This is a genomic window from Paenibacillus albidus (assembly GCF_014644435.1).
GTDB classification, from domain to species: domain Bacteria; phylum Bacillota; class Bacilli; order Paenibacillales; family Paenibacillaceae; genus Paenibacillus_AQ; species Paenibacillus_AQ albidus.
This window is the reverse complement of record NZ_BMKR01000042.1, coordinates 1-57,671: the sequence shown is the minus strand read 5'-3', so window position 1 is coordinate 57,671 and position 57,671 is coordinate 1. Positions and strand designations below refer to the sequence as shown.

The window sequence follows — 57,671 nt, the reverse complement described above, 5'->3', positions numbered from 1 at the left end:
GGAGACTAATGTTCACAGCAATTTATGTTCGTGTATCGACAGGCATGCAGGCTGCAGAGGGACATAGTCTGGATCACCAGATTGAACTATGTATGAACAAAGCTAAGGAATCGAATTTTGCGTTGGATACGATTAAGGTCTTCCGTGAAGAAGGCTTTAGCGGAGAAGATATTGAGCGGCCGGCACTGAATGAGCTGCGGAAAGCAATTAATGATCATATAGTTGAACGGGTAATCATTACACACCCAGATCGATTGTCACGTGATTTAACAGACAAATTGTTTATCTGCCGTGAATTTGAAACGCGCATGGTTCAGTTGGTTTTCGTTGATACAGAATACCATAACACTCCGGAAGGTCAGCTGTTCTTCAATTTAATGAGTGTCATTGCTCAATACGAGCTTTCGCTTATTAAAAAGAGAACGGTTAGGGGAAGGCTTAAGGCGGTGGAAAAAGATAAGAAGATCATGCCGATGCGGGTCCCGCCATTTGGATACGATTGGGTTGAAGGCCAGCTCATTGTAAACAAACAAGAGGCAGAGTATGTGAGGAAAGTTTATCAATGGTATCTAAATGATAATATGACGATGCGAGAAATTGGTAATAAGCTATTTGAGATTGGGGCTTTGCCAAAACGTTCTACCAATGGAAACTGGGGGGCAAGCTCAATCGGCCGGATACTTAGTTCTGAAATATACATTGGGCGGTATTACTATAACCGTAGAAAGGTGAAGAAACTCAAAGGACAACGGACCCGAACTGGTGCACCTAAAAAGACTTATACAGTACGAGAGCGAAATGAATGGATAATGGTTCAAGTTGAACCTATTGTCTCAGAGGAGTTATTCGAACAAGCTAGGCAACAACGCATCAAAAACTACACCCGCTCAGGAAATGTACACTTTGATTATCTGCTGAAATCACTGCTTCGCTGTGGTCATTGTGGGCGTAAGTGGGGAGGAACAACATACTCAGGTAGACATGATAAAATAACAGGTTTACGACAGAAATACAGATGTTACCGTTGCCCCAATGTTTATCCAAAGTTATACGGTGTAGTAACCCGATGTCCTACACATAGCATCAGGGCAGAAAAACTTGAGGAGTTCATTTGGGAAATGGTTATGGAGGCATTGTCTAATCCGGAAGACTACATTGAGCGATTAGAAGGACAAGTCGAAAACATTGTCGATGAGTTAATTTTAACTGCTGGTATTATTAAGGGCTATGTTGATGAAAAAAGAAAAGAATCGGACAAGTTAAAAATTATGTTCCGTAGAGATGTAATTTCTGAAGAAGAGCTCGCAACGGAGTCAAGTAAATTGACTAACGAGATCAACAATCTTCAATCGCAAGTCGAGTTGTATGAACAAAAGATCAAGGTACACAGAGAACAGCATTTTTCTCACGAGGAAAAAATAAAGGCAGTTGAGCGGATAAATGCATTTATCAACAGCAAAGGAGATGAACTTACGTTTGAAGATAAGCGTTTTATCATTGAGACACTCATTGATGAAATAATACTCAAATCTGAAGAAGGAAAGCTTAGTATCAATATAGTTGGGAGTTTAAACGAGCTTATTAAAACCCAAGGAGAAGGAAGGGCAAGGAGTATTCCACTGACTTTGAACAAGAGAATAGATATGTAATAGGGACTATTGGGCATACGAGTGATTAATTGAGATTAAGGAGAAGGTGTAGATGTCAGGTAGAATTTTTGAAATTACCGAAGAGATGGAACAGAAAATTATTGATTGGGATTCATGTAATGCAAAAGATGTAACCGGAGCTAAGTTTGCATATATCTTCATCCCAACAGGAATTGGGTTAGTCGTCAAGGTGCAGTGTGATGTATGTAAGCGGGAGCTTGATCTCTCGGACTGGTAGCTATAAAAAGTTCTTTGACAACAAATAAACAACGAGTAAGTAATTTGTGCTTCTGTTTCACTGTACATGCACTTCTAGGCACTAACCCACATACAATAAAAGGACCATGAACCCGTAGTGCTCACTACTGACTGGTTTCATTGTACATGTGCGGGAGGTGTCGCCAAGTTGCCAGGAATAATAAGCACGATAGCGCTGCTGATCAAAGAACTGACACTGCTGGTATCTTACGTAAGGAACAATGCTTTTCCCCAACCGCTCTCCGAACAGGATGAAAGCAAATACTTAGGGAGGATGGCGGAAGGAGACGCCAAAGCACGGAATTTGCTGATTGAACACAATCTGCGCTTGGTAGCCCACATAGTAAAAAAATTCGATAACACAGGGGAAGATATGGAGGATCTGATCTCCATCGGTACCATTGGATTGATTAAAGCCATCGAGAGCTACCGTCCGAATAAGGGGACGAAGTTGGCTACTTTTGCAGCCCGCTGTATTGAAAACGAAATCCTGATGCACCTTCGCTCGCTTAAAAAAACACGCAAAGACGTATCCCTCCATGATCCAATTGGGACTGATAAAGAAGGTAATGAAATCACGCTGATTGATATTCTTGGCTCAGAAGCCGACGATGTTATTAAGGAAGTTGACCTCAAGATCGAAAAAAGCAAAATTTACCGCAATCTCGATATTTTGGATGAGAGAGAAAAGGAAGTCGTTGTCGGACGGTTTGGTCTGGATACGGGGGGCGAGGAGCGGACGCAGCGGGAGATCGCGAAGGAGCTTGGCATTAGCCGCAGCTATGTGTCGCGGATTGAGAAGCGGGCGCTGATGAAGCTGTATCATGAGTTTTATAAGGCGAAAAGATAAACTTAAATCACAATATGACAATTCGGTATCTATTAACAATAGCGTCTAGAAAGCGGCTTGTCTGCGGATGAGTTGCTTTTTGTCCTTTTTTAGGAGAAATCGGATGGTTGGCAAAAGTAGATGCACGCCGGGACGGAGCAACTTCTCCAGATCTAATCGTTTCGCCCAATCCGCCATATGTACGAGCGCCTGACGTCAAGTTAACATGTCCATCACGATCATTTGGACGACTTCACCCGGACTCACATTGCATTGTGCATCAAAGGGAACTTTCGCATCAATCGTCTGTGGTATCCGCATGACTTTCATTATTTGGCTGATGAGATTCAAGTATCCTTGCGGGTGGACAGCTTCGATCTGGATAGGTGGTTGCATGGAAGACCTCCGTACGTCATGTGTTCTGTAGAGAGATTCGACACGAACCGGCCATTTCTTTTTTTGATCAAAAAATATTATTCCACGCATTGATTAAGGTGCGAAATGCGAGCTGAAACAGATTCGCGGCTGAATAACCAAATTAGTTGTTGGTTTTCACATTTCAAGTGCTTGACCGCCTGCCCAATTGCTTTCAGTTCATTTCGTTCAATGCTATTCCCAGTAGCTCACGTTCATCATCACGAATTCGAGAAAGCGCTTCAATACATCTTTGAGGAATTTCGCTATTTTTCGTCACATTATATTTAATATATAAAAAAAGTAAGCTTTGAGTTTTTATTTCTAATTTTTCATAGCCCTGATAAACTTTTTCCGAAAAAATGAAATATTTATTTTCTTTAAGATATCTAAGTTTTAAGTTCATAAATTTTTTATGTTCGTACAAAGTGTAAATTGGTCTATGGTCATTATTAAAATCCATAGAATAAAATTCTATAAGCTTATTGTAAATTTCAAGCCCAGTGCTCAGATTTTCAGCACTATTCAGATTAAAACTTACTTCAGGATTTAATGCGGGAGCAAAAATAGAATTATAGTGATAATAAAGCTGATCTTTAAATAAATTAATATTATATCTAAAGTTGTTTAGAGAATAATTTTCATTATAAGTAATTAAGTGAATATATCGAGAATCAATCGCAGAAATTGAATGGAGAAATGCTTTTTCTAAATCTTTATATTCAACGTATCTTAATGAATATTTTTGTTGATTATAAAATCCATATATCAAAAAATCAAGAGTTTCATCATCATAACCACAAATCATTGTATGATGGATAAAATGTTTCTTTTGATAACGTTGTGAACAGGGTAAATAAAATTCATCTACATCTAACACAATGTAATTATTATCATCAATACTTTCTTTAATAAACTGTATAAAGTCCATTTTATATTTTATTATGATATTTTTATGCAAGCGTTGTGATCCTTGGAACCAAGGGTAAAGATGGTATTCTGGAGTCTTAATAATAAAATCGCAGAATCCTGCCTCATCAATAAATAAATTGCTGTAATTTGAATATATCCATGGAAGGCATTCTTCTTTTTCTGAAATTATTGACATATAGAATGCATGCTGTGGATAACAAGAAATAAGTGGATTGCATGTTGATAATACTTTATTAGACATTATGCTTTCCTCCATTGCTGAGTAGTCACTATAGATCTCTTAAACCTGCATTCCCGAATCTACTGTAACGAGGCTGGTGGCGAGATACCCATCTTCTCGTAAAGCTCCGCTTGACGCTTAGTGACTTCTCCGATGCGGATCTGAGCACCATTCGGTGTGCCCCAATCCATGCATAATTATATCAAAGGGCATCCAAAATCCAGTAGCACATAGGTAAACGATATTCGGTTCTGGCAAATTCGTACTACAAGTAGGAACTTGAAATAATGGGATTCCCAAGTAAAATGTGACAACGATGCTTGGTTCAAGGATTCTATGCAGCTTTCAGTTACCGAATTTCTAAAAATCCATGAATAGCATACACTTTTACGACTTTGATTATTAATTCCGGATGCTGTTGCTTGGCGGCTGATTATATCCTAGAGAAATTATGGCCAAAGCTACATAGAGAATTTGTTACGATTTAGTTTCTGAAAGTTGGCAAGTCAGTTTTTGTAAATAGCATCATTGATGTTTTATCGTACCTACTGACCACTTGCTCTTCTGCTTTGTTATCATTCATACAATTATTACTAAAAACAGAAAAGTTAAATAGAAAAAGTGTTTGTGGCGTTTAAAAGTTATTAATTAGGAGACTGGACAGTGAAAAGTTCTTGTCGAAAAATCGACGCATAGAAAAATAACCCAATCGAGCGAATTATGGTGTCCTTTAGTTTCCACACGAAAGGAATAATCGCCAAATGGGTTACAACAAGCAGTTTACCCTATTTGCAGGCGATTGAACATACCTATGCTCAAATACATGAATGAACTTCTCCTTCCATTTCGCGCTTGTTTCTCTAGACAAGCCACCTTCAAGTGGTTTGTTGTTATCGTCATCGGCTTTATGTTGCGCTCCGACCATCTGGGTGTGACTTCCGTGATACGGGATCTCTCGCTGAATAGCCGCTGCTACGAAACGCTGATTCACTTCTTCCGTTCGTCCGGCTGGTCCATCTCCTCATTGCGGCAGAGATGGCTTCAGGTGGTGCGCCAACATGCGCCTTTGCTGGTGATTCAGAATCGCGTGGTCCTCGTCGGCGATGGCATGAAACAAGCCAAGGAAGGCCGCCGAATGCCCGGGGTCAAGAAACTCCATCAGGAATCCGAAAATGTCTCCAAGGGTGACTATATCTTTGGTCATTTGTTCGGCGCCATCGGCATTCTGGTCGGCGATTCCCGGAAGTGGTTCTGCTTGCCCTTGTTTATGAATCTACAAGACGGTGTCCAAACCATTCTGGGCTGGAAGAAGTCCAAGAGCGAAGCGCAGACGCCTTCCCATGTCGTTCAGATGATTGAACAAGGCTTCGAGGCGGCAAAAGGCTTCGGTCAAGCGCTGCTGCTTTTGGATCGGTACTTCTTGTCCGTTCCGGCCTTAGAGCGGCTGAATGCGTGCCACCTCGCTTCTGAAACCCGCATGCACCTGGTGACGAAAGCTAAATCGAACGTGGTCGCCTACGAACGCCCCCCTGCGAAAAAGCCGGGACGTGGCCGACCGCCGAAAAAAGGCCAGGCGGTCAAATTGAAGGAGTTGTTCGCGACTCGCGCTGCCGATTTTCAAACCACAACCCTTCCGCTGTACGGCAACGAAGAGACGGTTCAATTTCTGTGCCTGGATCTGCTTTGGGGCCAAGGCTTGTATCAGGAATTGCGCTTTGTGCTGGTGGTGCATGAGGGCCGCTGCTCCATTTTGGTCAGTACGGATTTGAGCCTGGCAGCCACGGACATCATCCGCTTGTACGGGTATCGCTTCAAGATCGAGTGCACGTTTCGGGAAATGAAGCAAGTCACCCACGCCTTCGGCTACCGCTTCTGGAGCAAGTCCATGCCGAAGCTGAACCGGTTTTTGAGAAAAGAGGAGGTTCATCCGCTAGAAGCCGTAACGAACGAACAAGACCGGCAGCGCATCCAGAAAACGATTCAGGCCATCGAGGGATTCGTGATGTGCCAGTGCATTGCGATGGGACTCCTGCAACTGATCGCTTTGCGTTTTTCAGGCCGGACATCGGGGTTGTTTTTCCGCTATCTGCGAACGCCCTCCCATGCTGTGGTCTCAGAGGCCAGCTTTGCCGCTTATTTACGCAAGTCTATTTTTCGCCTGTTTGCTCAAAATCCTCACTTATCTATAACGCAAATAATTAAATCCAAGCAGGAAAACGCTGATGTGGAGCGCGATTCGCTGGTTTCTTAGCGTTGTAGAACTTTTGACTGTCCAGTAGGAGAGTGAAAGTTATAAATATCGTTTGCGTGAGAATTGCAGGTATTGAGCATATTACGTCGATGAATGAATATATGTTTTACTTGAAGTTTCTATCGGCAGAGAAATGTGAACGCTTCACAGAATAAGCACCGCATTGTAGATGACCATATGGTAAAGCGCGTGATCCAGGGTGAATTGTCATGATTTTCCCTGCTTTTCTATCCAGCTGCGGACACATTGACCGTCACCAGCAGGACAACTTACACTGTCAATTTCCGGACATTAGGGGTTAGCAGTAACAATGATCGACCGCATAGAGGCCAGTTCTCCACTTCTACAGGATGTAACTTTTTTCTGGGTTATTTATATCGTTCAGTTTCCTTTTTACTTGAGTTGAAATCTTTTGTACATTGCAGAAATTTTCAAATAGCAGCTCGTTGTCTTCAAAAAAAATAGAGAAATAAACTTCCAATTCAACAATTAATGAAATGACCTTCATGGAATTCAAACCAAGGTGGTACAAATTTTCCTCTTCACCAATAGGTTGTAACAAGGTACTTTCATCAAGAAATACTTTTAAAATCTTGGTGATTTCCTCATCGACTTTCTTCGAATCTATTTTCACGTTGATTAACGGCCTCACTTTCAAGTAACACCCAAGCTTCCCGACGATATTCAACAGGAGTACAGCCATTATAGTGTTTAAACATATTGGAGAATTGAGAATTGGACACATAACCGAGACCGACGGTAATGTCTTTAATACTTATTTTTGTGTTTATGAGCAATTCTTTCGCTTTTCTCATCCTGATAATTTGCAAGTACTTCATCGGTGGAATCTTGAATATTTTCGAGTACGTGTTACTTAAATAAACAGGATTGCACTTAATTAAATCGGCAAGAACCTGCAAAGTAATAGGCTGGCTATAGTTTTGACGAATATATCGATGCACAATAATTAGCCGTCTATCAATTTTCCCAAAAGGCTCAACAACATACGGGGTTACATCAAATGGTTTACTATTCAAATCTAATAGAGATTGGCAAAGAAAATTAAACTGAGACTCAGCCTGAGGGATTATATGTTGTGGTATTTCTTCAACCGAGTCCAGCAGATTTTGTATATACGAGACAGAATCACTTGTTATGTCAATAAGACCGTTTGATAAATGGTAAGTGAAAGGAGTCTGAAATACAATTCCTTTGATTTTAACGAAGTTTTCAGTGGTATTAGTAATTTCAACATCTTGCACTAAAACAATATCTCGGCTGGAAGTCTGCCTCTCTAGTTGCTCCCATTTGATTTGAAGGGAATCGGTTAGTCTAATTAGCATTAATCTTTCCGGACCAGATTGGAGTTGTATTTTTTTCTGCGGAAGAATAACTTCAGAGAATAAAGACACTATGGTAAACAATTCGAATTTCACCCTCCTTATTTAACTCTTTATCCAACATATGGTTAGTATACATGATTTTTAATTGGAATTTTGTTGTATTTTGTCGTTTGTTTCAATATTTTCTTACAACATTAATACTAGGGCTCTCCTTACCGATGATCTTTAAGCCTTTGAGTTGAATAATATGTACATTCATTGAAGTTAAATGCATCTAATTATAAAGATAATTACTTGTATCACATATTAAAACATAATTGTGATTGATAGATACTAGGGTTGAAGATAAAATCGAAACAGCTAATAGTGTGTTTGCAATTGGGTTTAAACGGAATGTAATTTATTCATTCATATTAGGAGAGGATTTCAATAGAAGCACTAATATTAAGCATCCGAACGAACGTAGAGAACGGAAATGTCCGTCTGGTAGAAGAAGAAGTGTCTTTGGCAATTACCTCGAATATCAATCCATTTGAAATCTTGAATCGTGCCTTGATTAAGGCTATGGAGAATATAGGAGAGGCGATAAAAAAAAGAGAAATATTTATTCCCGAAATGATGATTGCGGCAAAAGCGATGAATGCCGGACTTGAGATATTAAAGCCGGAGCTGGCAGGGCGCAGCAATGATAATATCGGAAAAGTCGTAATCGGAACTGTGCAGGGAGATCTTCATGATATAGGAAAAAACCTGGTTACAATCATGATGAGAGGTCTTGGTATTGAAGTTATTGATCTGGGAGTTAATGTGTCTCCGGAAATGTTCGTGAACAAGGCGGAAGAGGCGCAAGCCCGGATTGTATGTATGTCTGCCCTTCTCACCACAACAATGACAGGCATGAAAGAGGTGATTGAAGAGTTCAAGAGAAGAGACATCCGTCAGAAGTATATATTCATGGTCGGTGGAAGTCCGGTGACACCCGCCTTTGCAGAGGAAATTAATGCTGATTTCTATACACCTGACGCAGTCAGTGCCGCTGAGCTTGCCAAGAAGCTGTTAATCGAAATGCAATCTTAGATTATCACTGTGAGAGGTTGATATAATTGTGCAACTCAATACACCAATGGATTTACAGCTCGAGGATCTGGATGTAGATGAAGTGGTCAGACAATTAGGTTATGAGAACGATATCAAGAACCCGAATCCGAGAATGACGGAATTATTGGAACTCATACAGGCCCGTTGGAATGAGATATCCGGGATATGTATCCCTAAAGCAATATGCAACAAAGAGGCGGTCAAAGCCATAAAGGAACAGGGTCTGGAATTGATGAACGGAAGTATTCTGGAGAGCAAGGTCTTGGCCTCCAGATTGAAAGATGCTGAAGATGTTATCTATGTGATTATTACTCTGGGTAGTGAGTTTGGAGATTATTCCAATGACCAATATAGCTCCGGCGGGTCTTTGGACGGGCTGATCATTGACACTATCGGTAATGTGGTACTAGAACAAGTGCTCCGGCAGGTATGGGAGGCACTGGCGCTAGACTGTATAGAAGCGGGACAGGGGATAAGCCGCTCTCTTAGCCCCGGAACCTTTGATTTCAAGCTGGAAGAACAAAAACTGATTTTTGACAGGATTAATGCCATTTCTATTGGCGTCGAGCTTCAGGACTTTGGATTGATGAAGCCCTTGAAAACTGTAAGCTTGCTTTACGGTGCCGGAAGAAGAGTGTCTTTTCACAATTACTCGGGAATATGTGAAAGCTGCTCCAATGTGAATTGCAACACAAGAAAAATAGATGGAATTGAATTGCATACCGGAATGATTGAGGTGACTCTGGTCCATCCGGAACAAGGATTTGTAAGATGTGAGGTTAAGAAAGGGAGCAATCTGCTCAATGCTTTGATTCAGGAGGAAATGGATATTCCTTCAGATTGCGGTGGAAGGGGAACCTGCGGCAAATGCAAGGTCAGGGTGCTGACTGCAATGGAGATCAGTGACTGGGACAGCCGACATTTCCATGAAGGGGAATTGGATTCGGGCTACCGTCTTGCTTGCAGGCATGAGGTTAATTCACAGACTGCAGTATATGTACCAAGCTATGATTCAAGAATGGATGCAGCAACTGATGGGGCAAGAAGTGATCTGTTGGAAATAGGCTGGAATTATGTTTCGAGTTGTGAGCTTGATTTGGGATTGCTGCATGTGCAAAAGGATATTGGAGATTATTGGGAAGCATGCAGAAACACCTTGCAATTATCGGATCTGAAGCCTACGGTCTCCGCGCTTAGAAATATCTCAGCGTTAATACGTGAAAATAAGAACAAAATCAGATTTGTCATCTGGGACCACAAGGTTCAAAAGGTGCAGGTTCAAGAAATTGAAAGATTGGGTATTGCTATAGATTTGGGCACGACAACCATAGCCGTATATTTATTAAATATCGATACAGGTGAAGAGCTCGGCGTAATTAGCGATGTTAACAAACAAAGAAAGTTTGGCGCTGATGTCATTACCCGGCTGCAGTTTTGTGCGGATGAAATGCACGGTTCGGGAAAAATGGCCGCATTAATCGTAGAACAATTAGAGCAAATGATTGATGATATCGTAAAAACTAAAGAATTGCTTATGGAGCAGGTTGACTATATTACAATCTCAGGCAATACATCGATGATCCATCTGCTTTTGATGCTTGATACGAGCTCCTTGTTGAGGCATCCTTTCCGGCCGGTCATTATGGATGCGATCAATATAAATTCCAGTGAAATAGGATTCAAAAAAATCCATGCAGCCATAACGATTCTGCCTGCTGTCTCCATATTTGTGGGAGGAGATATCACGGCAGGGATTTGGGCCAGTGAAATCTTCAAAGGAACCAAGCCGGAGTTGTTTATAGATTTGGGAACTAACGGCGAGATCGTTCTGGGAAGCGCGGACAAGCTGTACGCATGCGCCACTGCTGTGGGCCCCGCTTTTGAGGGAGCCCATATCAGTTGTGGTATTGGTGGTGTGCCCGGCGCGATCAGAAGAGTCACCTTTGAACCTTCTGCGCAATTTGAGACGATCGGCAATCAGCCGCCCGTAGGTATTTGCGGATCGGGTGTTATCGAGCTGACGAATCAGCTCTTGATGCGTGGAATTATCCTCGGCAGCGGGCGCCTGGATTACTCCAAGCGTGATGAGCACTTTCCAATGGAAAAGGACGAGAACGGCAATATTATCCTTCACCTGCAAAGCCAAATGGAGGGAAAGCATCCAGTTTACTTCACACAGGAGGATATCAGGGAGATCCAGTTGGCCAAAGCCGCTGTGAGATCCGGTATTACCCTTCTTCTTCAGGAAGCGGGCCTGAATGTTAAGGATATCCATAAAGTCTATCTGGCAGGCGGTTTTGGCAATCAAATTGATATCCGAAGTGCGATTAATATCGGTCTGCTGCCTGAGGAATTGGAAGATAAAGTGGTGCCGGTGGGCAATACTTCCGGTGTTGGTGCGAAAGCCGTTCTACTGTCCGGCAAGCCAATGCAAGAAATGGCCCGGTTTGTGAGAAACGTAGAGTATGTAGATCTGTCGGCGAGCGTTGACTTCCAGGAGATCTTTGTGTACGAGCTGTCATTTGCTAACCAATAATTGCAATAGACTACCAAGCCGCTCGGTGGAATTTTGGAGAAGGCCTCGAGTGTGGCTTCCAACGTCAGTTCGGACAACATTATTTTAGGATAAGTTGAAGGGTGTGTGTGTAATGAGTGGAGAGCCTTTGATTATTTTAGTAACCCCTGCGCCTCTAAGCAACAGAACCTCCGAGGAGAATTTGGGACTTGGATACATCGCCTCCTATAGCCGGAACAAAGGGATCAAAGTAATTATAATTGACGGCTGGCTCCAGAATTTGACGCCCTCTGAGATTGGTGACCAGATTATGGAGCAGGATAAACCTTTGTTTATTGGTTTTTCCTGTTATCAGCTTAATAAAGGCAAGGCTATTGAAACTATTGAATATTTACGGTCTAAACAATACGATGTCCCGTTTATAGCAGGCGGCTTCGGGCCTACCTTCCATGCGGAGGCTTTTCTGCGGTCGGGATTCGATATTGCAATGCATGTAGAAGGTGAAATTCCAACCTATGAGCTGGCCCGGCATTTTCTTACAGGGACCCCCAGGCTGAATGAAATTTCAGGGATTTCCTATTTGAATGAAGACGGGAAATTTGTGAGTAACAGAGGTTGTCTTGTTCACGATTTGGATTCGCTGCCCTTCCCGGCCAGAGACACGATGCACATTCCTATTCAAGAGAGGACTCCGGTAGATCTTCTTACCTCTAGAGGATGCACGGGACACTGTTCGTTTTGCAGTGTAATTTCATTCTGGAGGCAGGCTGAAGGTAACAACTGGCGGTCACGAAGTCTGGAGAATGTGGTAGATGAGATCGAGGATCTCTACCATAAAGGCGCGCGATATTTCAAGTTTGTCGATGATTCTTTTATTGAAGGCTCCAGGGATGGGGAATGGTGTAAACGGTTTGCCGACGAGATTCTCAGACGTAAGCTGGACATCCGCATGAGAATCTCCATACGGGCGGACAAAATTAATGAAGCTATCATTACTGAGCTGATGAGAGCCAGATGCAATTCCATAGCTTGCGGTATCGAAAGCTTTTCCAACTCTGCTCTGAAACGAATGGGCAAAAAAGCGGATGTCAAACAAAATATGGAGTCTCTGGATATTTTGAAGAAAAAAAATCTGTATGTGCAGACGGGTTACATCCTGTTTGATTACGGAACGACAATGGAGGAACTGAGAGAGAACTTCCAATATATGAGAAAGTATCATTGGACGGTATGCAAAGGAATTTTTACAGAGATGTACGCCGCAATAGGGACACCCTATACAAGATCCATTCTCAAAATGGGGATTGTTAAAGGGGACAAGCCTATATTAGACAATTATCAATACTACATAATCAATGAACAAGTACAGATTGTATATAATGCGCTCAAAACCTGGCATGCGAGCCACATGAAGGTCTACGATATGGCAATTGATCCCATCAGTAAGCCCAAGGCGCTGGATGATTTAGAGATGAGCCGGTTCTATGATATTTATCTGGAGATCAGAAACAAAGATCTGGATATGTTCGAGAATATCCTGTGTTGGGTTGAGGACGGGGAAAGTGAACAAGAGGTGTATGAGCGGACGAACAATCAGATTCAAGCGCTGGCGCCATGGTACAACAACATTGAGCTTAAAGTCATGGAACTGTATGAGCTGGAGAAAATAGCTTATAAAGGCATTGATAATCCATTCGTAAATTTGCAATAATCACATCATTTCCGAAAGAAGGTTGCTGTATGTACAGAGAAAATATACTTCCCAAAGCTGCCGGGATTTATATTACCAGAAATTGCAATTTGCGATGCGGTTACTGCAATGTCTATAAGAAAAATTTAGCTGAGCTGGATTATGACCGGTGGATACAAACATTTGATGTTTTGGAGTCATTAGGCATTCAAAAGCTGACGATTTTAGGCGGTGAACCGACAACTAGGGCTGATTTACCACAGCTTATCTATCATCTGGCCCATAATACAAGCTTTGATTTCAGTGTAGTCTCCAACGGAACGGCTAATCTGAAAACTCTGCGGTCGTTGGTGGAAGCAGGAATGCAAAAATACTCTTCCAGCGTGGATACCATCAATGGTGATAGCCTGGACCCGTTCACAACGCTTAAATCCAAAAAAGCAATGAGCAATTTTCGTGAGCTCAGAGAAATGGGAGTACCTCATCTAACTGCCTATCTGGTACTGAGTGCTAGTTCATTGCCGCAAGTTGTTGAAATTGCCAAAGCGTTATCGGAAGAACAAATAGGCCTGTATCTGCTCCCTTATCATTATGCGCAAGGGGGGGAGACGTTCTGGGAGACGCGTGATATCCACAAAAAAGAAGGTTTTGCTTTTGAGACCTCCCAGATTCCCCAGGTCAGGGGAGTCATGGAAGAACTTATAAAAATGAAGCATGCAGGCTATTTGATTGAGAACGCAGAGCATTATTTGAGGAAGATTCCTGACTATATTGTAGATTGCAATTGGCATTGCCCGGATACGCTGAATGAGCTGCGCATTGATTCTGACGGCTCGCTGATGTGCTGCCATGATTACGTTGGAACACGCACGCCAGAGTTCAATATCTTTCAGCTGGCCGAAGAAAAAGGGCTTTCAGAATTCTTGTCACAACGATGGAAGGATTCCAGAGATTGTCCTGGCTGCTTCTGGCCAAGCCAATTTCACAACGCGATCGTCTAGTAGAACTTAGGAGGTCAATATGTTAGAAACGGTGAGCTTTCATATTACAAATAAGTGCCACAGCAACTGTATACATTGTATGTTCAAGTCTGGCGAAGAAGTTATTAATGAGCTGAGCAAGGATGAGGTTTTTGATTTTATCGGGCAATTCGCCAAGCTCACCAAAAACGCCGGCAGATTAAATATATATGGCGGGGAGCCTTTGATCCGTGACAATATATTTGAAATCATGAATGAAGCCCGGAATCATCAATTGAAGGTCGAGGTTGCTACGGGTGGAGTCGTCGAAGATGAGCTTATGGAGCAATTTCTTGAAGCCAGACCCGATTACATCTGCTGTGATCTCGATGGGGGGACTGCCGAAAGTCATGACTGGCTAAGAAATCATAAAGGAAGTTTCAACCGGATGAAAGGCTTAATTTCCAGATTTGTACAGACGGGCATCAGCACCTCGGTCACCATGGTTGTCAACAAAAGGAACATGGGGGAAATCATCGAGTTCTTGGAATTGTGCAGAACGTTGAAGGTTTCAAGCGCAGTAATTTATTTGTTCACACCTACAGGCAGAGGTACAGAGATGCAGGATTATGTTGTCGGTGCCGAGGAATGGCTGGAGCTACATAATAAGGCTTATGCATGGTTCGACAATGCACAGCCGGACTTTACGCTGCGTTGGCAAATTGCCTATTACAAGGGACCAAGAACATCTCTCCAGAATAATCTCTGGGATTGTGGTCCGGAGGCTGACCGGAAATTCTATATGCGCTGCGACGGCAATGTATATTCCTGTTCGCTATTAACAGGAGCAGAAGATCACTGCATGGGCAATGTGAGGACCGAATCACTGGAGAGTATTCTAGAACGAAGAAAACAGTTTGCCTTCTCCAGCCAATATGGTTGTCCGGGGATCTCGCATCATGTGTACGGGGATCCGAATGCTGCGGACCCCCGCGCCGCTACACAAACGATTATGCCTGCCTGTCCGCGGGAGACCGAATTGTGGAAGAAAAACATTCTATGAGCAGCAACCATGAATATTTTAATGCATTAAAGGTAGGGATTATAGGAACTGGATTTGGTGTGAAGGGCCATCTTCAGGCTTTTCAGTATCATCCGTATACAGAAGTGATTGCGCTGTGCGGCAGAAATACAGCGAAGCTGAGAGCTGCGGGGAAAGAGTTCGGCGTTGACTTCCTATATACGGATTATATGGAGTTAATGTCAAATCCATTAATTGATATTGTATGTGTGGTGGTTCCTAATCATTTGCATTTATCAATTATTATGGAAGCTGCAAGAAGAGGAAAGCATATTCTATGCGAGAAGCCCATGTGTGTGAATATTGCAGAAGCCAAAGAAATTTTTGCTCTGCTTGACGGAAGCGGTGCAGCCTTTGGCATGAACTATATCTGGCGGTATACACCGGAACGGTGGACCATAAAGCAGCTCATTGAAAGCGGACAGATTGGAAATATATTATCCGTGAATACCAGCGCCTATGCCGATTTTCTAACGAATCCTCCTCCATGGAACTGGCAGGCCGATGCAGCCAGCGGAGGGGGGACGGTCAATGCCTGGGGTTCCCACGCAGTGGATACCTTGTTCTGGTGGTTCGGAGAGATTGAAGAGATTTATGCTGTGAAAAGTAAAAATCTCACAAAAAGACGGGATGGCGCTGGCGTGCTGAGACTTTCAGATACTGAAGATGGTTTTACATTTGCAGGCAGGTTCCGCTCAGGAGCAGAACTGGGAGGCCAGTTCAACATGGTGTCCAATTCTGCCAATCCCAATTTTCTTTTTGAGATTAGAGGCAGCGAGGGCACTCTTCTTTTGGATAGAAGTAATCAGATCCATTTGTCTGATTTAAGAGGGAGAGAGTGGCATGTTGCATTGGTGAATCCTCCATGTGTCCAAGGGGATTGGAGTTTTCTGAAAGAAGACAGGCTTCTCCCGCAATTCTTTAATTTAGCGCATCATTTTGTTCTGAGTATCTTGGAAAAAAGCAGCTTTTCTCCCGGATTGCGGGAGGGAGTCAAGGTTCAGGCCATTCTTGAGGCTATTCATCAATCAGGTGAAATGAAAAAAGCAATCAACCCTATGCAATATTATGAGGAGACAGAGATATGAACACTAGTGAAACCAACTGTGAATTGTATTCTGCACCCAGCTTGACTCTTACATTGACCAATAATTGCAATAGCAAATGTATGATGTGCGATTATTGGAAAAACTACAGCCATAATTATGTTTCGCTTGAGGACGTAAAGGTGCTACTGCCGCAAATGCTAGAATTGAAGACACAAACCGTAACCCTGACAGGGGGAGAACCGCTGCTCCATCCTAACTGGACTGAAATTGCAAGGGAAATCAAACGCTTCGGGATCAAGATTCATCTAATGACCAATGGATTGCTGTTGAACAAATACCATGATGAAATTATTAATTTGATTGATGACATTACGGTGAGTATGGATGGAGGAACAGAAGCGACATACCGTACCATTCGCGGAGTCAAAGCTTATGACAAAGTTACAAAGGATATTAAAAAAGTAACAGAAAAAGGCGGGAAGGTTAGGATACGAGCAATCATCCAGCGCTTAAATTACAATGAAATTCCCTTGATGATAGAGAATGCCATGAGAGCAGGAGCTACCATAACATTCCAACAAATGGATATCCTAAGCTTGCAGGCATATGGAGTTGGCGATAGCGAAATGTTGAAGGTCCGTTATGAAGAGCTTAAGGAATTTTTGTTATCGGAAGAGGATCTGGTTGAATTCGAGAGATTGTTATATAGGATCACTGATGAATATCAGGAACAATTTAAAACGGGAATGATCCGTGATACGCCTCAGCAGCTGTTCACAATGCTTGACTATTTTAAAGGGGTACAGGGTTTGGCGGAATTCTCACCTTCTAAATGCAATCTGCCGTTTTTCTCACCTGTAATTGACTCGGATCTGTCAGTGCGTCCATGCTTCTTCTTACCGAGCACCGGCCTGCTGGATGTAGATCGCTTATGCCTTTCTTTGAATACTCCTTCTGCAATAGAAAGCAGGAAGAAAGTCATCAATCGTGAGTATAAAGAATGTGTCCAGTGTGTGGTATCGCGTTATAAAACAGTCAATGGGGTGGGATAATGATTCATACGATTCTGCTGGAGAGCTTTCGTAAATACAGCGACTTGGTGGCAATTCACTGCGACGGGAAAGAGGTTACGTACACTGAACTTTACAACCAGGCAGAGTCATTAACGTGTCAGTTTTCTGACCTTGGTGTTCCTAAAGGCTCACATATATGCCTGTTCATGAGCAATTGTGTTGAATTCATTAGCTGCTTCTTTGCGGTAAATGCATATGGAAGTGTAGTTATCCCTGTGCAACCGAATATTTCAATGAAGAAATTATCGGAGCTCTGCCAAGCTTATCATATTGGAATGATTATAACCAAAGGCAGCAATGCTAAAATAAGTGTTGAGGAATTGAAAGAATATCACTGCTCTGCTAGTGTCTATGAAGTGTTGGAGAATAGTATTTCCTGTAAATATTCTCCTTACCGGCCTATCCATTCCGGAAGCTTGAATAATGATTTGGCTTTAATTTTATTCTCTTCAGGTACTACGGGGCGCCCCAAAGGGATTATGCTCTCAAATAAAAATATTCTTAGCAATGTTAGAGCGATTTCCGAGTATTTACAGTTGAATCAAAAGGATCGGTTGTTACTGGTAAAGAGCCTGAGCCATGCATCAAGCATTACTGGAGAAATGCTGGTAGCCCTTTTGAACGGATGTGAATTGTGTATCACGGAGAAGGTCATTACTCCTTCATCCATCAGTCAAATCATAACAAAACAATCCATTACGGTCTTTTTTGCAGTTCCGTCCATCCTGAACATGATTATGTATTCCAGGCAGAGATTGAAATTCGACTTCTCGTCACTTCGTATCATTCATTTTTACGGTGAACCCATCAGTGAACATAATTTATTGGAAATTGACCGCTCCTTTCCACATGTTAATTTAATTTATTCGTATGGTCTTACCGAGGCATCACCGCGTGTCACCTATATTCCCAAAGAAGAGCTTTTACGAAAACGGGGTTCAAGCGGCAAGCCTATTCGGGATGTGCAGGTGAGAATAATGGATGAGGAGGGGAAGATCCGGGAGCAGGTGCATGTTACCGGACTTATTGGAGTAGAAGGCCCTGGAGTAATGCTGGGCTATTATAATGTCAATTCCACAGATCAGAGGGGAGACAGAGCCTCTTTGTTGATAACCGGTGACCTTGGCTACATGGACGAGGAGGGTTACCTCTATGTAGTCGGCAGGAAAGACAATATGTTCACTTACATGGGCAAGAATATCCATCCTGAAGAGATTGAAAAAATCATTACTGCCTATCCTGGAATCAAGGAATCTGTACTAAAAGCCGAAGAGCGGAATCAGACAGGGGCCATAAGAATGGTAGCTGAGGTAGTATGCGAAAACCGTACAGAAGTCACTAAAATTGAACTAATCAACCATTGCAAAATCTATCTTGAGGACTATAAAATTCCGCATGAAATCGTTTTTGTTGATGAACTGGAGAGAAATCCCAACGGGAAAATTCTTAGAAAGAAGGGTTAACATGTCCATCTCACTTAAGGAAAGTCTTCAACAGATTGTGCTGAATAATAGTAAAACTTCTGAATTAGTCCGGTTTGACCATGATATTAATCTGCCAACAGATTTGGGCTTCGATTCGATCATGCTAATGAAACTAATTACAGATATTGAAAATGAATATGACCTTGTTTTCGATATAGAAGAGCTTGAATTTGAACGCTTTTGTTCATTTGATGCTCTATTGCATACTGTTCAATCCAAAATTCAGCGAAAAGGTGAATCATAAGATGAAGACCCTGCCGATGAGCAAGTTCATCAAAGAAGGGAACTCCAATAGAATTCCCTTCTTTCCTGTACTCGATAATTATTATTCCTATAATGCTTCACTACATTCGAAAGATACATGCGGAATTAATAATTTCCTTATTCAAATCTCCAAGGAATGCCAGTTGGACGGTTTTACTGCTTATTTCAATAGTGCGAATTTTTTGACTACAGAATTTTTGATGGACGATGCAGAACGTGTATCGGTTAGCTGGAGTATAGACGAGAACAAATTTGCGGAGGAACTGGCGTGCATTGCCGATGTAGTGAACCAGATTGGTAAAACCCATCATATCACCGTTCCCATCAAAGCGCCTTTTGAATTCGGAGCCTTACAATTCGGTCCTACCCCGTTCTATACGGCTTTAATTTCTGATGAAGACAATGTCATGAAAATCATGGATGAGATGCTGAAGATAGATGAGGTGATCGTGGACGGTTTGAGGACAATCAACATTGATTCCATAACCGTAAAAGATTCTCTTGCTTCCACCAGCATTATAAAAAAAGACCATTATGTAAAATATGCGTCTCCTTATGAGAAAAAAATAATCGCAAAAATCAAGGAATATCTTCCTGTGGTCTTGCATGTGTGTCAAGACAGCAGTCCAATTATCGGAAATATGCTGAACACTGGAGCAGATGTGCTAGAGATTGACTTTCTGGTTCAACTGGCGGAGGCCAGGGATATTGTGAACAGTCAAGCGATCATTAAAGGAAATCTGGATCCGCTGTTTCTGCAAACCAAAGATATGGAGGAACTGAGAAATACCGTCTTGGAGGTACTCCATGCAATGAAGGGTTTTCCATATATTTTGAGTACAGGCGATTCCATAACTCCGGATACTCCTGTAGAGAATATTAAATTTATCGCTAATATATGCCGAAATATGAACATTTAGGAGGCTGGTTTCATTGCTTAGAATGGAAGAAATCGAGTTTGAGAAAAAGAAATCAACGATTATACAAGCTATGCAGACAGCAACTCGTTCCAGCTACTATAATGAGCTGTTCAAAAGCACTCAGATAGATATTGACAATCTTCAGACCTATGAGGAATTTGCAAGAATCCCCATTCTGACCAAGGATACGTACAGAGAGCACTCCTTTGATTTCATCATTGATGAAATCAGGGACCGGATGGATATTGACTATATTAAAACCTTAAAGAGAGCCGAGAAAAAACAAGAACTGAAAAAATTCGATATCAATATGATTTCGACCAGCGGGTCCACCGGCAAGCCGCTGGATGTAATTCGTCACAAAGTCGATGAGTACAGTGATTATTTTGTTCCTAATCTATATAGAAAACGTCATTTAAAAAACATACATAACCAAGCGCTTTTATGGCTGTGGCCCGTTCCTAGATTTCAGCAGGAACAATATTATGGTACCAATCAGGGCTTCCATAAGATAGACAACGGATATAAATATTTTTTGAACGAATATTCACCGGAAACATTTGAGAAGATGTTCCAGTTTATTATTGAAAAACAGATAGAATGGATCTCCGGGTTCCCTTCAGCACTTCATTTGTTTGCCCATTATGTTCTTGCAGCTCATCCCTCTGAACCGATTGAGACCGTTAAATATATTGAATGCAATAGTGAATATTTGCATGATTACCAATCAGAAACCATCCATAAAGCGTTCTGCGTACATCCGACAAGCATATACGCCTCCAATGAGTCTTTATTTATCGGAAGAACATGCTCGAAGGGCCATATCCATGTGTTTGACAAGAATGTTTTTGTTGAATTGATCCCCAATGAGGAAGGGGTTAATGAGGTCGTGGTAACTAAGCTGACAAATCAGAAAATTCCGCTAATCAGATACAAAATCGGGGATTATGCGCAGTGGAGCGGGGAGACATGCGCCTGCAGCGAGTTCAAGTCACCGGTTCTAACGCTAAAATCCTTCCGCAAGAATGATTACATTGTTAAAGAGAACGGAGAGAAGATTGAGCCGTTGAATATCATTGAGGTGATGTTGAATCTAAAATATTCAAGAGGTTTGGCTATACAGCAGTATCAATACATTCAACATGCATTTCATGATTTTGAAGTCCAGTTGAGTTCATCTGAAAGTATGCAGGAAGCGGATAGACTCGTAATTCATTCCGAGATTGTTCGCTTTCTATCCAGTTTAGTAGACAATCCTGTCACTGTGGATATCAAATATACTACAGAAGCGTTACCGCCGGATCCGGTAAGTGGGAAATTCAGATACTTCATTAATACTGTAAATTTGCGAATGGAAGTGTGAACCAGTGATAGAGGCGCAAAGGTTAAAACGGGTATATAAGGTTGCGGTACGTGATAAAGGAATCAAAGCAGCTTTCAAAAGCCTTTTCCAAGCGAAATACACCTCAGTAGAAGCTGTTAAAGGCATCGGCTTCTCCATTGCCAGGGGAGAGATTGTGGCTTTGCTGGGACCGAACGGTGCCGGGAAAACAACAACCTTAAAAATGCTAGCCGGTTTGGTGCATCCTTCAGAAGGAGAATTGGCGGTTAATGGGTTTAAGCCATTTAAAAGGGACAGAAGTTTCCTGAAGTCCATTTCATTGTTGATGGGCAACCGCAAACGATTGAACTGGAATCTGCCGGTCGTTGACTCTTTCGAATTATATAAGGAGTTATATGATATCCCTGAACAAGAATATCAATCATTCCTGGACGAATTAATTGAGCTCATGGATGTGGCGGAGATTATTCAGCGTCCTGTCCGTAATTTGTCGCTGGGTCAAAGAATGAAATGTGAAATTATTCTCTCGTTACTCCATAAGCCTCAGGTACTTTTTCTGGATGAACCAACGATAGGATTGGATAACATCGCCCAGAAAAATATCAGGAATTTCATAAAAGAATATAACAAAAGGTATAACGCAACGGTTATTATCACGAGTCACAACATGGATGACATTGAGTCTTTGTGTAAAAGAGTGCTGATTATCAACCGAGGGGAACTGGTATATGACGGTGACATGAAACGTCTGACTGATTTGGTATCCAATGAGAAAAGAATTGTAATTACGTGCAAAGACAATCCCATCAATATGGAGCAATATGGAACGGTCCAGTCAATGGAAGACGGCAGGATTGAGTTGTTGATAGAACGGGACAGAGCAGTCGAAATTATACCAGCGATTATGACGAATCCATGGGTTCAGGATATTGATATTACGAATATTCCGCTTACCGAAATTATTGAACGAGTGTACACTTATGGACTGAGTTATGAACCAAAGTGAGGTTATCAAATCATATGCGAAGATATTTGAAAATGTATAGAGCTTACGCCAAGCAATACTATTTGGGACAGCTGCAATACAAATTTGCAACATACTCCTGGCTGGTCGGAAAGATTCTCGAGCCTCTAATCTATTTAATCCTGTGGAGGGAAATAGCGGTTCAAAACCATGGGCAGGTAAATGGCATGACTACAAATGATGTGATTGCCTATTACATTATATTGATGGTAGTGAACCAATTCACGTTTACAGATTTAATCTGGAAATTCAGTGCTTATGTAAATTCGGGTGAATTCTCAAGCAACTTATTGTTGCCTGCGCATCCGATCCATAAGGATATTGCTGAGAATATAGGCTATAAGCTTTTTTCCTTGCCGGTAATACTTGCAGCCGCTATAATAACATCATTTTATTTTCATGTTGCTTATGACTTCACATTCTCCCAAATTTTGCTTTTTATACCTGTATTAATGGCAGCTTTCCTGTTTCGCTTTTTATTTGAATGGACGATATCTTTGAGTTCTTTCTGGTTTATCAACATGAAAGGAATCAGCTCGTTATATTACATCTTAATTCTATTTTTCTCAGGCAGAGTGGTTCCGTTAAGCATGTTTCCGGAGCAATTACAGACGCTTGTAGAATACCTTCCTTTTAGATATATGGTGTCATACCCTATCGAAATCCTGGTTTCCCCTGGCAGCACAATTCCCATGGGGGGGGTGGTGAACATGGCGGTTTGGATCATTATCATTGTATTTATTCTCAATCTTTTTTATAAAACCAGCGTCAAAAGATTTATGGGAGAAGGAATTTAGGATGGATTTAATAAAAGTATTGAAAAGTATTGTAGGCATAAATTTATTAAATGAACTGCAGTACAAGGGCGATTTCTTTATACAGTTCATTTCAGTCCTCTTAGATTTCGTCTTGGCTATATTAACCGTGGACATTATGTTCTCACAAATCAGTGCACTCAACCAATGGAATAAGGTTGACATTCTCGTACTTGTCGGGATGTACCGCATTTTTGTCGGGATTATTAATGTATTTACAATCCCAAGTCTCAGTGCCCTGCCGGGAAGCGTGATTTCCGGTGATTTCGATTATGTACTGTTAACGCCTGTGGATTCACAATTCTTCACCTCTATGAAGGAAGTCCGGGCTTGGAAGCTATCCGATGTCATTCTTGGCCTCATATTTATTATCTATATTTACGCAACTAACGAGCTCTCGTTTTCTCTTTCCAATTTGATAGGAGCTTTATTGATGTTGATATGCGGAGGAATCATCGTAGCCTGCTTTTACTCGATTATTGCCTCGTTGTCCTTTTGGTTTAACGATGTTTCGAATTTATTGATTATTATTCCGCAATGCTTTGAATGGGCAGGCAAATGGCCTGTAACTATTTTCCCCGGATTTCTGAGAATTCTGTTTACCTTTCTTATTCCAGTGGGAGTAGCAATCACATTGCCCACACAAGCTTTGTTGAATTCTATCAATTCGTCGGATGTAGCGCTAACGGTTGGATTCTGTCTCTTGCTGATTTTACTGTCAAGGATCATATGGAAAATGGGAGTGAAAAGATATTCTGGCGCTTCTTCGTAACGTCAGGGAGGGAGTTTCAATTATGAATTCTTTGTTTACAGGGGTTCAGGGAACGGAGTGCAGACTCGCATGTTATCAGAACTATTTTCACTATCATAATATTCCCTTAAGCGAAGCTCTGATGTATTTCTCTGGAAAAGGGTTTCAGACAGTGTATCGAAGGGATACAGAGGGAGCCAACAAACAATGTAATCTGACTTCTGATGTGAACGGGGCAATCCGCACATTCTGCGGGAAGTATGGAATCAATATCCATCAGTCTGTGCAGAAGCTGGAGCAATTCAAGCAGGAGCTGAGCCGGGCTATACAAATCAACAATCCCGTTATACTCAAGGTGGATGCGGGTTCTCTGAAGTACCATAGAGCGTTCAGTAACAGCAAAGGAGTAGAGCATTACTTTCTGATTATCCAGATGGATGATTCCGGTGTGTATATCAGTGATGGATATGTCCCTTCTACTCCAAACACTACTTATGAAGGCTGGATTTCATGGAGTGATTTACAACATTCAATTGATACGGGAAATGTCCAGTATGTAGAAATTGATGCCACTTCTCTTGCTTCATTCCGGGTGGTTTGGAATGCTGAGTGGGAGATGTCAGAACTGTACCAGTCGGTAATGGATGCTGTTGATGATTATTTGATTGGAGGATTTGCTGCGGAAGAAGGCATATATTATGGGATTTCGGCACTGGAGCAATATACGGATGATATGTCTCATTTTACAGACTGGTTTGCGGGGGACTACACAGGTAAAATGCTGGAACAGCAAAATATACTGAAAAACTGGGGCTTTCTGACTGGTAGAAAATTATTGCTAATAGCTTTGAAGCTGCTCAAAAACACGTTGCCTTTTCTGGAGCCGCATCTTCGAATACTGGAGCAAACGGATGCAGAATGGAAAAACGTAAATATGTACCTTGTCAAAGCTGCGTTATCCAAAAGAGAAAGCGATCTGTTATTAATACAAAACAAGATTGTAAATCTGGCAGCCAAGGAAACCCATGTATTGATGGAACTTCAAAAAGGCAGGGTAGAGGGTATCTATGCAGGCAATAAGATTATCAGCAGTTAATCCGCCAATAAAAGTATATCAATACTGAACCTATCCATTGACAGTAACCCTCCAATTTCGAGACCACGGCCTCATGGTATTACAGTAACTTTATCCATTTTTAGTGCAGTTCGAGATTTGTTGAGCTCAATGATCTGCAGGTAGATTTCATAGTCGGCAATGTGTATCGATAAATTTTTTCGAATATGATCTTGGCATAAAAGATTTGCGTGATGTCAGTCCAGAGAATCTCACCCCGTACTTCCGGAAGATTTGGCTTATATTATCTATACCTCGGGGTCGACCGGAGATCCTAAGGGGGTGGCCATTGAGTATCAAAATTCGGCTAATTTTATCGGTGAAATCTCAGAGCGGATTTCCTTCAGCGAATGGCTACGGTTCTGTGTCAGGAAGATTTGCATCATAAACGTTTGGTCGCCTTCTATCAGGCCTTTTCAGACATTTAGGAATCAGCGGTTTATGAATATTTGAAGCAATGTCTTCCCCAAGCAGCTATTCCCTCTATCCTCATTCCTGTTAGCAGCATGCCGTTGACTCTTAACGGAAAGCTAAACAGGAGAGAGCTTTCCGCCGCTTGCTGATCCTGATGTACGGATTCTGCAGAGAACTATAGATTCAATAACCGGGCAGTTGAAGCTTTTGTTGAAGAACGTTATACCGGATTCTTTGATTCCGGATGAACTTGAGGCAGGGGATTCCTTTGTGGCACAGGAATTGTTCTCTCTTGATTATATTAGATTCATTGTGGCTATAGAATCCGAATACGATATTGTTCTGGATGTAGACAGGCTGTTGTTCAGTAAGAATATTACGATTGCCAGTCTTGCGGAGGATATCCTAAGCGGATGCTCCGGCAAGTGAGGCAAAAGTCATGCTTCAGCATTCATTTCTTGAAAAGGAAGAGGGAGTAATTTGAAGAGCATAGTCGTTATTGGAGGGGGAAGAATTTCATTATTGCATCTGAAAAGCTATGCTAAGCTTAGTGCCAGGCTGAAGATCAGGATTGCTTATCTGGTTGAACCCAACGACCAGAATGCGGCATTCTGGATGTCATTGTATCAAGAATTGTTTCCTGCATCGGAAAAGCCGGCTTGGGTCAGAGTAGTAACAGCAGTAGGTGACTTGGAAAATTATATTTCAGATCTGTGTGTCCCCAATCATATCCATTATTCTATGGCAGCTGCCGTTTCTGCACTTGGCTGTAGAGATATCATTCTGGAAAAACCCTCTGTAACCAATATGGATGAATTAGCAGGTCTGTCCCGGTTAAAGGCTAATATTTTTCTGCAGGAGAACTACATCCATTCGGATGTTGTCAAAAGCGTAGAGAAGATTATGCACCTCTATAACATTAGAGTAAATAACATGCGTTTTGTATTTTCCAAGGACAGAACAAGGGATTCTGCGGAGGGAAGAGGATTCACCGGTCATGAAGCCCCGCACAACTTTATGGTGGAGCTGCCGCACTCCATAGCCCTAGCTTATTATTTTTTGGGTCAGGGGAATTGTACCTATGCGGCTACGAAAAACATGATATTGTGTGACCGGATTCTCCCCAAACATGGTGAAGGGACGATTATCTTTTCCCATAAGGGTGTGTTGTCTTCGCATTATTCCAATCTGCAGCAAGAATCAAGAGAGCGGTTTATTACGGTGTCGGGAGAAGATATCCGCGGTGTGAAATTTAAAATACAAGGTGAATTCGCAAAAATATCAGATGATTTAATAGGGAAGGTAGACTTGTACAGGGAGGGGCAACTGCTCCATAGCGAAAGGATGCTTGATGATAGCTTGACCAATTCGTTGTATTCTATTTTGGATGCGGACAGTCCTTGCAATTTTTCTTTTTTATATGCAAGCACCAAGCACATTTTTGAGGCTATCCAATATGAAGAGTACCAGGAAGCAAGTGAAAAATTTGAGAATCAGCTTGGGAGATCATGAAATGGAAAAAAGAATACTTGGATGCACAGGACTGGAAGTGAGCGTTCTCGGATTTGGAGGCGTTGAATTAGGAATGGAAAATGTTGATGTCAAGAAAGCATCCATTCTGCTTAATCATGCACTCGATTCAGGAATTAATGTTATAGATAGTGCCGAATGCTACAAAAACAGCGAATCATTGATTGGCCTGACCCTCGCACACCGCCGGCAGGAGTTCTATATTTTTACCAAATGCGGTCATTCTACTCACCCTTCATTTAAAGACTGGGATAAGAATCTGATTACATATAGCATTGATCGCAGTTTGAAGCAACTGAGAACAGATTATATTGATGTCATTCAGCTACACGGCTGCCCTGGTGATCTATTGCATGAAGAATATATCATTGATGAGTTATTGGCAGCCCAAAGGGCAGGCAAGGTTCGTTATATAGGCTACAGCGGTGATGGCGACGATGCGCTACAGGCAATCCAATCAGGTGTATTCGATGTTCTGCAGACGTCGATCAATATTGCGGATCAGTCCTCCATAGATTTACTGCTTCCAGAAGCAATCAATAAAAAGATGGGAGTTATCGCCAAACGGCCCATTGGAAAAGCAGCGTGGAGAGTGGATTCCAAAGCAAGAAAAAATGAGCAGCAGCCTAAACATGCTTCGGAGCCCTCATTTCGACGCAAAGCCTCGCATCAAATTTATGCAGAACGGCTGGATGTATTGAAATACGATTTCTTACAGAATAGGGATTGCGACGAGGATATCGGGACGGCTCTGCGTTTCACTGCCGCGGTACCCGGCGTTCATACAGCGATTGTGGGTACGACCAACCCCAGACGTTTTTACCAGAATAACAGTCTGCTGGAAACTCCCATTTCGCAGCATGATTACTTGGCCATTCGAGAAACATGGAAGGCTAATGCGGATATGTCGTGGGTGTCCATGAATTAAGCATCGCTTAGATCATCCAAAAATCAAAAAATGGGGAGAGAACAATGAACCACAGAGCCGAAGAAGAATTTAAGGTTAATGAAGCAAACAGCGATGTCTATAACTTTACCTTTGCCGTTATAGCGCTGGATCATATACATATATACGGAATGTGCGGGGGCTTGACAGAGGCGGGTGCAACAATGAAATGGGTATATGATCCCGATCCTCATAAAGTCTCTAGTTTCCTGAAAAATTTTCCTCAGGCAAAAGTGGCACGCTCCATCGAAGAGATCTTGGAAGACTCTGAAGTGAAGCTTGTAGCATCGGCTGCAGTCCCTTCGGAGCGGTGGAAGCTGGGAATGAAGGTCATGTCTCACGGCAAGGATTATTTTACGGACAAAACACCGTTTGTTCAGCTGTCGCATCTGGAAGAAGTGAAGCGGCATGCAGTATTAACAGGAAGAAAGTATATGGTCTACTTTAATGAGCGGGTACACTCGGAGAGCGTATTGTCTGCCAAACAGTTAATCAGCGAGGGACAGATTGGGCGAGTCCTACAGGTAATCGGCCTTGGGCCGCATCGGCTCAATATTAACAGCCGTCCGGACTGGTTTTTCAGAAGAGCAGATTATGGTGGCATTTTGTGTGACCTGGGCAGCCAGCAGATTGATCAATTCCTGTATTTTACAGATAGCCAAAATGTTGCTGTGTCGCATAGCAACGTTGCGAACTATAATCACCCTGCTTATCCCGAGCTGGAGGACTTTGGAGACTGTATTATGATTGGGGAGAGGGGGGAATGCCTGTATTTTCGTGTGGACTGGTTCACTCCGGCCGGATTAAGCACCTGGGGAGATGGGCGAAGTATGATAATGGGCACGGACGGGTTCATTGAGATCAGAAAGAATTGCGACATCGGCCGTTCTGGCCAAAGTGACCATATTTTCTGGTCCAACCGTTCGGGGGAGCATTATAAACATGTTAAAGGACAGATAGGATTCCCCTTTTTTAAAGAGTTGATTATGGATTGTCTATGGAGAACCGAGAATGCAATGACACAAAGCCATGTATTCAGGGTTGCGGACTTGTGCCTTCAAGCTCAAGCCAATGCTAATCATTTGACGCCTGATACGTTAAGCTTATTGGCGGTAGACAGCGGCAGTTGAAAAAAATAAGAACCAGAGATCCGAGGCCTCAAGGCTGTCGAGGAAGTCTCAGCTTTATGTGCGAGGAGTGCCCTGCAAACCATTGAGCAGAATAAGAATGCCTCCTGGCTGGCAAGAGAAAAGATACCACTTGTATTTAAAGTCAGAAATATATAGTGAAAGGAGGAATTTGAAACAATGGATGAATGGATCGATTGTAGGATTAAAAAGTTGCATTATTTGATGCCTGACATCAATTTTCTCTGTCTGTTACTGAATCGTTGGGACTTTCAAGCAGTGTTGGACGTCAATAATCGAGAGATCAACTATGAGTTTAAGCAACAGGAAGAATATGAGGATAATATCATTCAATTTTAAAGCTATAAACTTGAATACATCCAAGATGCTATCGATTCGTTTTCGAGTTTATCTATGCCTGTGCTTTTTCCTTGTGATCTGTACTATTTGCCATACTCCCAACAATTTTACCAAAAAAAACACATGATGCATTATGTAGTGGTGGAGCGTTGTCATTCTAATGGACATGTAACCATGTTTGATGATAATCCGTTTCATCATCAAGAAATTGATTCTGCTGTGTTATGGCAGGGTTATAAAGCACTGCAGGAGCAAGAAGATCACCTGATAGAGAAATATACACGAGCATTGAAGGTCGAAAGAAGTATAAAGGAGGTAGTCTCCTTTTTGAAAGGCAATGTGAATGTAGAATCTTTCAATAAGAAAAAACTGATATTGCAGTTGTTAACACTGAAATGGAAAAGAAAACAGTTGCACAACTTATTCAAAGCATGGTGTTGCTCTCCAAAAGGTTCTACTCCCTTTCTTATTTTATTGAAGAGTTAAATAAGTATTTGCCTTATGAAAACGCCAGCGAGCACTTTGATATCCTAAAAAAATTACGCAGAATCTTGGACTATATTGACTAACCTTGCAAGAAAGTATACAGGCGCCAAAATAGACCGGGTCTGGGATCGTTTTGAAAAGAGGTTGCTCGCTTTGATTGAGCTGGAAAGTTTGGCCAGAGACACTATATTGGATTGTATCAATGGATTGAATATCCAAAATCAATTTTGATAGAGACGTGCACAAATTGAAACGGGCAATGTAAGTTTTGTCCACATACGATTTATCGGAAAGGACAACCGATAGAGTATTTGGAGGAAGATCGGTTCGTAAAGTTGTTTCATGAGCTGTCTCAGTTTGACGTTCAGTGAATAACATTGTTCTGCAATAATGAGCCGCTATTAGATAATCGATTGTCCGAGTTTGTTACCATAATGCGAAAGGCTAACGTAAAGGTGGAAATCACCTTAAGACCAATGGTATGCCTTTAACTCGGAAAATCGCAAGCCAATTACATGAGTGCGGTTGGATGTATTGTACGTGAGTATCCCTACCCTTGATCCCATCGAATTTAAATAACTGATGAAATACTCCCTAAATCGCGTGTTAGACAACTTGGAAAGCATATTTAAACACCGGCTAAATCAATTATACATATAGCCTTACCGGAGATGTATGCGTTCAACCGTCACACATTTTATGAGTATTTTGGAAGTCGGCAAATTGATATATCCTTATGGCCGATTGGATAGAGACACTCGTGGAATTTAGCGAAATCCCCATTTACATTACCGGTCCACGAATTGGCGATGTAAAAAGATCGGTACTGGATAGTTCACGAGCTCAACAACTTACAGGATGGTTGCCCAAGGTTGAGCTAGGGAGGAACTAGAGATTGTTCGAAATCATATGAAAGAAAATATTTTGGTTTGATCACTAGCATGCAAGGAATTTGAATATGAAGGGGGAGTAACTATGGAAGAAGATCGTAGCTTGATAGAGACAATAGTAGACCGGATGAGTAAGAATGCTGATTCAACGGCATTGCGTTTTAATACTGAAAAATTGACATACCGTGAATTGGACGAAAAGTCACTTTATTATGCAGCTATTTTACAGACCGAGGGAATTAAGGAAAATGATATTGTGGGTATCTCTGTAAAACGCGGGTTGGACATGATTTTATTAATCTTGGCTGTATTAAGGGCTGGTGCTTGTTTTTTGCCCATTGATCTGTCTCTGCCAAAATCCAGAAAGCAGTATATTATTACGAATTCGAATATGCGTTGTTTGCTGGTTGATGAGGAATGTTGGGGGAAGTTTCATGATCTGCAGGTCATTAACATAGCAACAAGAAAAGCTTCACAAGGAATGCCCCAGTACACTGCTCCACGCATTAAGAGTAATCAATTGGCTTATGTCATATACACTTCAGGCTCAACGGGTTTGCCCAAAGGAGTTATGATAGAACATGGGTCTTTAAAGCAATTTGCATTGGATATTCAAAAAAAAATAGATTTCTCACAGATTCAATCGATTTTATGTTTAACTAATATGTCGTTTGATATATTTATTGTTGAATCCCTTCTCCCTTTGTCATTAGGCAAGGAGGTTGTTATGGCCGAAGAAAAATACCAAAGAAATCCATTGATATTAGCAAATTTAATACGAAATGAAAAAATAGATATGGTTCAAATGACACCTACGTCAATGTCCATGTTGCTTCAATTTAAAAGAAACAACCATTGTCTGCTCCATTTAAAATTAATCTTGATAGGCGGAGAACCGTTTCCTTTACATTTACTACATACACTAAGAAGTATAACTGATTCCGCAACTATATATAATATGTATGGTCCGACAGAAGCGACTATATGGGTAACTGCAGCAAATGTAACCGATGCATTGGTAATTCATTTAGGCGATGTTTTTGAGAGTTCTCAAATCATGATAATAGATGCGGACGGAAATTCCATAAATCAAGGGGGAATAGGAGAACTCTATATATTGGGCCAATGTCTGGCCAGGGGATACTTGAACAATCCTGAAAAAACACGTGAAAGATTTTCAGAATATAAAGACGATCTGCATACGAAGAAAGTGTATAGAACGGGCGATTTAGTCAAACTATCGGAAAAAGGCCAGTTGTTGTTTGTTGGACGAGTTGACAATCAGGTGAAAATTCGAGGCCATAGAATCGAACTAGAGGAGGTGGAACAGATAATGATCTCCTATGATGGTGTAAAGCAAGCTATTGTTTTTGTGGATAAGAATGAACGGGGGCATGAGAATTATTTGTCTGCCCTTTATTGTTCTGACCATACGATCTCTGCGTCCTATTGGTATGAATATCTGGCTGAATGGCTTCCAGACTATATGATACCCGTTTTTTTTCGAAAGGTAGATCATATTCCAACTAATAGCAATGGGAAGATGGATCGAAATTTCATAATAAGAGCATATACTGATCGGGGAGAATCATATGGAAACCAATGAAATCACGAGCCAACTAACTGAACTGCTGGCCGATGTATTACCCACAATTAAAGGTATGGATATTTCAATAGATACAAATCTGGTTGAAGAGGGATTGGATTCTTTTTTGTTTATACAACTCTCTGTTGTGGTGGAAGAGAAGTACGGCATAGAAATTATGGATGATGACCTGGATTTACAGAAATTTAGAACGATTCGCAATTGGGTGGAATACATTGAAAGACATTCTGCCATTATTAATTATTACATATAAAATTCAAGGTTAACATTCGCCTACCTTTGGATCAATAAAGATTTTGTGATGAATTCACACCTTAACTATATTAAAATAACTGTCTTGACATCTTGTAGCACCATAGAGGGTGATTGGCTTCCCAAACTTCCTCTAATGGAGAGAGTGTTTTTCTGAAAATGCTAAGAATTTAGGAGTGATTTAGTGGCTGCATTATATGGGGTTTGTATTTCAGATTTTCCACCTCTTTTATTTAGGCCATTACTTGAGTTTGTCAACAATAAAGAAAAAATATTAAAACTTCATTTTGATAAGGATAAATTAAGGAGCTTAGTCGGAGAACTACTTTTAAAAAAGATCATAATCACATTATTTAACGTTCCATGTGAGGAAATAGAAATTGCCAGGGATGAGTATGGAAAACCCTTTTTGTTGAGTCCCTTAATTAATTTAGAGTTTAACATTTCACATGCAGGGGATTGGGTTGTTGTAGCAATTGATAGTACAGAAATAGGTATTGATATAGAGCAAATTGTTACAATAAATTTAGATATAGCTGAACGTTTCTTTACACAAGAAGAATATAAGTATATAGCAAATCAAAGGTTACAAGAACATAAAAACGAGCGATTTTTCAGAATTTGGACAATGAAAGAAAGCTATATTAAAGGGGGGGGGAAGGGGGTTGTCGATACCACTGAATAGTTTTACAACGGTAATCAACAATGGCTAATACCAAGCGACAAGAAGAGCAAGTTGTAATTCGTTTGAAAACAGGGAAAGTGCTGAATCAAATGCTCGTTAATTTTCGTCAGCGTACTTTTCAAAAAAATTAATTAATTGAGGTGTAATAAATGAAAAATCATAGTGATAGCATTATTGAGATTATAACAAAAATTGAAAGGCTATTTGAAGCGGCTATTATAGCATCAAATAAAGCAACTGCTAAATCATTTCTCCGCCACATAAGATCATTAGAAGTTAGTTTAAACCTAACTCCTTATCAAAGGATTGTTTTTAATGAATTTCTAGCGTATGCGGAAAACGCTTCTGGTCAAGTGAAAGAAAAAGAACACTGGAAAGCAGCAGCAGAACAAAGCCTTTACAAATTAACTTCTGGATTCAGATAACAGAATTTAACAAGTAATCATTAAGCTCAACAAATCATGATTCTATTAAACGTCCTCTGAAGGGGGAAATGTGGAAGCGAAGTTAATAAAAATGAACAGCGCTCAGCAGAAAAAAACAGGGAGTGTAGCTATTCGTGAACAGGAAAGGCATTAAAGACTACAGCGACAATATGAACGTGAGAATAAGCGTGCTATTAAAAATCTATACTTTAACAAAGGAATCATGACTATGTGTCTATAGTTGGGGGCTAGGAGCGGTAACGCACTAGCATAGCAGCTCCCGGAAGTAGGCCCAATGCGGTAAAACATGAAAAGACACCCGAAGCTCGCCGTCAAGTTAGCTAGAGCAATGGTCGACTTTCTTTTCTTGTCGTGGGAGGAGCAACCAAAATAATGATAAAATGGGCGCTATCAGTATAGGAGGGGACATAAATATGTCTAACATTTTTGAAAATTTAAAGTTATTAAAAAAAGATATGGAAGTAAAAAAGTGGGTGATTGACTCGTTTATATTTAGCTATAATAATGAAGATTTTATCGTATTAGTAAAGTTGTTTGTGGAAAATGAAAAAAAGAAAGAAAAATACGCACTTGTAAAATTAGAATTTTTAAGACAGTCTGACTTGAATAGTAGTTTGCAAGTAGAAGCGAACTCTAATGCGTTGTTTGTTGATACAAAAACACTGAGAGAATATTTTAAAATAGAATATAACGAAAATCTGGGAGATATACTTCAACAATTTAAGAAGTGTTTTTCAAGATTCATTCCTATAGAAGTGATTGAGGATAAGAGTGATGACCAGTTGAGAGTAATTGTTGCTTCTTTGAGTAAAAGTGACTCAGAAAATCCTAATAAAGTGTATTGTTATCGAGTTAGGAGGAATGGATACAAATCGGACGGAACTTTAGCACAAAGAAGTTATTACAATGATAATAAGTCTAGAATCTTAAGGCCATTTTTGTACCAGAAATTAAAAGATGAAAAAAATATAAGTTTCTGTTTTTCGGAACAAGAAAATGAACAGAATACCGATGAAACAATATTAGCAAATTGGGTGAAAAGCAAAAAATAATTATTGAGTCACAGTTTACTATCAAGGGCTACTTTCATTCCACTGTCCGCTTGCTTTCTGGTAAGAAATGACTTCATTTTAATCGGTGTCTGAGCCTTATACGAAGGTACTCGCTGTATTAAAATGAGTACAATATATGGATTATAGGATAAGGTGGGGGTCAATTGAAAAACAGCATTTTTTATTCATGGCAATCTGATTTACCGAATAACGAGAATAGGGGATTCCTAGAAACTTGTATTCTAGGTGCAATAAAAGAATTAAGTAAGTCAGAAGATTTTAATTTGGAGTTAAATATAGATAGGGATACAAAAAATGAGATGGGTACACCTGACATTGTTAACACGATTTTCTCAAAAATAGAAAAATCAAAACTTTTTATTGCTGATATTAGCATTATAAATAGTAATGCAAAAGAGAGAAAAACACCAAATCCTAATGTACTATTGGAATTGGGTTACGCTGCAAAGGTTTTAGGATGGGAGAGAATAATTTGTTTATTTAATACTGATTATGGGGATTTTAACGATTTACCATTTGACTTGAAATTTAGAAGACCTCTTAGCTATAGCATAAAAGGAAAAGATAAGTCAGAGGTAAAGAAGTTTATAATAAAATCAATTTCACAAACGATCAATAATTTATACACAAGGGGAATGCTAGATGATGAATTAAATGATTATTTAAAGATGCAAGTAGATACACAGATATTATCAATTATTAACCATTTAATAAAAATAGTGTATGGGTATGAAAAAAAAGAATTGGGCTTTAAAGCATATAGTCTTTTTTTAAACTTGGAACTTGAAGAGATCAAAAGCACCATTAAAGATAGGAAGTTTATTGGATTCCAAGTATATAAAAACTTTAAACTTATAGAAAAGGATTTAGATGAAATCCTTGGCAGTGTTACTTCATCAAGTTACTTTAAAAGAGATACAGGAATTATAGTTGTTAACTTAATCAAATGGATAAATAGGTTTGATAAATATAATAGCTTAAGGCAAACGCCAGATTTATTTATTGACACATACGAAAAGGTCAGTGGATATAAACCAGTTTATGCTCCAGAAATTAATCCAAATAACAATGATGGTTACTTATTACTAAAAATATTAGATGAGGAACATGGACAGGTTGTTGACTTTGGTCAATTTCAAGAACAGCAAAAGGTTGATTCCATGCTCAATTATGTTTATCTAAATGAGAAGTACAGTGAAGTTTACTCAAATATAATATATGAGCTAATAAAAATAATTGAAAAATGGCTGTTATTAACAAACGGCGAGTTTATAGTTGATAATCTGAATCAATTTGAAGTACAACAAAAAAGCTTTTCACGAAAAAAAATAGAAGAAATCATTAGTCGGCCAGTCTCCCTAGAGAATGAAATTGGGATGTTAACAAAAGATAATTTTGGTTTCGACTATTTTAATATAGCTAAAATGAATGCTCTTATTCACTTCATTCGCCAAGGATTTATACTAAAAAATCATAAAAGCATATTGGAAAATATGAACCAACTGATTAAGGGTAAAATTAAAGTAAATAGTGATCATTCTATAATCTCATTAAGTGATGACTTAGAAATAAAAAAGGAGCTCTCAGAAGAATCTAGAATCGAAGGACCTGAAGATCTTAATAAGATACGTAATGGTATTTATAGTGTTGATTATATATATATAACCCATAAGTACGGAAACATTGTAGAAAGACTATCTGAACTTAGCAATAATGAACTCCTACAGACTAGTGTGAGAAAACTACTCTTAGATATAATTGAAGATAGCAAATTTAATTTAACGAATCATTTGGTTGAGCCTGTAAGAAATTTTGTTGTTAAATCAGTAAACCAGAAACTAGTAAACCCAATAGATGTTTACGATGAATTTAACAATGCAAGAATTTATCATGAAAAAGATATTAATAAACTTATTAGCGAGATTAGATATTTAATTAAAAGAGAATTAGCGATTAATTTAAAGTAACTTGGATCAATTTGATCTCTGGTTAGAGAACTTCGTTAGGTTATTCTCATTGATTACTCAGCATATGTGGAGTATGGTTATATGAGAACAAACTTCGTTACCAAGGCTTAAATTCTTATAACCCAGAACTGTGCTTATTTACTTGTGCTAAGTTATTTGAGGATGTTGGAATTTTAATTTAAACCCCGTTAATTTGAGTAGTAGTATTATATAAATGAAGAAACGGAATGACTGGTTATCCAAAGTAGTCGTTCCGTTTTTTGTTTGCTTCCTGGACCTTAGTTATGAGAAATAATAGTTCTTAGATTGAATGTGTTTCTTTAGGGATATTAATACAGGGGAATTATTTAAATTCAGCATTATCAGTGGGTTTATAAATCGAATTAAATGTTTGTGGATTGCTTATTATGCATACTAAATTCGTTGAGTGGTTACTGATTCCAATCCGCCGTCTCGTTTATCGTTCTCAGTGAATCTGGTGGAACAATCATTTCTTACTTGAGTTTTATTTCTAAATGGCAGATGTCTCAGCTGCTGTTGGCAAAGCTCGACAATTATAGATGAACCAAGCTCCCAAAAAAGGTGGGGAGTACGATCAAAACGACATCGCATCGTGTCGTGTCCATAACCTCAAGAAATTCGACAACACAGGCGAAGACATGGAGGACCTGATTTCCATCGGCACGATTGGATTGATCAAAGCCATTGAAAGCTACCGCCCGAACAAAGGCACGAAACTCGCCACTTTTGCGGCCCGTTGTATTGAGAATGAGATATTGATGCATCTTCGCTCGCTGAAAAAGACCCGTAAAGACGTATCTCTCCACGATCCGATTGGGACAGACAAGGAAGGTAATGAAATCACGCTGATTGATATCCTCGGCTCTGAGGCCGATTACGTTATTAAGGAAGTTGATCTGAAGATTGAGAAGAGCAAAATATATCGTAATCTTGATATTCTGGATGACCATGAAAAGGAAGTTGTGGTAGGGCGGTTTGGGCTCGACACCGGCGGGGAAGAAAGGACGCAGCGGGAGATTGCGAAGGAATTGGGGATCTCGCGGAGTTATGTGTCGAGGATTGAGAAAAGGGCGCTAATGAATCTGTATCATGAGTTTTATAAGGCGAAGCGGTGAATTAGGAAATAGAAATCTGCCTGTAGGAATGAGATATTACTTATCTCAATCCTACAGGTTGTTTGTGTTTTTTTAAACTCAATAATCACAGTATTATTTATAAAGCTCTAAGCAGATATAATATGTGCTGTACTGTGGTATACTCGAAATATAAGTGGAAATGAGGTGTTTCTATATTGATGAATCTTACTAAGGACCTTGCCAAATTGATTCGATTAACGGGTGACCGTGCAAAATTGGATGCTAAAGCAAATGGGACATATATAGTATATAAGACAACTGAGGGGCAAATTGTTAGAGAATATAGTACAGGGGAAATAGAAAAAATGAATGAACAGGACTTTACCCATGAATGAGACAACTGCAACGATGTTTGTGTTTGCCGGTAATAATGGAAGTGGTAAAAGCACAATTCGTAACTTGATCGTTGACCGTCTGGGGGTAAGTGTAAATATTGATCCGGATGCACTAGCCCGCAAAATCAATAATGGGCATCCTGAAAAGAGTAAAGTATCCGCTGGAAAAGAAGCTATAAGAATAGCCAGGGAATGTATCCGAAATAAGTGGGACTTTACCGTGGAAACTACTTTAGCCGGTGGTAACGTTATAAGACAGATGAGAGATGCAAAGGAACAAAGTTTTGGAATTATTATGTTTTATGTGGGACTAGGGGATGTTCGGCTAAATATTGAACGTGTTGCTTTGCGCGTGAAAAATGGTGGTCATCATATTGAAACCGAGGATATTATTAGACGCAATGTAACAAGTATGAATAATCTGTTATCTCACTTAGACCTGATTGATCAATTAATTGTTGTTGATAATAGTAAGGCTGATGGGGAGTTTATCCTTGAAGCAGATAAAAGCGGGATAAAATATTATTTAAATGAATTACCTGAATGGGTCAAAATAATTGATAAACAATTACAGATTAAATTTAAAACTCAAAAATAAACCAATTGGAATGAGGATCGAGCCCAGTTGGTTTATTTTTTGACATCGCATCGTGTCCACAACCTCAAGAAGTTCGACAACACCGGAGAAGATATGGAGGACCTGATCTCCATCGGCACGATTGGACTGATCAAGGCCATTGAAAGCTACAAACCCAATAAAGGAACCAAACTGGCCACATTTGCGGCCCGCTGTATTGAGAACGAAATCCTAATGCATCTGCGTTCGCTCAAAAAAACCCGCAAGTACGTGTCCCTGCATGATCCGATTGGAACTGACAAGGAGGGGAATGAAATCACCCTCATCGATATCCTCGGCTCCGAAGCCGACGATGTCATCAAGGAAGTCGACCTGAAGGTTAGAAGAGCAAGATTTACCGCAACCTCGATATCTTGGATGACCGGGAAAAAGAGGTTGTAGTTGGCCGGTTCGGCCTGGACACCGGCGGGGAGGAGCGGACGCAGCGGGAGATTGCGAAAGAGTTGGGGATAAGCCGGAGTTATGTGTCACGGATTGAGAAAAGGGCGCTCATGAAGCTGTATCATGAGTTTTATAAGGCGAAGAGGTAGGATCTAGAGGATAATTTAGATAATAATTAGAGATTCACAATAGAACATTTAAAAAAGCAACTTGCCAACAGGGAAGTTGCTTTTTAAGTTAAGCAGGTGGCACTGAATGAATATAAAAAAAGAAAATTTAACTTTTTAGCTGCTGAGGGGTGTTATTATGACATACACAAAAATATATGATAACCATATTCAATTGTTACATGTATATAAGAATAATGAATAGCACCCAAGGTCCATATCAGACACAAGATATAATAAAAGTAAGTCGTTGTGTGATGGTTCTCTGCAAACATCCTGTTTCGGATATCAATTCACCCTAAGCTTCTCCTAATGCAAACGGTACAGTTCAAGAGCGGAAGGAATATCGGTTACATGAACTGCTTTATAGAGATCATAGTTTGACATTAAAACATCGTAATATTCGATAAGCCATTCATCTGAGCTATACCCTTGCAATATATAAACCTTGTCACGCTCGTCTCCATCCACAATGCCTATTTGTCGGCCTTTCAATTCTCCAACCCCTGAACCAAACAATGAATAAGTAACCTCGCCTCGTTTAATTTTAACAGTAGATTGCTCAGTATTCGTTATTCGCGAAAAACGTTCAAAAGGTTCCGAATGAGAATCCGTCAAAAACAATAATTTAATCACAAAGAATCCTATCACTATTACAACAACAGAGAGAGCAATGAGCATTTTTTTCATTTCATGTCCCCTTTGCCTAAAAGGTATGGCTAGTGCAACAAAGCAATGAGCCGTGTTAACTTAGTCTCACATAAAAAAATTAATTGTGCGTGTGTGCTTCTTCTGTATGCCTGATCCCAGTAAACCAGGAGCAGCTGATGTGGCCGCCTTTACTATTCCCATTACGCATGGTGGTCTGCCCGTTACAGTATATATTTCCAGCACTACTATTATCCTCAGACCCTATGGCTTCATCAACACAATAAATACTATTTCTATACATTGAGAGTTGGCTATTTTGAAGAGCCATTACACCAAGTTTCCACTGAAACAGAGCAGTCGGAGTTTTGAAGAGCAAATTGAGCTGTTGTAATTGAATTCAAGTTCATGTCGTGCTTATTGCAGCCAACAATATTTATGTTTTTGTAAACCTTGGATCTGCCAGATACAAGGTTTACCTCGTCTGTAGGCTTAAGATATGGATGATAGGAGGGTGATATAATAAAAAGTAGAACGAACAGGCATATCAAAAATAACATTCGGAAAAGTGAATTCTTCATAATGTTATTACATCATTCCTTAAATCTATTGCTAGATGTTTTTATAATAGAGTTTAAATTTTAAATAAATTACACAATTTGACAAATCTAGCTTGTGAGATCAGCATATCCGAACATCCCCAAATAAACAACCTATTATATTGCATTTTTTCATCTATATAAACCGTAATAAAGATTATAACATCATAACCTGACAAGCAAACGATCTATGGTTTCCATCGGGCGCTCATTGATGCGTTTCATAAAATTGGCTGACATGAAGCTTACGCTTATACAATTTTTCAAAAAAAACATTGTTCACAACATCGGCTTTGAGCCACAGTCATAGCCCTTCAATCGGATTGAGATTGGGACTGTACGGAGTCAGGAAAACTACTCTTTTAATACAAGAATATTGATTTTTTTGTATGTTAAAAGTAATATTATTGTAATATTACTTTGCTTTTCAAGAGGAGTGCAAATCTGTGCTAGAGCTCAGTTTTAATGATCCCGAGAAATTGGTTATGGTAGCACACGCATTATCCACACGGTCACGAGTTGATATTCTTCAGTTATTAATATCCCAAAAATTGAACGTAATTGAAATTGCAGCATTGCTCAAGCTTCCCGTATCGACGGTTGCCAACAATATTAAGGTGCTGGAAGCGGCAAAGCTGATCAATACAGAGTTACTCCCCGCATCGCGTGGAGCAATGAAGGTATGCAGCCGTAATTATGACGACATTCACTTTGCATTGAATATTGAAAAGGCGGTATTCAAGGAGGAGTTTCGCGTCTATGAAGTGGAGGTGCCCATCGGTCATTACAGCGATTGTGAGGTCTCACCAACCTGCGGAATGGCCAATTCCGAGGGGATGCTTATCCGTGAGGATGAGCCCGCGAGTTTTTATCATCCCAAGCATATCAATGCGCAGATTATATGGTTCCGCAAAGGGTATATTGAATATTTGCTTCCCCTTGAGGTTCCTTCCGGATCGCGGATTGAGTCGCTTGAATTGTCGATGGAGATATGTTCAGAGGCTCCGAACTACGACAATAATTGGCCATCCGATATATCAGTGTGGATTAACGGTGTAGAGATTGGAATGTGGACTAGTCCGGGGGATTTCGGGGACCGGAGAGGCAAGTTGAATCCGGCATGGTGGTACGATTGGTCAACCCAGTACGGTCTGCTGAAAACCTGGCGGGTGGATAATGAAAAGACAACGCTTGATATGGTAAAAGTGTCGGCGGTTAATCTGGACCTTCTGAATCTGATGCAAAGCCACAAAGTCCGGGTGAGGATCGGCATTAAACCGGGAGCTGTCCACCAGGGCGGGATCAATTTGTTCGGCCGGCAGTTTGGGGATCATGAGCAAAACATCGTAATGAAAGTGAACTTTATTCCCACTGGGGATGATAAATAAAGCCGTTAGTTACATAAAATATGTAACTAACGGCTTTATTTTATTTTAATTACAATAATGACGTTTGAAAGCGTTGACAAAATGCTTTGTTAGACCTATAATTCGATTTAAAGATACAAGATTGATGAAATAAAGTGAAATTATTGTTTTGTATCTTTTAATCATTTAAAAGGGGAGACATGCATGAAAAAGAGAAGTATCGGAGTTACGGCTATGGCATTGCTGCTTTCGTTCTCAATGGTGTTAAGCGCGTGTGGAGGCAACGGCAACAGCGGGAGCAACGCTAATGGCAACAATAGTGCTGCAGGCGCGGGCAATGAAGAAGGCGCTTCCGGAAATGCAAGCGATTCCACAGACAACGGCGGCGAAAAGGTGAGTTTGTCTTTCTGGACCCTGTTTGACGGCGGAGATGGAGCCAATATGCAGACGCTGGTCGATGAATTCAACAAAACACATTCCGATATCCAAGTGAAGAATACAAAGCTGGCTTGGGGAGAGTATTACACTAAACTGATCACGGCTGTCGGAAACGGCAACGGACCGGACATCGGTATTTCCCACACCTCCCGCCTGCCGGATTTGATTAACCAGGGCGTGGTGACAGACCTTGATACTACGGCGACCGATGCGGGTGTGGATTGGAATACATTCAATCAGAACCTGTTAGATGCTACTGTCGTAGATGGCAAGCATTATGCGGTGCCGATTGATACGCATCCTTTTATTATGTACTACAATGTTAAATTGCTGAAAGATGCCGGTCTGCTTGGTGATGACGGCAAACCGGTTATGGAGCAATCGGCCGACGGCTTCCTTAATTTCCTCAAAACCCTGAAAGAGAAGCTTCCGAATAAGGTTACCCCGTTTGCGCTATCTAATGCCAATGATGACCCTTATCGTCTCTGGTGGGCCTTGTATTCGCAGCTTGGCGGCAACGATCTGATTTCCGATGATTTGACTGTCGCGGATATCGACAAGGAGAAAGGCATTCAAGCCGCGGATTATATCCAAAAGCTGTTTACCGAGGGGTATATCAAGAAAAACGATCCGGACTTTTATAAAAATTTCCAAAGCGGAACTGCAGCCATCATGATGACCGGCGTATGGGCGACGGGAACCTGGGAATCCACAAAGAACTTTGAGTTTGGTGCGATGCCAATCCCTAAAATCTACGATCAGGAAGCCACATGGGGCGACTCTCATACTATTATTTTGCCAACTACGAAGAAAGAAGATTCTGCTAAGCGTAAAGCGGCGATCACTTTTGCGAACTGGGTTGCCGACAACGGCCAAATTTGGGCCAAAGCAGGCCATATTCCATCCAAGCCCTCCGTTTTGGAGAAACAGGAATTTAAGGATATGCCTTACCGCAGCGACTACGCTTCCGTAGCAAGTATGGTTAAATTCAACAAACCATCCGTCAAAACGGCACAAATTCGTGACAACGTCTCCTTTAAGTTTTTGAATGAGGTCTGGGCTAACAAAATGACTCCGGCTGAAGCGATGGACAAAATGCAGGAGAATGTGCAAAAAACGCTGGACGAATAGGTTATAAACCGGCTGTAGCAAGCTTGCGGTTGGGACCGCAGGCTTGCCCGCCGATTAGAAAGAGGGTGGAATATGAATGAAAATGAAGAAAATAAGAGCGGACATACAGGCACTGCTTTTCCTGCTTCCTTTTTTGGTGGTATATATTTTATTTACTCTATGGCCCATGGTCAAGGGCGTTGAAATGACCTTTTATAAATGGACACTTATCAAAAAGATGGATTTTATCGGCTGGGATAATTACCGGCAGGTTCTGCAGGATAGAGAGGTATGGGAAGCATTATGGCATTCGGCTATTTTTGTTGTTCTTACGACACCAACCATGATTGTGCTTTCCATTTCATTGGCTTTGATCGCCAACCGCAAATCGCTGCTACAGAAGTTCTATCGTAGTATCTTTTTCATTCCCAGTGTTCTTTCTGTGGCAGTTGCTTCTTATCTGGGGCTGTTTGTGTTCCAGCCGTACACCGGCTTGGTGAATTCCATCTTGCATTTGATTCAACTGCTTCCAGGGGATCAGGAAATATTTTGGCTAACCGAAACAAGCCTGGCTTGGATTGTAATTACGTTAATCACGTTATGGTGGACGGTCGGCTTTAATTTTATTTTGCATTTGTCAGCTATTCAGGAAATTCCGGATGAAATTTATGAAGCGGCCCGGTTGGACGGTGCGAATAACAACCAAATTTTCTGGAGAATCACACTTCCGTATTTGACTCCGATTACCAAAACGATTATGATGCTGCAAATTATCGCTTCTTTCAAGGTATTTATGCAAATTTATATTATTACTGGTGGCGGACCGCTGGATCAAACCCGGCCGATCATTCAACTGATCTATCAGACGGGCTTCAGAAAGAACAATCTTGGCTATGCGGCGACGATGTCCTATCTGCTGTTCGTTATTCTGCTAGTGCTTTCGGCGCTGCAGTATTGGATCAATAACCGGAAAGGGGCGGAAGATCGATGAAATGGCTGTATCGTATAATTTCGGCATGTATGGCTACCTTGTTCGCGGCACCGCTGGTATGGATGCTGGTTGTCTCCATCAAAGAAGAAGGGATGAAGATCATCACCGTTCTGGACTGGTTTAAGCCCCCGTATTCATTGGATGTCTATAAGGAGATACTCACCGGAACGAAGCTGACTGTCTGGATCGGCAATAGTTTGCTGGTGGCCGCGCTGGTTATGGTTCTGACAGTGGCCGTAGCGGCTCTGGCCGGTTTTGCTTTGTCAAAGTTGCCGTTCCGTTACCGCACCCTTATGTTTTTTGTTGTGCTGGCAGGTCTGCTTATTCCCGGGGAAGCTACAATTATTCCGCTGTATCAAGTGGCAAAGGATATGGATCTCCTGAATTCATACCAGGGCCTGATTATTCCTGCACTTGCGTCACCAGTGGCGGTAATCGTACTCAAAAGTTTCTTCGACGGCATTCCGAACGATTTGCTGGAGAGTGTTCAGATCGACGGTGGGGGAACATGGCGGATTTTTATCCGTATTATACTGCCGCTCACGCGTCCTGCTCTGGCCTCTATGGCAATCCTAACTTTTATAGGTTCGTGGAATAACTTTTTATGGCCGTTCCTTTCGATAACCGATGATAATTTATTCACGCTGCCGATGGGCATTCCAACACTGATGGGCCAATATTCGGAAGACTACGTGAAACCGATGGTTATCAACGCTATTGCTTCGATTCCAATTATCATTTTGTTTGTTACGTTTGAACGGCAAATCGTCAAAGGGATCAGCATGTCGGGAATTAAAGGGTGAGTAGCAAAATGAATTTTCTTCTTACCGGGAGTGAAATGAAATGGGTATACATTGGCGGACTGGTATTTTGCTGTTTTTGTTTGTTCTTAGCGGGAGCGGATGTAGCCCGGATATCCGGGAAGCGCCCGAACCCCAACTGAAAATGTATACGAATCCCATTACTTTGGCAGACGAATGGGGCGATTACGGACTTGGCGACCCCTTTGTGTTCGCCTATAACGGAGAATATTATCTGTATGTCAGTACGCGGGATACGGATGCAGGCGTAAAGGTGTGGCGCTCAGAGAATCTGGTAGATTGGTCCTACGAAGGATTATGTACGGAAGATCCGGTAACCATGGGGGCCTATGCACCTGAAGTAAGGTATTGGAATGGCAAGTTCTACATGTATACCTCGCCCGCCGGGCAGGGGCATTATGTTCTGGAGAGCGACAGCCCGACCGGTCCGTTCCAGGTTGCGGCCGGTAATTTCGGTCGGACCATTGACGGCTCTACTTTCGTCGACGATGACGGCAAGTGGTACTTTTATTATGCGGGAACCCTGGGGATTCAGGCTGCGCCTATGACCGATCCGCTGACCCTGGCGGAAGAAGAGTACCAAACCCAGGCTTATATGGGCGGCTGGACCGAGGGGCCGACGGTATTTAAACGCGGAGGCAAATATTATATGACCTACACTGGCAATCATGTGTTCAGCAATGGCTACCGGGTGGACGCCGCCATAGGCGATTCCCCGCTCGGGAACTTTGCCGGATTCGCCAATAATCCGCTGCTGCTGGGTACCGAAGGAGCTACTGTAGGAGTCGGCCACAATTCTGTTGTCCGTGGTCCTGATTTGGATACGCAATACATGATCTACCACAATCTGGAGGGTCATGGTGTAGTCGGACCGCTGAGACACATGAACATTGACCGGATCGTCTGGAACGGGGAACGTTTCAGCGTGTGGGGACCTTTATCGGGCCCTCAGCCTATGCCGGCCTTGCCGGCTTTCGCCGAACGTTTTGGAAGCGATGGAGTCCTGAAGGATTGGGAGTCTGCAGGAAGTGGAAAATGGTCTGTAAATCCCGGCGAAGGGTTGCTGGCGGAGGCGGAAGGCGGGGAGCATGAAGGCGCCCTGCTGCTGGCCAAGCCGCAAACGCAGGATAATTACACGGCCGAATTCCATGTTCAAGTCAAGGAGGGTGTATCGGCGGGTGCTGTTTTTTCATATAAGGACAAGGCTAACTACGGTACCGTTCTGCTAGACAGGACGGCTGGAGAAATCCGGGCAGAGATTCGCCGTGGTGGCAAGATCGAGACAACAGAATCGGCGGTGCTGCCGAAGAATTTCGATATCGGCCAGATGCAAAATTTACGGCTTGAGGTTCAGGGAGGCAATGTTCGAATCTATGTCCAGGAGATGCAGATTCTTCAACTGAAGCTTCCAAAGCACGCAGGCGGCGGCCGGATTGGTTATGCCGCCGTAGAGGCCAAAGCTCGCTATGGATATGTGGCTTTCAGCAATGAAGTGGACGGCAGCGGCGTACAGAAAGCTTATGCTCCGCTGCCCGGCGTGATTGATGCCGTTCATTATGCACCAACGGATGTACAGACGGATACGGAAGCCATCACTCTGAAGCCGGACGGCGGGGGAGGTTATACGCTCGCGGACCTTGGCGCGGGAACTACGCTTGGCTATCGGGTCAATGTGGCGAACAGCGGCAGTTACAGTCTTCGCCTGCGCCTTGCGCCGGGTGAAAACGGAGTTAAGGGGAGGCTGCTGGACGGCGGCAAAGAGATTGCCTCTTTTGAAGAGGAGGCCTCCACCGGACAGAACGGAGCGTGGAGGACGGTATCGGTCCACGGAGTGGATTTAGAGAGCGGTCTCCGCAAATGGAAGCTGGAGATTGAAGAAGGCACGATGGATTTGGACTGGATCAAGGCGGGGCTGTATACACCGCTAGAACCGGCCTCGGATGATTTTGAAGACGGAAATGTGTTTGGCTGGTCCCGTTATGAGGGGGATTGGTCGGTTAAAGACGGACAACTCCGTGCCTCGTCGCTGCAGCCCGGCAAAATATTGTACGGCGACTACGGGTGGACGGATTATTCGGCAGAAGTCGATCTGACCGTCCCGGAGGAAGGCGGCCAAGCCGGTATTCTTATCAGGGCAACCGAACCGGCAAACGGAATGGAGCTGAATCAGAACAGGGATGATTTTCTGAGGGGCTATTCTATTTATCTCGAAGGGCAGCACATTTATCTGGTCAAGCACAATTACAATACGGAACCGCTTGCAGATGTGGCTTATGCTTTGCCGCCGGAGGGCGAATGGGTGCATATGAAGGTACTGGCCGAAGGTACTCATATCGCAGTTTATATGGAAGGCGGAGATGAACCGGTCCTGACTTTTGATGACCGGAGTGAAGAGCCTTGGCTGCAAGGGAAAGCCGGATTGAAAACGGGAGAAACCGCTTCACGGTTCGACCGGGTTGATATAAAACCGGCAGGTGCACAGTGAGGTTCTGCCGGAACAAAATTTCCATGTGAAAATAAGATTGAGAGAGGAAAGTGCATACTAATGGCAACACTAGCTTACATCAAAAATTATCCGCGTCCGCAATTTGTGCGCGAGGAATGGCTTGATTTAAACGGAGAGTGGGATTTCAGCTTCGATGATGAGAATGCCGGAGAAACAGAACGGTGGCATTCGAATTTCCCTGCAGGACAGCAAATTAAGGTTCCTTTCACCTATGAAACCAAGGCAAGCGGTATCGGGGTTGAAGAGTTTCATCCCCGGGTATGGTATCGCAAACGATTGGCGATTCCGCAGGAGGCAGCCGGCAAAAGGGCCATTCTGCATTTTCAGGGCGTCGACTACAAAGCTAAATGCTGGGTGAACGGAACCTTTGCCGGTGAGCATGAAGGCGGATATGCAGCATTTTCATTTGACATCACCCCTTACCTTGTTTACGGCGGGGAGAACAACCTGGTCCTGGAAGTGGAGGACAGCCAGAGCTGTACGCAGCCACGGGGCAAGCAACGATGGGTTCATGATAATTTCGAGTGTTTTTATGTGCAGACCACCGGAATCTGGAAAAGTGTGTGGATTGAATATGTCAATGAAGTTCGGATTGATGCAGTGAAAATGACGCCGGATATTGACCGCCATATGATCCGCTTTGACTTTCAACTGACCGGTGTAGAGGGAAGGGACGGCTTAATGCTGGAAACCCTGATTACGCTGAAAGGACAGAAGATACAACAGCTCGGCTTGTCCGCCGACAGGTCCTGGATTACGGTTGAGGTGAATTTGTTTCACGAAGCGAGCGGTCCATGGAAGCGGTGCCTGTGGTCGCCGCAGAACCCGAATTTGTTCGATGTGGAGTTTGTGCTGTGCCAGAACGGGGAGCAGGTTGACAGGGTGCATTCTTATTTTGGCATGCGGAAAATATCAATCGAAAACGGGCAGATTTTGCTCAATAACGAACCCCTCTATCAAAGGTTAATTCTGGATCAGGGGTATTGGCCTGAAAGTCACCTGACCCCTCCATCCGAAGAGGCTCTGATCGAAGATATCGATAAAATCTTCGCCATGGGCTATAACGGTGTGCGTAAGCACATGAAGGTGGAAGATTCCCGGTTTTTGTATTGGTGCGATGTGAAGGGAATGCTGGTCTGGTCGGAAATGGCTGCCGCATTCGAGTTCAACGACCAGGCGGTTGTCCGCTTTACGAGGGAATGGATGGAGGTGTTGCCCCAGCAATACAACCACCCATGCATTATTACCTGGGTTCCGTTCAATGAATCATGGGGAATCTCCACAATCGCCCATGATGTCCAGCAGCAGCGTTTTACGGAATCGATCTATCATCTGACCAAAGCGGTTGACCCTTACCGTCCGGTTGTGACCAATGACGGTTGGGAGCATACAGTCTCGGATATTTTGACGCTGCATGACTATGTGGAGAGCGGAGAAGAATTTCTCAAGCGTTATCAAGACAAAGATGCGATTGTAAACAACAGGATCTCATTTAATAACGCGAAACACGCCTTTGCGGAAGGATACAGCTACACGGGGCAACCGATTATAGTAAGTGAGTTCGGCGGTATTGCCTTCCAGACAGAAAGCGGCTGGGGGTACGGAGACCAGGTGCAGTCTGAGGACGCGTTCATTGAACGTTTCCGCAGTATTACCCGAGCGATTAAAGCGACTCCTTACATTGCCGGATACTGCTATACACAGGTTACCGATGTGCAGCAAGAGGTTAACGGGTTGTTGACTGAAGACCGTAAGCCGAAGGTTCCGATTGAAGTCATCAGGGAAATTAATCTGAAGTAGGCCGATACTGCCTGTCAAAAAGCTATCGAATCCAGCGGTCTTCGCATCCGTTTTCCTATCCGGGTTTACGGCGGCGGAGGCCGAATTCTGCACTAGGAGTAATCAGCCGCCGTAACCTAAAGGGCATGTCGCTTCATGACATAATCAGAAAATGGTGATGATGGATGAAGAAGGGGCTTCCGCTATATCGCGAGATACAGTATCAAATCAAGCGGCAGATCGAACTGGGGAACTTGAGGCCCGGAGACAGGATTCCATCAGAGAAGGAACTGGCTGAGCGGTTTTATGTCAGCCTGATTACCGTAAAAAACGCTTTGACCGGTTTGGCCGATGACGGAACTCTGATCCGAATCCAGGGCAAAGGAACATTTGTCGCTGGTGAATCGCTTATGCGGTTTTTTACCGGCGGGGCTAATGTGAAATAAAATAAGCGGATTTTCCGGCAGAAACACAAAGCAGCAATTTTCCAGTTAATTGGAGAATTGCTGTTTTGCTGACGGATTGCGGTAATTAGAATACGGAATATATTGCTCAGGGATAAACCTGGAAATTATCAAACTGGGTGTTGTTGTCCATGACGCGTAGCCCTGCTTTGCCGTGAGTAAACGGATTGGCACTGTTGTCGTTGTAGTCGATTTTAGGTACCTTCATATCTCCGACAAAGATTTTGATATTCGTACCGTTCACAACAACCTTCATATGATGCGCTGTGTTTACCGGCAGCGTGGCAGTTGCGTTGGCCAAAGCCGTGTAGCCGTAATTCATTTTGCCGAGAAATATGCCATCCGGTTTAAGAAATGCGTAATAACCCTGCAAGTAATCGGCATTGTTGGCCAGTTCCTTCCCGTTTGACGGATTATTGACCCGTACAAGAATGCCCGAATCTCCCGAGGATGTCAGCGGCTTAATATCCGCCTCAACAGTGTAATCAGACCAGCGGTCATTGCCGATAGTCGTTTTGGCGAAGGAAGTGGCAGCGGTTGCTGTGTATTGGCCTCCTGTCACCGACCAATTGCCTTCAAACCGCGTCCAGCCGTTATCATTGCCATCGTTGAAATCATCAAGAAGAGGACTGGCCGTCTCGCTGCGCGAAAAGACCATGCCGCTGAAATCAAACTCGCCCTCCGCAATTTCAAACCGCAATTCGTGATTGCCTGCGGTTAGATAGATACCCTTCTTACTTGTTGTCTGCCAATTCTCCCAATCTCCCGTATTCTTCAAGTTCACCGCCCCGGTAAGGTCCTGTGTCCCGTCCCAGATACGGAACTTGGCATCTGAGAATGTGGTTGCCGCCCGGACATCCAGATCGTACATTCCGGACTCAGCTACGTTGATTCTGTATTTCATCCATTCACCGGTTTGGTTCCAACCGACCACATGCTTACCCTCAGCTCCTGACAGTCTGATATCCACTTCACCGGCACGGTAGGTTCCGCCTATATTCCCGGCACTGAGATCATGAAAGGCCGTTCCTTCAACGCCATTAATATAATGTACGGCTTCAATAGTTCCGGGCACGGGCTTATAGGCGTTCCAAGCGCTGCTGCCGCCTACTTTGTTGCTGAAGGCGACATAGCCGAAATCGGCATGGACATCGGAAGTGGTGTAGCCAACCTTGCCGCCGCCAAGCCCTTGGACTGACCGGGTCTGTTTTTTCATGCCGTCGACATAGACGGTGAAGGCAGCACCGGATTTTTCTATCCGGATCTGATGCCATTTCGTATAGTCAAATCCGCCCGGCAATGAGGCATACTGCCAGCCTTGGCTTACTCCGCCTACGACATATTGCGTTTCCAGCCGGTTCAAATTACGGTTTAACACGGCAAGACCGTAGTTGGACTCGTTGGTATAAGAGAATACCGCTCCATACAGCGGGTTGGCGCCCGTTCCTTGCTTCATTTGCTTGGTATTAAATTCTGCTGTGTAATCGGAGCCTGTCGGGGTTGCAGTTATCTGCCGGTACCATGCCGTACTGCCGGTTGTATCCTGCCACATGAGCTCCTGATTGTAAATGCCCCAGGTTCCCCCGCCTACATTGCTCCATGAGGCGCCGATTCCCGTGCGGTTGAACCGGTCGGAAAAGTCGGGCAAATCGGGGTTAGGCTGGGCAGCAGTCGTTGGTCCAAGCACCGTCATCCGGTCACCATTCCAGGCGATCCGGTCAAGATTCATTTTGCGGCCGGGATACCTGATATTCCCCTGATGCGCATGGCTGTGGTACACCATGTAATCGGAATCAAGGTCCGGACCGCGCACGATACTATTATGGCCCAACCCGATATTGGCCCCTTCTGTATCGATTAGTACAGGATTCTGGCCGGCAGCGGGAATATAATTTGCCGCAGGTGAGGAACTGACGGCATAATCCACCCGGTAAGCCGTGCTCCAGACATGGTTGCCGGTGTAGGTCATAAAATATTTACCGCCCCGTTTAAGCACTGTAGGTCCCTCCGTCCAGCCGGCCATTGACAGTCCGCTTGAAACTGCCGCACCAAAACTGGTCGGGCTGCTCATAGGCCGGATTGTGATCTGGTCAGATCCCGTCGAATAGAAGTACCATTGGCCGTTGTCGTCAATAAACACGGAGCCGTCAATGCCCATGCCCACATTTCCTGTTACCGGAATAAAAGGTCCCAGAGGACTGGAGCTTTTTAATACATAGTGGCCCCCACCTTGCGGAGATGTGTACATATAGAAATTTCCATCCACATGGTAGAATACTTCCGGCGCATAGGCTGCCTTTGTAATGGGATCGGTGGCGCAGAGTCCCTGGTAGGTCCAATTGAGAAGATCGGCCGATGACCAGACCTTAATCCCTGTCTGATCGTCAACGGTGCTGACATACAGGTAATAAGTACCGTTGAATTTAAGGATATAGGGGTCGCCTTCGCCATGAAAATCAGTGTTGGCCCATTTCCATGAATTGCTCATGCTCAAAGGATTGCTGTAAGCAAAGGTCTGGGCTGGAAATAAAAGCAGCGTCACGATACCCAGCAGCAGTGTTTTACGCCATTTCATACTCGATCATCTCCCACTTGTAAAATAAAAAACTGGTATTTCCGGTTGTTAGTTAGTTTAACAACTCCTCCCTCAAATTTAGTAAGCGGTTTCACCGACCAATATAACAAAGAGTGATGGATTTCTCATATACCTAATACAGTATAAAATGGATTGTTAATAAACAGAAAACGGTCTGACATTATTTAACCTGATCGTCTTACACTTTCAGGGAGTCTGCCTTCGCCGCCGTCTATTTTGGCGCATGCCGCAACCTCGATATCTTGGGTGTGGGAATTTAGTTGTACCGGGAAAAGTGTAAGAAAGCCGGTTGTCCAGACGAATCTGGATAACCGGCTTTTCCTTACAGGAAGCTATAGAGGCGAACGCCATGCGGTGGTACAGTGGTCTGCAGCGAGCCTGCAGTAAGCCCGGCGGGCGCTCCGCTCCACAGCTCGGTGCCGGCGGCAGTGCCGCTCAGGCCGATCTCTTCAAGGGACAGTTCCGGCTGCAGAGGGCTATCGCCGACATTGAATACGGCAGCATAACGGGTGCCGTCAGTGTGCTCGGCTGTCCAGACGATAAGATCGTCTCTGCAAAGCGCCTCCTTAGCTCCGTGGCTCTCGCGGTGCATGCGCAGAACCTCACGGTTGGTCAGCAGCGACAGCGTCCAGTCATCGTTGTCCCGCAGTTCACCGCCAAAGATCAGCGGCGAGCGGAAGATGCTCCAGAGCGACATCATCGTCAGCTGCTCGTCACGCGTGAACCGGGTCCAGCGGTCTGCCCCGCCGCCATCCACCGAGCGGATGCCGATGTGCCCGAGCGGCAGCATGTCGCAGTCCGGCCAGCAGCCGGCCTGCGGTACGCCTTGCCATTTCCGGCAGCGGTCGAACATATCCAGCAGCAGCGGCCACAGGTCCCAGAAGTCGTCCGTGACCCGCCACATGTTGGCATGCCCGGTGAAGAACTCTGCGTATTCCACCGGAGCGGGTCCGGGAGAGAGGCTCAGCACCATGGGCCGGCCGCAGCGCTCGATCGCCTTGGAGATCAGGGCGATCTCCGGCTGATGGGTGTCGTACAGCCTGGAAGCGGCGATGTCGTCCACCTTCACCAGGTCGACGCCCCACTCTGCGTACAGTTCAAAGAGAGAATCATAATACGCCTGTGCCCCTTCTTTTGAGGCGTCCACACCATACATATCTGTATTCCATGGACAGATGGAATTCGTATGAGCAATATCGCGTGCGGTTGCGGTTGTACCCAGAATAGGAGTAGCAGCGTGGGCAGCCTGCCGCGGAATGCCGCGCATGATATGAATGCCGAATTGCAGCCCAAGACTATGGACATAATCGGCTAACGGCTTAAAGCCTTGGCCGCCTGCTGCGGAAGGAAACCGGTTCTCGGCAGGCATCAGCCGGGAATACTCATCCATCACCAGCGGAACGAATGGACGGTATTGTGAAGAATTCGCCAAGGGCTCGTACCATTGAATATCGACGGTGATGTAGCTCCAGCCGAAGTCTTTGAGATGTTCTGCCATATATTCCGCATTGCCGCGGATTTCGTCTTCTGTTACGGCCGCGCCGTAGCAATCCCAGCTGTTCCAGCCAAGCGGCGGAGTTGGTGCTATAAGCTTATGATTCATTGTAAAGCTCCTTTACTGATTAATTATTGCTCTTTCTTTAGTTCATCATAATAAAGGAGAATAGCGATATCTATAGTAATCTTACGAGTGGAATAGCACTATATTGCGGTTAATCAAAAAAAAGCCTGCGGTAGGTTAGACTTTCGCCCCCGCTCCGGAATTCTCCCGGCGTAAGCCCGGTCAGGCTGCGGAACGCCTTAATGAAATAACTTCCGCTGGAGTAGCCAATCCGCTCGGCTATGGCTTCAATGCTCAGGCTGGTTCCCCGAAGCAGTTCCATGGCCTTCTCAGTGCGCACCCGGGTCAAATAAGCGCCAGGTGTCAGGCCCGTACTAGCCGAAAACCGGCGGATCAGGTGGTATTTGGATAGGGAGACATGCTCGGAAAGCTGATCGATACTGATCATCCGTGAATAGTTATGCTCTATAAATTCGGCGGCGCGTCTTACGTTCTCCGACCAGTTATCCCTGTTCCGCAGCGTAGTTACCTGGAGTCTGGATAGTTCGGTCATGAACTGGTAGATGCAGGACGAGGCGATCAGGGGGTCGGTGATTCTGCCTGCCGCCGCATCGTTCACAATCATCCGTAATAGCCGGACAGGCACACAGTCTGCGGGCAGATAAGGAACCTCCCCTGCTTCACGCAGGAACTTACGCCAGTGGGGAAGAATCAGATCGGGCCGGAACAGCAGGAACAGGAAATCCCAAGGCTCTGCCGATTCCGGGTGATAATAATAGCGGTGGGCTCCGGGAATTTCGGCGAGAAAAGCCTGCCCGGCGGTAACACGGTGAGTCCGGTTCTCCGACTCAAACACGCCTTCACCGGAGACGGTGTATTGGAACAACAGAAGAGGCCCATCGTTCCGCTCCAGACCGTCCCAGCGGTAAGAAGGCGTGGTGATTGAATCACTGCCGGCCGCAAATAATACGCAGAGCTGGAGATCCTTGTCTTCCGCGAACCGAAAGCCGTAGGTGCCTCTGGGGATGTCCATAAATGTCCTCCTAGCAGTAAGTGAAGATGCTTCAGCATTGATCTTAACATACAACCCGCTATCCGAGGCAATACAAGCAAGTTTAGAGCGACTTATTGAAAAGAGAAAATACCTTTGTTACTGTTACTAGTATACAACCCATAAGCAGCGAAGGAAGGTTCATTATGTCCCCAAAAACTCAAGGTTTTAAAGCGACGAATAAACATGTGAAAATCATTGGACGGACCCACTATTACAACGATGTGTTGTGTCTGGCTCTCTCAGGCGGCGGTGTAGAATTTTCATTCTATGGCACGAAGGCGGAGATTACAATCAAGGGCGATTCAATTGCATCAACCGGCAATAATCTGGCCAGAATCGGCATCAGTGTAAACGGCATACGGGTGATTGACGATCAGGTGGATCAGCCGCTCAAAACGTATACGGTATTTGAAAGCGATACTGAGCAGGATGTCATAGTAAGAATCACAAAGCTGTCAGAGGCAGCGATGTCAACGGTCGCGATTCAGGAAATCGCTGTTGATGCCGCGGATGGCATTAAGCCAACCCCGCCTAAATCACATACTATTGAATTCATCGGGGACTCCATTACCTGCGGCTACGGCGTAGATGATGAGCACGAGCTGCATTCTTTTTCCACGCAACAGAAGATGTTACAAAAGCCTATGCCTACCTGACCGCAGAGCAGCTTGAGGCTGACTACAGCATGGTTTCCTACAGCGGATACGGCATTATTACAGGCTACACGGAAAATGACCAAAAACTGCTCACACATCTTCTTCCGGATTACTATGAAAAAGTTGGTAAATCTGAAGGGGAGTTTGACGATGGCATGCTGCCCCAAGACGTACGTTGGGACTTCAATAAGTTTGTGCCCGGTCTGATTGTCATCAACCTTGGCACAAACGATGATTCCTATACCCAAGAGGATAAAAGCAAGCAAACAGAATATGCTGAAAAGTATGTTGAGTTCCTTAAAATGGTCAGACTCAATAATTCTCGGAGTCTCATTCTCTGCACGCTGGGGATCATGGGAGACAGGCTGTATCCTTTTATCGAACAAGCAATGAAACAATATACTCGGGAAACAGGCGATAGCAATATTACCGCAATGAAGTTTGATGTGCAGCTGGCAGCTGACGGATACGCGGCCGACTTTCACCCGTCCCAGGCCACTCACTGCAAAGCGGCGGAAAAACTGACTGCTCAAATTAAAGAGCTTATGGAGTGGTGAACGTTAGTGAATGAAGTGATTTGGTTGCGTTACTTCTATTAGAATAATTGACATCGTTTCGTGGCTACAACCCAAGAAGTTCGACAACACCGGAGAAGACATGGAGGACCTGATCTTCAGCTGTATTGAGAACGAAATCCTGATGCATCTGTGTTTGCTCAAAAAGCCCCGCAAAGACATGTCTCTGCATGATCTGATTAGCACTGAAAAGGAGGGGAACGAAATCACCCTCATCGATATTCTGGGTTCCGAAGCAGATGATGTTATAAAAGAAGTCGTGTCGTGCGCTTCATCCTCGATACCAGAGGAGACGAACGGACGCAGCGTAAGATCGCCAAGGAATTGGGCGTCAGTAGTAGCTACTTGTCGCGGATCGATAAGATGGCGCTGATGAAGCAGTATCATGAGTTTTATAAAGCAAAACTTTAAGGAAATGGAAAGAGACCTGTCAGATGCTGATACCTTAAGGGCTTTTTTGAAGGAGCTTTGAAAGAAAGCAAAGGCCGTTATATCGAATTTGGTTGGTTGGCGTGCGGCCTGCCAGAGTATATATTTCTTAAACTCACATCCGGCTCATTCGAAAGGACCTATATAAGAGCTGGAAAAACTTACAAGTTGAATCAATAGCTCAAATGAGGTATATTATATATCCGGTCGTTGATATAACAACTTCTGGACGATTGGTGAAAAAATAAAGCTTGCATAAATCATAGGTAATATGATATATTATAAGAGTTGCTGGTGACGATCTGATCGCCGCTAACAACGAGCTTGATCTTTGAAAACTGAACAACGAGTGAGTGGGAATTCACGAAAGTGAGATCCAAACAAAGAGGATTCTTACAGCATGCAAATGCTGGAGATGAATCGGTAGAGAATGCAAATTCTCGTCAGATGTTTCAAAATGAGCAATCGCTCTTTTCAATACCAATTGGAGAGTTTGATCCTGGCTCAGGACGAACGCTGGCGGCGTGCCTAATACATGCAAG

Annotated in this window: 50 protein-coding genes, 1 rRNA gene and 4 pseudogenes; 47 read left to right on the top strand and 8 right to left on the bottom strand. The window is 42.9% G+C overall.

Annotated features, from left to right (window positions below; genetic code table 11):
- Positions 1 to 8 precede the first annotated feature (8 nt).
- From IEY53_RS29640 to sigK (IEY53_RS29630), 3 genes are all read left to right on the top strand, one after another.
- Complete coding sequence (locus IEY53_RS29640) at positions 9 to 1,649, top strand: recombinase family protein (protein ID WP_189031337.1); 1,641 nt, start codon at positions 9 to 11, stop codon at positions 1,647 to 1,649.
- Positions 1,650 to 1,701: 52 nt separating this feature from the next.
- Positions 1,702 to 1,887: a hypothetical protein gene (locus IEY53_RS29635; RefSeq protein ID WP_189031335.1), complete on the top strand. Its 186-nt coding sequence runs from the start codon at positions 1,702 to 1,704 to the stop codon at positions 1,885 to 1,887.
- Between the two features lie 168 nt (positions 1,888 to 2,055).
- Positions 2,056 to 2,757, top strand: a complete 702-nt coding sequence (gene sigK, locus IEY53_RS29630) for an RNA polymerase sporulation sigma factor SigK (RefSeq protein WP_189031333.1) — start codon at positions 2,056 to 2,058, stop codon at positions 2,755 to 2,757.
- A 126-nt stretch (positions 2,758 to 2,883) separates the two neighbouring features.
- Here the strand turns inward: sigK (IEY53_RS29630) and IEY53_RS29625 are convergent.
- A pseudogene (locus tag IEY53_RS29625) lies at positions 2,884 to 3,132 on the bottom strand (DUF4277 domain-containing protein); the annotation flags it as partial.
- Positions 3,133 to 3,325: 193 nt separating this feature from the next.
- The gene (locus IEY53_RS29620; protein WP_189031330.1) at positions 3,326 to 4,324 is read right to left on the bottom strand and encodes a cysteine peptidase family C39 domain-containing protein; all 999 of its coding nucleotides are present in this window, start codon (positions 4,322 to 4,324) and stop codon (positions 3,326 to 3,328) included.
- A 778-nt stretch (positions 4,325 to 5,102) separates the two neighbouring features.
- Here IEY53_RS29620 and IEY53_RS29615 point away from each other — a divergent pair.
- The gene (locus IEY53_RS29615) at positions 5,103 to 6,554 is read left to right on the top strand and encodes a transposase (RefSeq protein ID WP_229696434.1); all 1,452 of its coding nucleotides are present in this window, start codon (positions 5,103 to 5,105) and stop codon (positions 6,552 to 6,554) included.
- A gap of 343 nt (positions 6,555 to 6,897) precedes the next feature.
- Here IEY53_RS29615 and IEY53_RS36215 read toward each other — a convergent pair whose 3' ends face one another.
- Together IEY53_RS36215 and IEY53_RS29605 are read right to left on the bottom strand one after the other, a co-directional pair.
- Complete coding sequence (locus tag IEY53_RS36215) at positions 6,898 to 7,257, bottom strand: phosphopantetheine-binding protein (RefSeq protein WP_373293956.1); 360 nt, start codon at positions 7,255 to 7,257, stop codon at positions 6,898 to 6,900.
- Positions 7,160 to 7,978, bottom strand: coding sequence for a helix-turn-helix domain-containing protein (locus tag IEY53_RS29605; RefSeq protein ID WP_189031327.1), 819 nt, complete (start codon positions 7,976 to 7,978; stop codon positions 7,160 to 7,162). Before IEY53_RS29605 ends, IEY53_RS36215 begins: the two co-directional genes overlap by 98 nt.
- 342 nt (positions 7,979 to 8,320) lie before the next feature.
- On the opposite strand from IEY53_RS29605, the gene IEY53_RS29600 reads away from it, so the two are divergent.
- The 32 genes and pseudogenes from IEY53_RS29600 to sigK (IEY53_RS29445) all read left to right on the top strand — a co-directional run.
- A complete protein-coding gene (locus IEY53_RS29600) occupies positions 8,321 to 8,974 on the top strand; it encodes a cobalamin B12-binding domain-containing protein (RefSeq protein ID WP_308424267.1) in 654 nt (217 codons plus the stop codon).
- Positions 8,975 to 9,020: 46 nt separating this feature from the next.
- The gene (locus IEY53_RS29595; protein WP_189031326.1) at positions 9,021 to 11,531 is read left to right on the top strand and encodes an ASKHA domain-containing protein; all 2,511 of its coding nucleotides are present in this window, start codon (positions 9,021 to 9,023) and stop codon (positions 11,529 to 11,531) included.
- A gap of 112 nt (positions 11,532 to 11,643) precedes the next feature.
- Positions 11,644 to 13,221 carry a B12-binding domain-containing radical SAM protein gene (locus IEY53_RS29590; protein ID WP_189031325.1) on the top strand — a complete coding sequence of 526 codons (1,578 nt, stop codon included), beginning with the start codon at positions 11,644 to 11,646 and terminating at the stop codon, positions 13,219 to 13,221.
- Positions 13,222 to 13,250: 29 nt separating this feature from the next.
- On the top strand, positions 13,251 to 14,201 hold the full coding sequence (locus IEY53_RS29585; protein ID WP_189031324.1) for a radical SAM protein: 951 nt from the start codon (positions 13,251 to 13,253) through the stop codon (positions 14,199 to 14,201).
- 19 nt (positions 14,202 to 14,220) lie between these two features.
- Positions 14,221 to 15,222, top strand: coding sequence for a radical SAM protein (locus tag IEY53_RS29580; RefSeq protein ID WP_268240830.1), 1,002 nt, complete (start codon positions 14,221 to 14,223; stop codon positions 15,220 to 15,222).
- On the top strand, positions 15,201 to 16,328 hold the full coding sequence (locus tag IEY53_RS29575; RefSeq protein WP_189031322.1) for a Gfo/Idh/MocA family protein: 1,128 nt from the start codon (positions 15,201 to 15,203) through the stop codon (positions 16,326 to 16,328). Before IEY53_RS29580 ends, IEY53_RS29575 begins: the two co-directional genes overlap by 22 nt.
- Positions 16,325 to 17,341: a radical SAM protein gene (locus IEY53_RS29570; RefSeq protein ID WP_189031321.1), complete on the top strand. Its 1,017-nt coding sequence runs from the start codon at positions 16,325 to 16,327 to the stop codon at positions 17,339 to 17,341. The genes IEY53_RS29575 and IEY53_RS29570 overlap by 4 nt, the downstream gene beginning before the upstream one ends.
- On the top strand, positions 17,341 to 18,825 hold the full coding sequence (locus IEY53_RS29565) for a class I adenylate-forming enzyme family protein (protein ID WP_189031319.1): 1,485 nt from the start codon (positions 17,341 to 17,343) through the stop codon (positions 18,823 to 18,825). Before IEY53_RS29570 ends, IEY53_RS29565 begins: the two co-directional genes overlap by 1 nt.
- Position 18,826: 1 nt before the next feature.
- Positions 18,827 to 19,090 carry an acyl carrier protein gene (locus tag IEY53_RS29560; protein ID WP_189031317.1) on the top strand — a complete coding sequence of 88 codons (264 nt, stop codon included), beginning with the start codon at positions 18,827 to 18,829 and terminating at the stop codon, positions 19,088 to 19,090.
- A 1-nt stretch (position 19,091) separates the two neighbouring features.
- Positions 19,092 to 20,030, top strand: coding sequence for a uroporphyrinogen decarboxylase family protein (locus IEY53_RS29555; RefSeq protein ID WP_189031316.1), 939 nt, complete (start codon positions 19,092 to 19,094; stop codon positions 20,028 to 20,030).
- 13 nt (positions 20,031 to 20,043) lie between these two features.
- Entirely contained in the window at positions 20,044 to 21,393 is a 1,350-nt protein-coding gene (locus IEY53_RS29550) for a phenylacetate--CoA ligase family protein (RefSeq protein ID WP_189031315.1), read from the top strand.
- A gap of 4 nt (positions 21,394 to 21,397) precedes the next feature.
- Positions 21,398 to 22,378: an ABC transporter ATP-binding protein gene (locus tag IEY53_RS29545; RefSeq protein WP_189031314.1), complete on the top strand. Its 981-nt coding sequence runs from the start codon at positions 21,398 to 21,400 to the stop codon at positions 22,376 to 22,378.
- A gap of 14 nt (positions 22,379 to 22,392) precedes the next feature.
- Positions 22,393 to 23,193: an ABC transporter permease gene (locus tag IEY53_RS29540; protein ID WP_308424266.1), complete on the top strand. Its 801-nt coding sequence runs from the start codon at positions 22,393 to 22,395 to the stop codon at positions 23,191 to 23,193.
- Position 23,194: 1 nt separating this feature from the next.
- Entirely contained in the window at positions 23,195 to 23,983 is a 789-nt protein-coding gene (locus IEY53_RS29535) for an ABC transporter permease (RefSeq protein ID WP_189031312.1), read from the top strand.
- 22 nt (positions 23,984 to 24,005) lie between these two features.
- Positions 24,006 to 25,058 carry a BtrH N-terminal domain-containing protein gene (locus IEY53_RS29530; protein WP_189031311.1) on the top strand — a complete coding sequence of 351 codons (1,053 nt, stop codon included), beginning with the start codon at positions 24,006 to 24,008 and terminating at the stop codon, positions 25,056 to 25,058.
- A gap of 237 nt (positions 25,059 to 25,295) precedes the next feature.
- Positions 25,296 to 25,371, top strand: a pseudogene (locus IEY53_RS36325) (AMP-binding protein); the annotation flags it as partial.
- 326 nt (positions 25,372 to 25,697) lie between these two features.
- Entirely contained in the window at positions 25,698 to 25,919 is a 222-nt protein-coding gene (locus IEY53_RS29520) for a hypothetical protein (RefSeq protein ID WP_189031309.1), read from the top strand.
- A 51-nt stretch (positions 25,920 to 25,970) separates the two neighbouring features.
- Entirely contained in the window at positions 25,971 to 27,002 is a 1,032-nt protein-coding gene (locus IEY53_RS29515; RefSeq protein WP_189031307.1) for a Gfo/Idh/MocA family oxidoreductase, read from the top strand.
- A gap of 1 nt (position 27,003) precedes the next feature.
- Positions 27,004 to 27,948, top strand: a complete 945-nt coding sequence (locus tag IEY53_RS29510) for an aldo/keto reductase (protein WP_189031305.1) — start codon at positions 27,004 to 27,006, stop codon at positions 27,946 to 27,948.
- Between the two features lie 44 nt (positions 27,949 to 27,992).
- A complete protein-coding gene (locus IEY53_RS29505) occupies positions 27,993 to 29,096 on the top strand; it encodes a Gfo/Idh/MocA family protein (RefSeq protein WP_189031303.1) in 1,104 nt (367 codons plus the stop codon).
- Positions 29,097 to 29,273: 177 nt separating this feature from the next.
- Complete coding sequence (locus IEY53_RS29500) at positions 29,274 to 29,453, top strand: hypothetical protein (RefSeq protein ID WP_189031301.1); 180 nt, start codon at positions 29,274 to 29,276, stop codon at positions 29,451 to 29,453.
- 123 nt (positions 29,454 to 29,576) lie between these two features.
- Positions 29,577 to 29,939 (top strand): hypothetical protein, encoded by a 363-nt coding sequence (locus IEY53_RS29495; RefSeq protein WP_189031299.1) that lies wholly within the window; start codon positions 29,577 to 29,579, stop codon positions 29,937 to 29,939.
- A gap of 975 nt (positions 29,940 to 30,914) precedes the next feature.
- Positions 30,915 to 32,435 carry an amino acid adenylation domain-containing protein gene (locus IEY53_RS29490; RefSeq protein WP_189031297.1) on the top strand — a complete coding sequence of 507 codons (1,521 nt, stop codon included), beginning with the start codon at positions 30,915 to 30,917 and terminating at the stop codon, positions 32,433 to 32,435.
- Positions 32,422 to 32,688 (top strand): acyl carrier protein, encoded by a 267-nt coding sequence (locus IEY53_RS29485; protein WP_189031295.1) that lies wholly within the window; start codon positions 32,422 to 32,424, stop codon positions 32,686 to 32,688. The genes IEY53_RS29490 and IEY53_RS29485 overlap by 14 nt, the downstream gene beginning before the upstream one ends.
- Before the next feature lie 183 nt (positions 32,689 to 32,871).
- Positions 32,872 to 33,372 (top strand): 4'-phosphopantetheinyl transferase family protein, encoded by a 501-nt coding sequence (locus IEY53_RS29480; RefSeq protein WP_189031293.1) that lies wholly within the window; start codon positions 32,872 to 32,874, stop codon positions 33,370 to 33,372.
- A gap of 149 nt (positions 33,373 to 33,521) precedes the next feature.
- Positions 33,522 to 33,797 carry a hypothetical protein gene (locus tag IEY53_RS29475; protein ID WP_189031291.1) on the top strand — a complete coding sequence of 92 codons (276 nt, stop codon included), beginning with the start codon at positions 33,522 to 33,524 and terminating at the stop codon, positions 33,795 to 33,797.
- A 434-nt stretch (positions 33,798 to 34,231) separates the two neighbouring features.
- Positions 34,232 to 34,870: a DUF6037 family protein gene (locus IEY53_RS29470; protein WP_189031289.1), complete on the top strand. Its 639-nt coding sequence runs from the start codon at positions 34,232 to 34,234 to the stop codon at positions 34,868 to 34,870.
- Positions 34,871 to 35,034: 164 nt separating this feature from the next.
- Entirely contained in the window at positions 35,035 to 36,858 is a 1,824-nt protein-coding gene (locus IEY53_RS29465; RefSeq protein WP_189031288.1) for a hypothetical protein, read from the top strand.
- A 560-nt stretch (positions 36,859 to 37,418) separates the two neighbouring features.
- Entirely contained in the window at positions 37,419 to 37,994 is a 576-nt protein-coding gene (sigK, locus tag IEY53_RS29460) for an RNA polymerase sporulation sigma factor SigK (RefSeq protein ID WP_189031286.1), read from the top strand.
- Between the two features lie 179 nt (positions 37,995 to 38,173).
- Positions 38,174 to 38,350 carry a hypothetical protein gene (locus tag IEY53_RS29455; protein ID WP_189031284.1) on the top strand — a complete coding sequence of 59 codons (177 nt, stop codon included), beginning with the start codon at positions 38,174 to 38,176 and terminating at the stop codon, positions 38,348 to 38,350.
- Positions 38,343 to 38,948: an ATPase gene (locus IEY53_RS29450; RefSeq protein WP_189031282.1), complete on the top strand. Its 606-nt coding sequence runs from the start codon at positions 38,343 to 38,345 to the stop codon at positions 38,946 to 38,948. The genes IEY53_RS29455 and IEY53_RS29450 overlap by 8 nt, the downstream gene beginning before the upstream one ends.
- A gap of 57 nt (positions 38,949 to 39,005) precedes the next feature.
- A pseudogene (gene sigK / locus IEY53_RS29445) lies at positions 39,006 to 39,517 on the top strand (RNA polymerase sporulation sigma factor SigK); the annotation flags it as partial.
- Positions 39,518 to 39,844: 327 nt separating this feature from the next.
- Here the strand turns inward: sigK (IEY53_RS29445) and IEY53_RS29440 are convergent.
- Entirely contained in the window at positions 39,845 to 40,225 is a 381-nt protein-coding gene (locus IEY53_RS29440; RefSeq protein WP_189031280.1) for a hypothetical protein, read from the bottom strand.
- Between the two features lie 1,003 nt (positions 40,226 to 41,228).
- On the opposite strand from IEY53_RS29440, the gene IEY53_RS29435 reads away from it, so the two are divergent.
- The 7 genes from IEY53_RS29435 to IEY53_RS29405 all read left to right on the top strand — a co-directional run bounded on the left by IEY53_RS29435 (position 41,229) and on the right by IEY53_RS29405 (position 50,240).
- Entirely contained in the window at positions 41,229 to 42,170 is a 942-nt protein-coding gene (locus IEY53_RS29435) for an ArsR/SmtB family transcription factor (RefSeq protein ID WP_189031278.1), read from the top strand.
- 183 nt (positions 42,171 to 42,353) lie between these two features.
- On the top strand, positions 42,354 to 43,718 hold the full coding sequence (locus tag IEY53_RS29430; RefSeq protein WP_189031276.1) for an ABC transporter substrate-binding protein: 1,365 nt from the start codon (positions 42,354 to 42,356) through the stop codon (positions 43,716 to 43,718).
- 82 nt (positions 43,719 to 43,800) lie between these two features.
- Positions 43,801 to 44,688 (top strand): carbohydrate ABC transporter permease, encoded by an 888-nt coding sequence (locus tag IEY53_RS29425; protein ID WP_308424265.1) that lies wholly within the window; start codon positions 43,801 to 43,803, stop codon positions 44,686 to 44,688.
- The gene (locus IEY53_RS29420; protein ID WP_189031274.1) at positions 44,685 to 45,491 is read left to right on the top strand and encodes a carbohydrate ABC transporter permease; all 807 of its coding nucleotides are present in this window, start codon (positions 44,685 to 44,687) and stop codon (positions 45,489 to 45,491) included. The genes IEY53_RS29425 and IEY53_RS29420 overlap by 4 nt, the downstream gene beginning before the upstream one ends.
- A gap of 40 nt (positions 45,492 to 45,531) precedes the next feature.
- Positions 45,532 to 47,994 (top strand): family 43 glycosylhydrolase, encoded by a 2,463-nt coding sequence (locus IEY53_RS29415; RefSeq protein ID WP_189031273.1) that lies wholly within the window; start codon positions 45,532 to 45,534, stop codon positions 47,992 to 47,994.
- 60 nt (positions 47,995 to 48,054) lie between these two features.
- The gene (locus IEY53_RS29410; RefSeq protein WP_189031272.1) at positions 48,055 to 49,815 is read left to right on the top strand and encodes a glycoside hydrolase family 2 protein; all 1,761 of its coding nucleotides are present in this window, start codon (positions 48,055 to 48,057) and stop codon (positions 49,813 to 49,815) included.
- Positions 49,816 to 49,979: 164 nt separating this feature from the next.
- Positions 49,980 to 50,240, top strand: a complete 261-nt coding sequence (locus IEY53_RS29405; RefSeq protein ID WP_189031271.1) for a GntR family transcriptional regulator — start codon at positions 49,980 to 49,982, stop codon at positions 50,238 to 50,240.
- A 106-nt stretch (positions 50,241 to 50,346) separates the two neighbouring features.
- Here IEY53_RS29405 and IEY53_RS29400 read toward each other — a convergent pair whose 3' ends face one another.
- From IEY53_RS29400 to IEY53_RS29390, 3 genes are all read right to left on the bottom strand, one after another.
- The gene (locus IEY53_RS29400) at positions 50,347 to 52,833 is read right to left on the bottom strand and encodes a family 43 glycosylhydrolase (RefSeq protein ID WP_189031270.1); all 2,487 of its coding nucleotides are present in this window, start codon (positions 52,831 to 52,833) and stop codon (positions 50,347 to 50,349) included.
- 343 nt (positions 52,834 to 53,176) lie between these two features.
- A complete protein-coding gene (locus IEY53_RS29395) occupies positions 53,177 to 54,457 on the bottom strand; it encodes a glycoside hydrolase family 27 protein (protein WP_189031269.1) in 1,281 nt (426 codons plus the stop codon).
- Positions 54,458 to 54,566: 109 nt separating this feature from the next.
- Positions 54,567 to 55,448, bottom strand: a complete 882-nt coding sequence (locus IEY53_RS29390) for an AraC family transcriptional regulator (protein ID WP_189031268.1) — start codon at positions 55,446 to 55,448, stop codon at positions 54,567 to 54,569.
- Between the two features lie 164 nt (positions 55,449 to 55,612).
- Between IEY53_RS29390 and IEY53_RS35485 the strand changes: the two genes are divergently transcribed.
- The 4 genes and pseudogenes from IEY53_RS35485 to IEY53_RS29375 all read left to right on the top strand — a co-directional run.
- Entirely contained in the window at positions 55,613 to 56,125 is a 513-nt protein-coding gene (locus tag IEY53_RS35485) for an SGNH/GDSL hydrolase family protein (protein ID WP_229696431.1), read from the top strand.
- Positions 56,126 to 56,154: 29 nt separating this feature from the next.
- On the top strand, positions 56,155 to 56,682 hold the full coding sequence (locus IEY53_RS35480) for an SGNH/GDSL hydrolase family protein (RefSeq protein WP_229696430.1): 528 nt from the start codon (positions 56,155 to 56,157) through the stop codon (positions 56,680 to 56,682).
- Between the two features lie 73 nt (positions 56,683 to 56,755).
- Positions 56,756 to 57,111 (top strand): annotated as a pseudogene (locus IEY53_RS29380) (sigma factor-like helix-turn-helix DNA-binding protein); the annotation flags it as partial.
- 499 nt (positions 57,112 to 57,610) lie between these two features.
- A 16S ribosomal RNA gene (locus tag IEY53_RS29375) occupies positions 57,611 to 57,671 on the top strand; the annotation flags it as partial.

Excerpts from the sequence above, each read along its gene's own strand:
- IEY53_RS29430 (WP_189031276.1), top strand. The coding sequence starts at position 42,354 with ATGAAAAAGAGAAGTATCGGAGTTACGGCTATGGCATTGCTGCTTTCG.
- IEY53_RS29580 (WP_268240830.1), top strand. The coding sequence starts at position 14,221 with ATGTTAGAAACGGTGAGCTTTCATATTACAAATAAGTGCCACAGCAAC.
- IEY53_RS29495 (WP_189031299.1), top strand. The coding sequence starts at position 29,577 with ATGATGCATTATGTAGTGGTGGAGCGTTGTCATTCTAATGGACATGTA.
- IEY53_RS29400 (WP_189031270.1), bottom strand. The coding sequence starts at position 52,833 with ATGAAATGGCGTAAAACACTGCTGCTGGGTATCGTGACGCTGCTTTTA.
- IEY53_RS29490 (WP_189031297.1), top strand. The coding sequence starts at position 30,915 with ATGGAAGAAGATCGTAGCTTGATAGAGACAATAGTAGACCGGATGAGT.
- IEY53_RS29470 (WP_189031289.1), top strand. The coding sequence starts at position 34,232 with ATGTCTAACATTTTTGAAAATTTAAAGTTATTAAAAAAAGATATGGAA.
- IEY53_RS29530 (WP_189031311.1), top strand. The coding sequence starts at position 24,006 with ATGAATTCTTTGTTTACAGGGGTTCAGGGAACGGAGTGCAGACTCGCA.
- IEY53_RS29420 (WP_189031274.1), top strand. The coding sequence starts at position 44,685 with ATGAAATGGCTGTATCGTATAATTTCGGCATGTATGGCTACCTTGTTC.
- IEY53_RS29585 (WP_189031324.1), top strand. The coding sequence starts at position 13,251 with ATGTACAGAGAAAATATACTTCCCAAAGCTGCCGGGATTTATATTACC.
- IEY53_RS29395 (WP_189031269.1), bottom strand. The coding sequence starts at position 54,457 with ATGAATCATAAGCTTATAGCACCAACTCCGCCGCTTGGCTGGAACAGC.
- IEY53_RS29485 (WP_189031295.1), top strand. The coding sequence starts at position 32,422 with ATGGAAACCAATGAAATCACGAGCCAACTAACTGAACTGCTGGCCGAT.
- IEY53_RS29510 (WP_189031305.1), top strand. The coding sequence starts at position 27,004 with ATGGAAAAAAGAATACTTGGATGCACAGGACTGGAAGTGAGCGTTCTC.
- IEY53_RS29425 (WP_308424265.1), top strand. The coding sequence starts at position 43,801 with ATGAAGAAAATAAGAGCGGACATACAGGCACTGCTTTTCCTGCTTCCT.
- IEY53_RS35485 (WP_229696431.1), top strand. The coding sequence starts at position 55,613 with ATGTCCCCAAAAACTCAAGGTTTTAAAGCGACGAATAAACATGTGAAA.
- IEY53_RS35480 (WP_229696430.1), top strand. The coding sequence starts at position 56,155 with ATGGTTTCCTACAGCGGATACGGCATTATTACAGGCTACACGGAAAAT.
- IEY53_RS29570 (WP_189031321.1), top strand. The coding sequence starts at position 16,325 with ATGAACACTAGTGAAACCAACTGTGAATTGTATTCTGCACCCAGCTTG.
- IEY53_RS29500 (WP_189031301.1), top strand. The coding sequence starts at position 29,274 with ATGGATGAATGGATCGATTGTAGGATTAAAAAGTTGCATTATTTGATG.
- IEY53_RS29620 (WP_189031330.1), bottom strand. The coding sequence starts at position 4,324 with ATGTCTAATAAAGTATTATCAACATGCAATCCACTTATTTCTTGTTAT.
- IEY53_RS29440 (WP_189031280.1), bottom strand. The coding sequence starts at position 40,225 with ATGAAAAAAATGCTCATTGCTCTCTCTGTTGTTGTAATAGTGATAGGA.
- IEY53_RS29635 (WP_189031335.1), top strand. The coding sequence starts at position 1,702 with ATGTCAGGTAGAATTTTTGAAATTACCGAAGAGATGGAACAGAAAATT.
- IEY53_RS29410 (WP_189031272.1), top strand. The coding sequence starts at position 48,055 with ATGGCAACACTAGCTTACATCAAAAATTATCCGCGTCCGCAATTTGTG.
- IEY53_RS29555 (WP_189031316.1), top strand. The coding sequence starts at position 19,092 with ATGAAGACCCTGCCGATGAGCAAGTTCATCAAAGAAGGGAACTCCAAT.
- IEY53_RS29450 (WP_189031282.1), top strand. The coding sequence starts at position 38,343 with ATGAATGAGACAACTGCAACGATGTTTGTGTTTGCCGGTAATAATGGA.
- IEY53_RS29535 (WP_189031312.1), top strand. The coding sequence starts at position 23,195 with ATGGATTTAATAAAAGTATTGAAAAGTATTGTAGGCATAAATTTATTA.
- IEY53_RS29590 (WP_189031325.1), top strand. The coding sequence starts at position 11,644 with ATGAGTGGAGAGCCTTTGATTATTTTAGTAACCCCTGCGCCTCTAAGC.
- IEY53_RS29505 (WP_189031303.1), top strand. The coding sequence starts at position 27,993 with ATGAACCACAGAGCCGAAGAAGAATTTAAGGTTAATGAAGCAAACAGC.
- IEY53_RS29540 (WP_308424266.1), top strand. The coding sequence starts at position 22,393 with ATGCGAAGATATTTGAAAATGTATAGAGCTTACGCCAAGCAATACTAT.
- sigK (WP_189031286.1), top strand. The coding sequence starts at position 37,419 with ATGAACCAAGCTCCCAAAAAAGGTGGGGAGTACGATCAAAACGACATC.
- IEY53_RS29640 (WP_189031337.1), top strand. The coding sequence starts at position 9 with ATGTTCACAGCAATTTATGTTCGTGTATCGACAGGCATGCAGGCTGCA.
- IEY53_RS29560 (WP_189031317.1), top strand. The coding sequence starts at position 18,827 with ATGTCCATCTCACTTAAGGAAAGTCTTCAACAGATTGTGCTGAATAAT.
- IEY53_RS29565 (WP_189031319.1), top strand. The coding sequence starts at position 17,341 with ATGATTCATACGATTCTGCTGGAGAGCTTTCGTAAATACAGCGACTTG.
- IEY53_RS29475 (WP_189031291.1), top strand. The coding sequence starts at position 33,522 with ATGAAAAATCATAGTGATAGCATTATTGAGATTATAACAAAAATTGAA.
- IEY53_RS29405 (WP_189031271.1), top strand. The coding sequence starts at position 49,980 with ATGAAGAAGGGGCTTCCGCTATATCGCGAGATACAGTATCAAATCAAG.
- IEY53_RS36215 (WP_373293956.1), bottom strand. The coding sequence starts at position 7,257 with ATGGCTGTACTCCTGTTGAATATCGTCGGGAAGCTTGGGTGTTACTTG.
- IEY53_RS29415 (WP_189031273.1), top strand. The coding sequence starts at position 45,532 with ATGGGTATACATTGGCGGACTGGTATTTTGCTGTTTTTGTTTGTTCTT.
- IEY53_RS29455 (WP_189031284.1), top strand. The coding sequence starts at position 38,174 with ATGAATCTTACTAAGGACCTTGCCAAATTGATTCGATTAACGGGTGAC.
- IEY53_RS29595 (WP_189031326.1), top strand. The coding sequence starts at position 9,021 with ATGGATTTACAGCTCGAGGATCTGGATGTAGATGAAGTGGTCAGACAA.
- IEY53_RS29390 (WP_189031268.1), bottom strand. The coding sequence starts at position 55,448 with ATGGACATCCCCAGAGGCACCTACGGCTTTCGGTTCGCGGAAGACAAG.